Below are 57,671 nucleotides of genomic sequence, written 5' to 3'. Positions count from 1 at the left end.
CCGATGTAATTCCCCGCGGTGAAGGGCGGCCCCTCGGCGAGCATGGCGTAGAGGACGCAGCCCAGCGAATACAGGTCCGACTGGGCGGTGACCTCGCCGCCCTGCGCCTGTTCCGGTGCAAAATACGGCGGCGATCCCAGCAGCGCCTGCGGCTCGGTGTACCGCGTGACATTCGGGTCCTGAGGGGCGACCAGCCCGAAGTCGCAGATCTTGACGACGCCGTCCGGGAGCAGCATCAGATTCTCGGGTTTGATGTCGCGGTGCACGAGACCCCGCTCATGGGCGTGCTGCAATCCGGCGCAGATCTGCGCGCCATAGGCCAGGACGTCCGGCACCGGCAGGCCGCCGCGGTCCAGCAGGACATTGCGGAAGTCGGTGCCGGACAGCAGCTCCATGACGATGAACGGCCGTCCCTCGTGCTCGCCCGCGTCGTGGATCGTCGCCACATTGGGGTGGCTCAGCGCGGCGGCGGCGACCGCCTCCCGGCGGAAGCGCCCCTGACGCTCGCTGCGTTCGACGGCCGCCCACTCGGCGCGCAGCGTCAGCACCTTCACCGCGACCCGCCGCCCCAGGCCCTGGTCGACTGCCGCGTAGACCTGCCCGAACCCGCCGCCGCCCAGCAGCTCCTCCAGCCGGTAGCGGCCGCTCAGGACCGTACCGGCACCGACGTCCGTCGCCACGAGAACCCCGTTCACTCGATGTCGTGCAGCGGCAGTTGCATCATCGTGGGTCCCGCTGCCGCGCCGCCTTCCCGCTGTGCGACCGTACCGTCCGCGGGGTCGGTCCCGAAGACGAATTGGCTTGCGCTGGGCAGGAGTTCCAGGCGGTCGTGCAGGACGACGGAGTCGCCCTCGCGCAGCCTGCGGGCGACGCCGTGCTCCAGCGGCACAGTGGTGTCGCCGCCGGGAAGGCGGCGCCCTATGCGGGTGCCGTTGGCGCTGCGCTCGTCCAGCACGGTCAGCGCGCCGTCGTCGTAGGCCAGCAGCACATGGGTACGGCTCACGGTCTCCACGGCGCTCTCGTCGATCCACGAGCCGAGCGCCATGCCGCCGCCGGCCGGTGCGCGGCACACTGCCACCGCGCCGCCCTCCGTCACCATGAAGCGGCCGCGCACGGTGCCGTCCATGACCACCTTGACCTGGGCGCGGGGGCGCAGCGGCCCGGTGTCGGTGAGCTGCACGCCGTGCGTCGGGCACAGCACGCGGTCCTCGCGGCGGCGCGGCAGCGCGGTGCCCGGCCGGCCGGCGAAGCCAGCACCGGATGACGGGAGCGGTCCCGGAGACGCCCGGCGATGGCGCAGCGGAACGGCGCTGTCGGTGGCTGGCCGTAGGCTTGCCTTCCTATGACTGACACGCCCCCACCCGCGCTCACCGACCTCCTGCACGCCGCCGTCACCGCCGTCGGAGGCGTGGAGCGGGCCGGTCAGGTCACCATGGCCGAGGCCGTCGCCGCCGCCGTGGACGACAATTCCCATCTGCTCGTCCAGGCGGGCACCGGCACCGGCAAATCCCTCGGGTATCTCGTGCCCGCGCTCGCCCACGGAGAGCGGGTGGTGGTGGCCACCGCCACCCTCGCGCTCCAGCGCCAGCTCGTGGAGCGCGACCTGCCCCGCACGGTCGCCGCGCTGCAGCCGCTGCTGCGCCGCCAGCCGCAGTTCGCCATGCTCAAGGGCCGCTCCAACTACCTGTGCCTGCACCGCCTGCACGAAGGCGTACCGCAGGACGACGAAGAGGGCCTGTTCGATCCCTTCGAGGCCGCGGCGCCGACCAGCAAGCTCGGCCAGGACCTGCTGCGCATGCGGGACTGGGCCGACGAGACGGAGACCGGCGACCGTGACGGCCTCACCCCCGGCGTGTCCGACCGCGCCTGGGGCCAGGTATCGGTCAGCTCGCGCGAGTGCCTGGGCGCCACCAAGTGCGCCTATGGCGCGGAGTGCTTCGCGGAAGCCGCGCGCGAGCGTGCCAAACTCGCCGATGTCGTGGTCACCAATCACGCGCTGCTCGCGATCGACGCGATCGAGGGCACCCCCGTCCTGCCCAACCACGAAGTGCTGATCATCGACGAGGGGCACGAACTGGTCTCCCGCGTCACCGGCGTGGCGACCGGGGAGCTGACCGCGGGCAGCGTGAACCGCGCGGTGAAGCGTGCCGCCCGGCTGGTCAACGAGAAGGCCGCGGACGCCTTGCTGAGCGCTGCGGAAGGCTTCGAGCGGGTGATGGAGCTGGCCCTGCCCGGGCGCATCGAGGAGATCCCCGAGGACCTCGTCTACGTCCTCGCCGCGCTGCGGGACGCCTGCCGCCAGGTGATCACTGCCCTCGGCGACACTCGTGACAAGTCGGTGCAGGACGAGGACGCGGTGCGCAAGCAGGCTCTCGCCGCGGTCGAGCACGTGCACGAGGTGTGCGAGAGACTGGTGTCGGTCTCGGAATACGACGTGGTCTGGTGCGAGCGCCACGACCGTTTCGGGGCCTCCCTGCGGATCGCCCCGCTCAATGTGTCGGGACTGCTGCGCGAGAAGCTGTTCACCGAGCGCTCCGTCGTTCTCACCTCGGCCACACTCAAACTCGGCGGCGACTTCAACGGCGTGGCGGCCTCACTCGGCCTGGCCGCCGAGGGCACCGCGGGCGAGGACGCGGCGCCGTGGAAGGGCATCGACGTCGGATCGCCCTTCGACTACCGCAAGCAGGGCATCCTCTACGTGGCCAGGCACCTCTCGCCGCCCGGCAGGGACGCCGGCCGGGAGGACATGCTGGACGAGCTCGCCGAACTGATCGAGGCGGCGGGCGGCCGTACGCTCGGGCTGTTCTCCTCGATGCGCGGCGCCCAGACGGCCGCGGAGGCGATGCGCGACCGGCTGGACCACCCGGTGCTGCTGCAGGGCGAGGAGACACTGGGCGAGCTGATCCGTACGTTCTCGCAGGACGCCATGACGTGCCTTTTCGGCACTCTCTCGCTGTGGCAGGGCGTGGATGTGCCCGGTGTGAACTGCCAGTTGGTGGTGATGGACCGGATTCCCTTCCCGCGGCCCGACGACCCGCTGATGAGTGCCCGGCAGAAGTCGGTCGAGGAGCACGGCGGCAATGGCTTCATGGCGGTCGCCGCCACCCACGCGGCGCTGCTGATGGCGCAGGGCGCGGGCCGGCTGATCAGGGCGTCAGGGGACCGCGGTGTGGTCGCCGTACTCGACCCGCGCCTCGCGACCGCCCGCTACGGCGGCTTCCTGCGGTCGTCCATGCCCGACCTCTGGTACACCACGGATCGCAACCAGGTACGGCGCTCGCTGGCCGCGATCGACTCGGCGGCGAAGGTCTGAGCGGCGGGGCGCAACGAGTCCGCCCCGGAACCGTCGTACGGTTTCCGGGGCGCTCGGAGGACCCGCGCGTCAGACCCTGCGCAGCACCGCCACCACCTTGCCGAGGATGGTGGCCTCGTCACCGGGGATGGGCTGGTAGGCGGCATTGTGCGGCAGCAGCCACACATGTCCGTTGTCCCGCTTGAAGCGCTTCACCGTGGCTTCGCCGTCGAGCATGGCGGCGACGATGTCGCCGTTCTCGGCGACCGGCTGGCGGCGGACGGTGACCCAGTCCCCGTCGCAGATGGCTGCCTCGATCATCGAGTCGCCGACCACCTTGAGCACGAACAGCTCGCCGTCACCCACGAGCTGGCGGGGCAGCGGGAAGACATCCTCGACCGATTCCTCGGCGAGGATCGGTCCGCCCGCGGCGATCCGCCCGACGAGCGGCACATAGGACGCGGACGGCTTGCCCGAGGTGTCGGTCGGCTGGGGATGCCCGGCGTCCGAGGCGCGCACCTCGTACGCCCGCGGCCGGTGCGGGTCGCGGCGCAGGAATCCCTTTCGCTCGAGTGCCATCAGCTGATGGGCGACCGAGGACGTACTGGACAGCCCCACCGCCTGGCCGATTTCACGCATGGACGGGGGGTATCCGCGGCGCTGTACCGAATCCCTGATGACTTCGATGACCCTGCGCTGGCGTTCGGTGAGGCCGGAGCTGTCGGCGCGAATACCCGGGGGCCGTCCGGGAAGCGAGCGCGCGGGCTTCGGACTGTTCTCTTCGTTCATCACGTCCAACGGGCCGATTCGATCCGGGGAGCGGTCATGTGCGGTCAATGTCGCTGTGGCGCTCTCTGCGGCGGTGGTCACGGCGGCCCCTTTCGAGATGTTCTCCCACCGCATGAAGTGCGGGAGGCCCGCTTCGCAGCCGCGGGCAGTTAGTACAACGGTAGTGGGTTTCGAAAGGTTGCGCCAAACACACGTTCGAGTGAATTTGCATAAATCCGCTGACGTGATCAAGGTACCGGGTGTATTGATCGAATGGAAGTTCGATCGCCGAATGTGCCCGCCGTCGCTCGGCCCGGTCCGCGGAGCATGCCGCGTGACGCTCCGGCGGCGCCGGGCCCCAGTGTGTCACCGCCGCCCGGACGTGCGCCGCGGTATGGGCGGGCGCGGTCGTGCGTGTCCGCGACGTGTGACACGCTCAGCGCGTCGATTGGTTCCGCCGCACCACATCTAGTGGTTGGATAGGGCTTGGCCCCCACCGGTTGTGTTCCGGCCGGGGACCCGGCGCATTCCACGCCGGGGGAGTCACCTATGCTTGAGGCTGCTCGCCGGGGTCGTACGACGCCGCGCAGGCCTCTTTGTCGCGCGCTCACCATGGAGTGAGGGAGGGAGTAGGAACGATGCACTGCCCCTTCTGCCGACACCCCGACAGTCGTGTCGTCGACAGCCGCACCACCGATGACGGCGCCTCGATCCGCCGGCGCCGCCAGTGCCCCGACTGCGGTCGCCGGTTCACGACCGTGGAGACCGCGTCACTAATGGTGATCAAGCGCAGCGGCGTGACGGAACCGTTCAGCCGCAGCAAGGTGATCGCCGGGGTGCGCAAGGCGTGCCAGGGCCGCCCCGTCACCGAGGACGCCCTCGCCCAGCTCGGGCAGCGGGTCGAGGAGGCGGTCAGGGCCACCGGCAGCGCGGAGCTGTCGACCCACGACGTCGGACTGGCCATACTCGGTCCGCTCCAGGACCTCGACCTCGTCGCGTATCTGCGGTTCGCCTCGGTCTACCGCGCGTTCGACTCTCTGGAGGACTTCGAGCGGGCCATCACGGAGCTGCGCGAGCAGCTGCCGCCCACCACTCCTGGCGGACTAAACGAGGACCTCGGTGTCCCCGCGTCCGCATCCGCCGCCGACTGAGCGGCGCGCAGGACACAGATTTTGCCCGGACGCGACGCGTGCCGAGGCCATGGACACATCGTGCTGCGGGAAGATCCGCGCACATCAGGGCGTTTTCGCCCATACAGGGAGGCGGAATGACAGAGACGACGAGCGGCCCGGCACGCGGTTCCCGCACCAAGGGGTCCAAGACGAGCAAGGGTCTGCGCATGGAGCGCATCCACACCACCCCCGGCGTGCATCCGTACGACGAGGTGGTCTGGGAGCACCGTGACGTCGTCATGACCAACTGGCGCGACGGTTCGATCAACTTCGAGCAGCGTGGCGTCGAGTTCCCCGACTTCTGGTCGGTGAACGCGGTCAACATCGTCACCAGCAAGTACTTCCGCGGCGCGGTGGGCAGCCCGCAGCGCGAGAACAGCCTGAAGCAGCTGATCGACCGGGTGGTGCTCACCTACCGTGCGGCGGGCGAGAAGCACGGCTACTTCGGCAGCCCCGACGAGGCCGAGACCTTCGAGCACGAGCTGACCTACGCACTGCTGCACCAGGTGTTCAGCTTCAACTCGCCGGTCTGGTTCAACGTGGGCACCGCGCAGCCCCAGCAGGTCTCCGCGTGCTTCATCCTGTCCGTCGACGACTCCATGGAGTCGATCCTCGACTGGTACAAGGAAGAGGGCATGATCTTCAAGGGCGGCTCGGGCGCCGGCCTGAACCTGTCCCGTATCCGCTCCTCCAAGGAACTCCTCTCCTCCGGCGGCAACGCCTCGGGGCCGGTCTCCTTCATGCGCGGCGCCGACGCCTCCGCGGGCACCATCAAGTCGGGCGGTGCCACCCGCCGCGCCGCCAAGATGGTCGTCCTGGACGTCGACCACCCGGACGTCGAGGCCTTCATCGAGACCAAGGTGAAGGAGGAGGAGAAGATCCGCGCACTGCGTGACGCGGGCTTCGACATGGACCTGGGCGGCGACGACATCACGTCCGTCCAGTACCAGAACGCCAACAACTCGGTGCGCGTGAACGACGAGTTCATGAAGGCGTACGAGTCTGCCGCCGCATTCGGCCTGCGCGCCAGGATGACAGGCGAGGTCATCGAAGAGGTCGACGCGCGGTCGCTGTTCCGCAAGCTCGCCGAGGCCGCCTGGGCGTGCGCCGATCCGGGCATTCAGTACGACGACACGATCAACCACTGGCACACCTCGCCGGAGACCGGGCGGATCACCGCCTCTAACCCGTGCAGCGAGTACATGCACCTGGACAATTCCAGCTGCAACCTGGCGTCGCTGAACCTGCTCAAGTTCCTGCGCGACGACGGCAACGGCGCCCAGTCCTTCGACGCGGAGCGTTTCGCGAAGGTCGTCGAGCTGGTCATCACCGCGATGGACATCTCGATCTCCTTCGCCGACTTCCCCACCGAGAAGATCGGCGAGACCACCCGCGCCTTCCGCCAGCTGGGCATCGGATACGCCAACCTCGGCGCCCTGCTCATGGCGACGGGCCACGCGTACGACTCCGACGGCGGCCGGGGCCTGGCGGGGGCGATCACCTCGCTGATGACCGGAACGTCCTACAAGCGGTCGGCGGAACTGGCGGCGGTCGTCGGCGCCTACGACGGCTACGCCCGCAATGCCGACGCCCACAAGCGCGTCATGAAGCAGCACGCCGACGCCAACGGCGCCGCGCGCAGGGTCGACGACCTGGACACCCCGGTATGGGCCGCGGCGACCGAGGCCTGGCAGGACGTCGTCCGGCTCGGCGAGAAGAACGGGTTCCGCAACGCCCAGGCGTCGGTGCTCGCGCCGACCGGCACGATCGGCCTGATGATGGACTGCGACACCACGGGTGTCGAACCTGACCTGGCCCTGGTGAAGTTCAAGAAGCTCGTCGGCGGCGGCTCGATGCAGATCGTGAACAACACGGTCCCCACCGCGCTGCGCAGGCTCGGCTACCGGTCCGAGCAGATCGAGGCGATCGTCGCCCACATCGCCGAGCACGGCAATGTGATCGACGCGCCCGGCCTCAAGCACGAGCACTACGGGGTCTTCGACTGCGCCATGGGTGAGCGGGCGATCTCGGCCATGGGACATGTGCGCATGATGGCCGCGGCCCAGCCGTTCCTGTCGGGTGCCATTTCCAAGACGGTGAACCTGCCGGAGTCGGCCACCGTCGAGGAGGTCGAAGAGGTCTACTACGAGGGCTGGAAGCTCGGCCTGAAGGCACTGGCGATCTACCGCGACAACTGCAAGGTCGGCCAGCCGCTCTCGGCCAAGAAGAAGGGCGACACAGCGGCCGAGAAGGCGGCACAGGCGCCCGCGCAGGTCGAGAAGGTCGTCGAGTACCGCCCGGTGCGCAAGCGGCTTCCCAAGGGCCGCCCCGGCATCACCACGTCCTTCACCGTCGGCGGCGCCGAAGGCTACATGACGGCGAATTCCTACCCCGACGACGGTCTGGGCGAGGTCTTCCTGAAGATGTCCAAGCAGGGGTCCACCCTCGCGGGCATGATGGACGCCTTCTCCATCGCGGTGTCCGTCGGCATGCAGTACGGAGTCCCGCTGGAGACCTACGTCTCGAAGTTCACGAACATGCGCTTCGAGCCGGCCGGACTCACCGACGACCCGGACGTACGGATGGCGCAGTCGATCGTCGACTACATCTTCCGCCGCCTCGCGCTGGACTTCCTGCCGTTCGAGACCCGCTCCGCCCTCGGCATCCACTCCGCCGACGAGCGGCAGCGACACCTGGACACGGGTTCGTACGAGGCGGGCGAGGACGACGTCGACGTGGAGGGGCTCGCCCAGTCCGCGCCGCGGCAGGTCGAATCGCGTGCGCCGCTGACCGTGGCCAAGCCCCCGGCGGCCACTCCGGCGCCCAAGGAAGCGCACAATTCCACGGAGCTGCTGGAGATCCAGCTCGGCCTCAACGCCGACGCCCCGCTGTGCTTCTCCTGCGGCACCAAGATGCGCCGTGCCGGCAGCTGCTACCTGTGCGAGGGCTGCGGCTCCACTAGCGGGTGCAGCTGACCGCCGGTCCGCTGATCGTCCGATCGATATGCGACAGCGGCGGGGGGGGGGGGGGGGGGGGGGGGGGGGGGGGGGGGGGGGGGGGGGGGGGGGGCGCCCCCCCCCCCCCCCCCCCCCCCCCCCCCCCCCCCCCCCCCCCCCCCCCCCCCGCCGCTGTGTGCGTCGCCTCTCGGGGGCCTGTGCGACGGCCGGAACCCGGCGCCCGGCGGAGATCCCCGTCGCACACGGGACGATCTCCGGCCTTCGCGCCACTACGATGGCGCGGTGTTGGTGAAGTGGATACGCTGCGGCGTCCTGGACCGGGCCGGCTTCGACCGGGGGCAGCGCCGGTGGGCTGCGCTCAGGGAGCAGCCGGGATTCCACGGCCAGGCCGGCGGCTGGAGCCGCTCGCAGCCCGGCGTGGCTCATCTCTTCGCCTTCTGGGACGGGCAGGCGTCCTACGACGCCTTCATGGCGGGGTCGCACGACGCCACGGCGGCCGCGCAGACAGGTACCTTCGAGATGCTCGCGGTCCGGATGTTCACCCGCAGGCTGGATGTGAAGGTCGGCTTCGAGCCGCGCTTCTCCGACACCGACCTGCTCCGGGTGGCGCTGTGCAAGGTGCGCCCGGAACGCATCGACCACTTCGTCCAGATGCAGGAACGCGTCTGGAACCCCGCGATGGCCGGTTCACCCGGCATGCTGCGCGGCGTCTTCGCGGAGAGCACGGAGAGCGACTTCCTGGTGCTGTCGGCGTGGGATACCGCCACGGAGCGCGGCAAATACCGCGAGGGAGCGGTGGCCCGGCTCTCGGACCGGGCGGACCTCGACGGCGATGTGGTGTCCGTGGCGGGTGACGTGGTCGACGTGGTGCAGGCGTGGACCGTGTGAGGGCGCCGGCCCGCTCACGCGGCTCCGCCGGGCCGGTCCGCCAGCGCGTCGGCGACCGTCGCGGACGGCACGGCCAGGTCGGCGCCCGGCCGTAGCAAGGTCGCCAGCGCCGTGGTGATCTGCTCCGCCAGCCCGCTGTCCACCGGGGCGTGCCGGCTGATCAGCCGATACCACATGGTGCCGAAGGCGAAGTCGACCGCGAGGTCGAGCGGCACCGCCTCCTCCGAGAGAGCACCGTCCTCCACGCCGCGGGCCAGCAGCAGGCGGAGAGCCTGGCGCCGCGGGCCGATGACGGTGGCCTGCAGGCGCTGCGACAGCGCCGGGTCGTGCTGGGCCTCGGCCATCAGCCCCACCAGCGCATTGCCCGTGAGCGCGGTGGTGAGCGTGAAGGTGGCGTCGAGCAGCGTTCGTACATCGCGCAGCGTGTCGCCGGTCTCGGGGTCCAGATGCTCCGCCTTGCGCAGCGCCAGATCGCGCAGGGCGTCGATCAGCACGTCCTGCTTCGCGGGCCACCAGCGGTACACCGTCTGGCGACCGACCCCCGCGGTCTCCGCGATGCCCTTCATCGTCAGCGCCTGATAACCGCCGCTCTGGCACAGTGCCAGCGCCGCGTCGAGCACGGCGCGTCTGGCTGTCTCGCTGCGGGGTCTGCCACGTACGGGTGTCTCGTCCATGAGATCACTTTACAAGACATCGTGTCTCGCTTATGGTTAACGAGTCAGCATGCCTCGTAAATGGAGAGCGCAATGTCCGCATCGACAGAACGTGCCGTCGTCATCGGTGGTACATCGGGAATCGGCCTGGCCACCGCGGAGGAGCAGTTGCGGGCTGGACGCGAAGTGATCGTCACCGGTCGCGACAAGGCCAGGCTGGACGCCGCTCTCGCGCGGCTCGGAGAGGGCGCCTCCGGCGTGTCGCTGGACGCCCTGGACGAGGGCGCCACCCATGACTTCTTCGCCGGCCTCGGCCCGGTCGACCATGTGGTGGTGGCCGTCACCGGCAGCACCGCCGCAGGCCCCTTCGGCGCCCTGCCGATAGCCGATCTGCGGGCCGCGGCGGAAGGCAAACTGGTCGCCCAGACCGTTGCCGCACAGGCCGCCCTCAAGGCGCTCCGCCTCGGCGGCTCGATCACCTTCGTCACCGCGGGATCCGCCGGCTCGGCGCGCCCCGGCACCGCTGGGCTCGCCGCGGTCAATGCCGCAGTCGAGGCGATGGTCCCGGTCCTCGCTGTCGAATTGGCGCCGATACGGGTCAACGCCGTCTCGCCCGGCATCATCGACACGCCGTGGTGGGACTGGATGGACGCCGAGGCCCGGCGGCAGGCCTTCGGTAATTTCGCCTCGACCGCGCCCGCGGGGCGGGTGGGACGCCCGGAGGACATCGCCGGCGCGATCGGTTACCTGATCGGCGCGACCTTCACCACCGGAGTGGTGCTCCCGGTCGACGGGGGGTCGCGCCTGCGGCCCGCCGCGCTGTGACCGCGCCGGGCCGGCGGACCGTACTGATCACCGGTTCCACCGACGGAATGGGCCGCTGGCTTGCCCTGCGCCTCGCCGAGGCCGGCGACCGGATCCTCGTCCACGGCCGGGACGCGGACCGGGCGGAGGACGTGTGCCGCGCGGTGCGGGAGGCCACCGGTGAGGACCGCGCGGAGGCGCTGCTCGCCGACCTCGCCCGGCTGCCCGAGGTCGACCGGTTGGCCGACGAGGTGACCGCCCGTGTCGACCGGCTCGACGTCCTGGTGAACAACGCGGGGATCGGCAGCGCCTCACCCGGCGGGAGAAGACAGGTCGACGAATACGGGATCGAACGCCGCTTCGCCGTGAATTACCTCGCCGGATATCGGCTCACCCGCCGGCTCCTGCCGCTGCTCATCACGTCGGCGCCGTCCCGGATCGTCAATGTCGCCTCGGCCGGACAGCACGCCGTCGACTTCGCCGATCCGATGCTGGCAGCGGGCCACGACCCGGCCCGGGCGTATAGCCAGAGCAAGCTCGCCCAGATCATGTTCACCTTCGACCTCGCGGAGGAACTGAGCGGGACCGGCGTCACGGTGGACGCGCTGCATCCGGCCACATTCATGGACACAACAATGGTGCGGGAGATCGGCCTCAGCCCCTGGAGCACAGTCGAGGAGGGCGGCACGGCGACATTGCGGCTCATCAATGCCGCCGGGCCGGGAAGCGGGCGCTATTTCAACGGGCTCACCGAGGCGCGCGCCGACCGGCAGGCGTACGACACAGGGGCCCGGCGAAAGCTCCGGCAATTGTCGGAGGACCTCATAGCCGGGCCGGCCGCGGCCGGGCGCTGAATCCGCAGCGGGCCACCCGGTGGCCCCGCCGAGCCGCCGTTCCGGTCGCACCATAGGCTGATCGCCATGGGACGTCCTCGCCGCATCGTGCTCATCCGGCACGGCCAGTCCCAGGGCAACAGGGACGACACCATTTACGAGCGGGTGCCGGACCACGCCCTGGAACTCACCGCCGCCGGCGTCCGCCAGGCCGCGCAGGCCGGCGAGGGGCTGCGTGAGCTGTTCGGCGACGAACGGGTCCAGGCGTTCGTGTCCCCGTACCGGCGCACCTGGCACACCTACCGTGCGCTCGGTCTGGATCCTCGCCTGATCAGGGCCAAGGAGGAACCGCGGCTCAGGGAGCAGGACTGGGGCAACTGGCAGGACATCGAGGACATCCAGCGGCAGCGCAAGGCGCGGGACGCGTACGGCCATTTCTTCTACCGCTTCGCGATGGGGGAGAGCGGCGCGGACGTCTACGACCGGGTCGGAGCGTTCCTGGAAACCCTCTACCGCGCCTTCGACAAGGAGGACTTCCCGCCGAACGTCCTGATGGTCACCCACGGGCTCACCATGCGGCTGTTCTGCATGCGCTGGTTCCACTGGACGGTCGAGGAGTTCGAGGCCCTGTCCAACCCGGACAACGCCGAGACGCGCACCCTGCTGCTCGGGGCGTCGGGCCAGTACACCCTGGACCGGCCGTTCGAACGGTGGCGCACACCGGGTCCGCCCGGTGGCGGCGACGGGTGAGTTTCGGCACAAGGAGATTGACCCGGAACAGGCACGATGTCAGAGTTTCCGACGTCATGACGGCTCACACCACCCACTCCGCACGCATCTCCCGCGCCCTCACCAGCCTCCAGGGCCTGGCCGTGGGCGATGCCCTGGGCTCACAGTTCTTCGTCCCGGCCCACTACTCCGGACTCCAGCACGGTGAACTGCCGCCGGGCATCTGGCAGTGGACCGACGACACCGAAATGGCCTGCTCAGTGCTCGCCGTACTCGCCGCGCACGGCCGTATCGACCAGGACGCGCTCGCCGTGTCCTTCGCCGAGCACCACGACATCGACCGCGGCTACGGCCCTGCCGTCAACCGCATGCTCCGGCTGATCTGCCAGGAAGGTGCCGACTGGCGGGAACTGGCGGCGGGGCTCTTCAACGGGCAGGGATCGTGGGGCAACGGCGCCGCGATGCGGGTCGCTCCGCTCGGCGCCTGGTACGCGGGGGACCCCGTCCAGGCAGCCCACCAGGCCGAGATCTCGGCGTACACCACGCACCAGCACCGGGAAGCGGTCGCCGGTGCGATGGCAGTGGCCGCCGCAGCGGCGCTCGCCGCCGACCCCGCGGGGCCGCAGGACCCGTCCGACCTGCTCGGCGCGGTCCTCGAGCTCGTGCCGCGCAGCGCCGTGCAGGCCGGCGTCCGCCGGGCCCGCGACATGCTCGACTACGCCGACGTCGGCACCGTGGCAGCGGTGCTGGGCTGCGGCCGGCGTACGAGCGCCCACGACACCGTGCCGTTCGCCCTGTGGTCGGCGGCGCGCCACCTCGGGGCCTACGAGCAGGCGTTCTGGACCACCGCGAAGGCGGGCGGCGATGTCGACACGACCTGCGCGATCGTCGGCGGCATCGTAGCCGCACGGCCGGGCGGCGAGCCGCCGGCGGCATGGACCAAGCGGACCGAAGTGCTGCCGGACTGGGCCGTGATGTCCTGATCGCGGCCCGTGGAAGGCGCGGCGGAACGGCGAGTAGGCTGGTGCCCGCCATGGCGTACCAACCACCCACACACAGCGTCGAGCGCTCGATGCGCGCCACACTCGGCGTGAAGACCGTCGCAGGCATCGACGAGGTGGGGCGCGGCGCCTGGGCCGGACCGGTCACCGTCTGCGCCGCCGTCACAGGCCTGCGCCGCGCGCCGGAAGGCCTCACCGACTCCAAGCTGATCACCCCCAACCGCCGCACCCGCCTGGCGGCCGTACTCACCGGCTGGGTGACGTCCTACGCGCTCGGCCAGTCGTCGCCCGAGGAGATCGACCGACTGGGCATGACGGCCGCCCTGCGGCTCGCGGCGCTGCGTGCTCTCGAAGGACTGCCCGAGCCGCCGGAGGCGGTCATCCTCGACGGCAAGCACAACTACCTGGGCGCCGGAGGGCCGTGGCAGGTCAGGACGGTGATCAAGGGCGACCAGTCGTGCGTGTCTGTCGCCGCAGCCTCCGTCATCGCCAAGGTGCGGCGCGACGGTGAGATGGCCGAACTCGGCGCGGACTACGCCCCGTTCGCGTTCGGCGACAACGCCGGCTATCCCTCGCCCGTCCACCGCTCGGCACTTGAGGAACTGGGTCCGACGCCGCTGCACAGGATGTCGTGGTCGTACCTGGACGCGCTGCCGCGCTGGCAGCACCTGAAGAAGGTTCGCAATCCGGACGACTCAGGGGAACAACTCGGTTTCGATTTCTGATCCAGCCCCCACCCCCCGCTGCGCATTCGGTGCGCATTTGATAGACATCAACTCATGCCTCTCACCCCCGAGGAGCCTCAGATTCACGAGAGCGTCCCGGGTCCCCGCACTGCTCCGACCAGCGGCCGGAGTGCGTCGACCCCCCGTCCTGTCCCAGGCCCGCCGCGGCCCGCCGCGCCACGGCCGGCACCGCCGAGGGCCGTCGCCGCCGTCGGCTCGCCGTCCGGCCACGCCGGAAGCAGCCGCCCGAGCGACACCACCGGTCCGACGGCTGCGACCCAGCCGGCTCCGGCTGCTGCCGCGCCGAAGGGCGCGGAGGTGCCCGCGCAGCGCCCGTCCTCCACCGGATCCGCACAGATCCAGCTCATCCCGGCCCCGGTCGAGGGAGCACTCGACGCGGCGGAGGAGGCCGTCGACTTGCTGCTCGACACCGGCCGTGCCCCCGGCGAGGTCCTGGTGCTGACCACCGGCGAGCAGCATCCGTGGGCGATCCATGAACTCAGCTTCGGCGAACCGTCCTACTGGGCCCAGCACGCCGCCGCCGACGACGTCTTCTACGCCGACATCGCCGCCCCGCGTGCCACCGGCCGGCCGGTGGTGGTCGTGGCGCTCAACGGCGGCAACGACGACACGCTGCCGCGGGCGCTGGCCACCGCGCTGGCCCGGGCCGGTGTTCTGCTGATCGTCTGCGGCGACCCGGCACGTATCAACAGCGCGCTCGGCACCAGCGCCTGAGCGTCCCCGGGGCGGACCGAATCCGCCCGGGGACGCTCAGCGCGCGGACACGCGACGCAGTGTCTGCGGCGTGCCGCTGGCGACCGCGGGCGCCTGGTCGGTCCGGGCGCGCGACCACGAGTTGGCGTTCGGCGTCCGCCCGGCGCGGTTCTCACCGATGACGTGCCAGCCGTCGCCGGTGAGCGTCACGTACGAGCCGCAGCGCAGCCCGTGGAGGGTGCAGGCGTCGCGCAGTCCCCACATCCAGGCGCCGTCCTCCGCGGTCCACCCCGGCACCCCGTCGCGGCAGATCATCAGTACCGCGGTGCGCACCGGAGTGCGCAGGCGCAGGTCATGCGGAATGACATGGCGCAGATGGGACAGCAGCGCATTGCGGCGTTCCCAGCCGTCCACGACACCGCTGCGGCCGGCGAACGACGCGCTGGCCCGGATCCGGCCGTCCGGGTCGTACACCGCGATCACCGCGGTGGACGGTGACGGCAGATGCCTCGTGTGCAGGTCCTTGACCACCTCGCGCGGGCTCGCCAGCAGTGGAATGCCGATGGCGGTCCACTCGGCTGGCTCCAGGGTGCGCGACGCGGGGGAGGTGGTGGCGGAGGACGTCTCCGGAACGAAGCCGATGGTCACGGTCCTCCCTTCACGGATACACCCGCGGACCGGCCGCGGGCGTGCGCCGGTCAGGGGGCTCGGAGAGCCGTTCGGGGATCCGCCTCCAATTCTTCCCCGCGTACTGCCCCGCGGCAACGGGCAATTGGCGTTCGCGACCGGAATGGTCCCCTCCGTCGGATAGATCCCGGCCCCGGCCCGGCCCCCGGATCCCTCACCCCTGCACGGCCAGGACCAGCGGGAACACCGCCGTCGCGCCGGCCCGGCGCAGCAGGCGGGCGGTGACAGCCAGTGTCCAGCCGGTGTCCGAGAAATCATCGACCAGCAGCACAGGGCCGGACGCCGCCTTCACAGCTTCAATCAATTCCGGCGGCAGCACGAATGCTGCGTGCAGTGCCCGCACGCGCTGGGCGCTGTTGCTGCGCGGCACCCCGCCGGGATCCGCGTCCTGCGTGTACTCGGCCCTGCCGAGCAGTGGCATCCGGCCGACCTCCGCGACGCGGGCGCTGAGGGTCTCCACCAGCACGCCGTGGTTGCGCGAGGCGATCGCGACCACGCCGACCGGCCGGGCCGGTGCGTCCGGTTCACCGCTGGCCCAACCGCCCGGGCCCCTGGCCCAGTCGGAGAGGACCTGCACCACGGCCTCCACCGCCTCGGACGGTACGGGCCGGTCCGCCGCCCCGTCGGCGAACATCGGCCGCAGCCGGTTGCCCCAGCCGATGTCGGACAACCGGCCCAGCGCCCGCCCGGTCGACGCCTGCTCTCCTGCCGGAATGCGGCCCTTGAGGGAGACGCCGATCGCCTCAAGGCCCGTCGGCCACATCTTGCGCGGCTCCAACTCCACACCGGGACGGCCCAGCGCGCGGCGTGCGAAGTCGAGTGCTGCGGCGGAGACCTCCACGGGGAAGCGCGCCCCTGCGCAGTTGTCGCAGCGTCCGCACGGCTCAGCCTGGTCGTCGTCGAGCTGGCGGCGCAGGAATTCCATCCGGCACGCGGTGCTTCCCGCGTAGTCGCGCATCGCCTGCTGCTCGGCCTCGCGCTGGCGCGCGACCCAGGCGTACCGCTCGGTGTCGTACGCCCATGGCTGGCCGGTGGCAGTCCATCCGCCGCGCACCCGGCGGACCGCGCCGTCGACGTCGAGCACCTTGAGCATGATCTCCAGCCGCGAGCGGCGCAGATCGACCCGGGTCTCCAGCGCGGGCACCGACAGCGGCCGGTCGGCCTCGTCGAGCACGGCCACCGTACGGCGGACCTGCTCCTCCGGCGGGAACGCCAGCGAGGCGAAATACCGCCAGATCGACTCGTCCTCCCGGCCAGGGAGGAGCAGGACCTCGGCGTGGTCGACGCCGCGGCCCGCGCGGCCGACCTGCTGGTAGTACGCGATCGGGGACGAGGGTGAACCGACATGGATGACGAAGCCGAGGTCCGGCTTGTCGAATCCCATGCCGAGAGCGGAGGTCGCCACCAGCGCCTTGACGCGGTTGGCGAGCAGATCCGCCTCGGCCGCCTGCCGGTCGGCGTTCTCGGTCCGGCCGGAATAGGCGGCCACCGGGTAGCCGCGCTGCCGCAGGAAGGCGGTGATCTCGTCGGCGGCGGCCACCGTCAAGGTGTAAATGATCCCCGAGCCCGGGAGGGTGTCGAGGTGGTCGGCGAGCCAGGCCAGCCGGTGCGCCGCGTCGGGCAGCCGCAGCACACCGAGTGACAGGCTCTCGCGGTCGAGCGGCCCGCGCAGGACAAGGGTGCCTTCGTCGTCCGCGCCTGTCATGCCGGTGCCGAGCTGCTCCGCGACGTCCGCGGTCACCCGGGCGTTGGCGGTCGCCGTGGTCGCCAGCACGGGCACTCCCGGCGGGAGGTCGGAGAGCATGGTGCGCAGCCGCCGGTAGTCGGGACGGAAGTCGTGTCCCCAGTCGGAGATGCAGTGCGCCTCGTCCACGACCAGCAGGCCGGTCGTCGCCGCGAGCTTGGGCAGCACCTGATCCCGGAAGTCGGGATTGTTGAGCCGTTCAGGGCTGACGAGCAGGACGTCCACCTCGCCCGCCGCCACCTCCGCCTCGATCCCGCCCCACTCCTCGGCATTGGACGAGTTGATCGTGCGGGCCGTGATTCCGGCCCGGGCGGCCGCCTCGACCTGGTTGCGCATCAGCGCGAGCAGCGGCGAGACGATCACGGTGGGACCGGCGCCGCGCTCACGCAGCAGCGCGGTGGCCACGAAGTACACCGCCGACTTGCCCCAGCCGGTGCGCTGCACCACCAGCGTCCTGCGCGCGTGCGCGACCAGCGCTTCGACGGCGCGCCACTGGTCCTCGCGCAGCCGCGCGGCGCCCGGTTCCGCACCGACGAGCCGGCTCAGGACGGTGTCGGCGGCGGTACGCAGTTCGGTGGTCGTTTCAGTCATGCCTCCATGCAACAGGACACCACCGACAGAACGCCAACGCCGTTCGGCGACCTGTGGATAACTCCGGGTCCAAAGTTATCCACAGGTCTTGAGGGGATCTGGTGGGAAGTGCGCTCTCTGCGGCAAGCTCAAGTCATGACACAGAGCAACCGAACTCAGTACGGAGAGTCATCGTCGTCGGCAGGCGACATGAAGATCGTCCTGCGCGGGCCGGACGAACTCGTGGACGCCCTGCCGTTCCTGATGGGCTACCACCCCGACGACTCGGTGGTCCTGCTGGCCCTGCACGGCGAGCAGGGGCGCTTCGGAGGCAGGCTGCGGGTCGGGCTGCCCGAGGACCCGCAGGACCCCGAGGAGTGGCCGCAGCTCGCCAAGCAGCTCGCGGACTGCCTGGTGACGGGCAGCGTGCAGCGCGGCGGCCGACCGTCCTCCATCGTGGTCTTCCTCTGCCGGGACCCGCGCGCGGGCGAGCGCTCCTCCGAGGTGATGGAGCGCCTGCGGCCGTTCGCCCAGCAGATCCGCATCGCCTGCGGTGAACTGGACGTTCCGGTGATCGAGGCGCTCTGCGTCTCGGGGGGCCGCTGGTGGTCGTACTGCCGGCCCGAGCCCGGCGGCGCGGTGCACCTCCCGGACGGCGGTGTGCCCCTTGCGGAGCCCGGCGGATCCGCGATCGCCGCCGTTGCCGCGTACAACGGCATCCGGATGCCGTTGTCGCTGCGCGACCTGGAGTCCCGGCTCCGGCCCGTCGAGCCGCGGGATGCCGAGTACGAAACTGCGCTCGACCTGGCGTGCGCCAGGCTGGTGCCGCGCATGCTCGACAGAAGCACCAGCGTCTCTGTCACGCAGCGCACGGTCGAACTGGCGGGTATCGCCCTGGAGGCGTTCGGCTCGGCAGCTCCGGTCACCGATCCGGTGCGGGCCGACAGGAGGGACGACGCCCTCCTCGTGCACGGTGATGCGGCCGAGATGATCCTGGGCCTCCAGGACCGCGAGGCACGTGACCGTGTCGCGGAGTGGGCGGACCCGGCCAGGGCGGACGCGGCGATCCGGCTGTGGCGGGCGCTGGCCAGGCGCTGCACGGGGCCGTATGCGGAGCACGCGGCGCCGCTGCTCGCCCTGACCGGCTGGGTCGCCTGGTGCTCGGACGACGAGGCGCAGGCGCGTGTCGCCCTGTACCGGGCACTCGACCTCGAACCCCACTGCACCTTCGCCCGTCTGCTTCAGCACGCCGTCAGCCAGGGGCTGGACCCCGAAGTGGTGCGGCGGTCCCTGCAGAGCACCCGGCGCAGAAGGATCTTGGAGGCGACTACAGTTCGCCGCGGACCAGCCGGAGCAGCCGGTCGAGGACCCGGCCGCCGCTCACTCGGAGGCCGTCGTGCTCGTATTCGTCGGTGACCCAGGTCCGCAGGCCCCGGATCGCCCGGGCGGTCGCCAGCGAATCGGCCGTGTCGACGTACATGTCGTCGTGATAGACGGCCGCCGCGACAGGCACCTCGTTGCGCGCCAGCCGGTCCGGGTCGTAGAGGTCCGGCCACTGCTCGCGCTGCGCCAGCAGTTCGGCCGTCTCGCGCAGTGGTGCAAGCGCCGGATCGCTTTCGAACATCCACGGGTGGATGGTCTCCCCGGTGAAGAGCACCGGTCCCTCGCCGTCGAGCGCGGCGTCCGCATCGAAATCGGGGAATTCGCCCCGGACGGACTCGGCCGCCCACCGGGTCCCCTGAGCGGATACGGACGTCTGGCCGTAGGTCGCCTCATGCAGGACCGCGTAGAGAGGGCCGCCGGCGAAGGACAGATGCCCCTGGACCTCGGAGAGAAAGGAGTCGGACAGCAGGCGTCCGGCGGGCCCGGTGACGAAGGCGTCCTCGATCAGGTAGTGCAGCGTGTGCGAACCGGTGCCCGAGCCCAGCATCAGGCCGAGTGCCTGGAAGGCGCGCGGGGTGAGCACGCCGCCGCCCGGAAGTGTGGCGGGGCGGTCGCGCAGATGGCGGACGATGTCCCGGACCGCGGCGACGTCCTCGGGGTAGCGGGCGTAGTGCGCGGCGTTCTTGCGCCGGATCCGCGGGTAGGCCGCGCGGTAGACCCCCTCGGGTGTCGCCCGCAGTCCCGGAAGACCGCCGGTGATCAGCACTTCGCTGAGCGCCTGGGGCGCGAAGGACAGGTAGGTGACGGCGCAGAAGCCGCCGAAGCTCTGGCCGAGGATGCTCCACGGCTCATCGATCCCGAGGAGCCGGCGCCGGATGAATTCGCAGTCCCGCACGATCGTGTCGGCCCGGAAATGCGAGAGGTATTCGGCCTGCGCGGCCGCGTCACCGCGCGCGGGCAGCGTCTGGCGGTTCGCGGGAGTGGAGAGCCCGGTGCCGCGCTGGTCGAGCAGCAGCACGCGATAGTCGTCCAGAGCTCGCGCCAGCCAACCGTCCCGGCCCAGCGGACGCGGACTGCGGTTGCCGGGTCCCCCCTGCAGGTACAGCAGCCAGGGCCGCCGGTCGGCGTCCTTGTCCGCCGCCACCACCTCCCGCACGAAGACCTCGATGTGCTCACCGCCGGGTGCCGTGTGATCGAGCGGCACTTGGAGGCGGTGGTCGGTGACGATGGTGCCGGGCTGGCGATGGACGGGCATGCTGCCTCTTTTCTGCTGCTCCGCGGGATGCGGGGGCGGCGCGAATGGTGCCCTTCGTTCAAGAACCGTAGACGGCCCGTGACCTGTGTGCGCGACACGCCGTTCATCACATGTGCAGCACACAGCGCGACAGCCGAACCGTTCGCGGCCCAACGCGGCCTCGATCACCGAGCCAGTCCGGCGGCGGTGCGGTACGCGGGCGGGCGGGCGGCGGTGAAGTCACCGCCGCACCCCGGACCGGTCCGGGCGGACCGAGCGCCGATCGCCGTCCACGACGCGTTGATCTGCGTGGCCGCCCCGGCGCTCGCGGTCTCGGGCCGGTGCGGGCAGTTGAGAGGAGAGGGATTCGACGGCCTCTACCGCGACGGGCGCCGGTTGCTGGCCCGGTGCGTGCTGACCGTGGCGGGGGCAGAACCGCTCGCCGTGCAGGCCGCGATGCTGGGCGCCGACCGGGTCCGCTTCATGGCGCTGGTGCGGACGGCGGCCGACCGCGGCCCCGACCCTTCCGTCACCGTCGAGCGGGTGAGGTCCGTCGACGGCACGGAGCGGATCACGCTGACCAACACGGGCCCGGTGCGGCTGCGGCTGCCGGTCGAGATCACCCTGGGCACCGACCTGGCAGCGCTGGCCGCGGTCGCCGCGGGCCGGGCAGGCGCCGAGGTGTCCTGCACGGTCAGCGGTGCGGGGCTGCGGTGGTCGGACGGCGAGCACGTGGTGCAGACGACGGCCCGGCCCGCGCCGGACGTGGTGCTCGCCGCGGCGGGCCGGCTGGGCTGGCGGGTGGACCTGCCGGCCGGGGCGTCGCGGACGGTCGAGTTGGGGACCGGGCCTGTCGCGGCGGTCGGCGCCATCCCCGGCCCGTCCCGGCCCGCGCGGCCGCCACGGCTGTGGCCCGACGCGGCACTGGACGCGGACGACCCGAGGGCCGGCGCCCTGCTCGGCGCCGCGCTCGACGACCTCCACGGTCTGCTGCTGCGCGACCCGCGGCATCCGGCGGACATCCATGCGGCGGCCGGGGCGCCGTGGCGGCTCGGACTGGCACCGTCCGACGCGCTGTGGGCCGCACGGATGCTGCTTCCGTTCGGCACCCGGCTGGCGGCGGGGACGCTGCGTACGCTCGCGCGGATGCAGGACCCCGGCACCGGACGGATCCCCGGTGCGCCGCGGGATACGGGCCCGCACCTGCCGCCGCTGTCCTCGGGGACGGAGGCGACGCTGCTGTTCGTGAGCGTGCTGGCGGAGGCGTGGCGTTGGGGACTGCCCGCCCGTGAGACGGAGCCGTTGCTGCCCGCGGCGGAGCGCTGCCTGGACTGGCTGCGCGGCGCCGTGGCGGCGTCGGAGGCGGGCGGACTCGTGGCGGACCCCGCGCCCGGCGGGCCGCTGCGCACGGAGGTGCAGGCCCATGCGCACCGGGCCGCGCTGCACGGCGCTGATCTGCTCGACGCGTTCGGCCGGCCGGGAGCGGAGGAATGGCGGGACCGGGCGGCGGCGCTGCGGGCGGCGTTCCGCGAGCGGTTCTGGATCCACGAATCCGGCGGTGGTCGGCCCGCCGCAGCGTGCACCGCCGACGGCAGGGCGCTGGACGCCGTGTCGTCGGCGCTGGCCCATCTGCTCGACACCGGGCTTTCCGGCGGCGGCAGGGCGGCGGACGGCCTGCTGGACGATGCACGGACCGCGCAGCTCGGGCGGCTGCTTACCACGGCAGGGCTCGACAGCGGCTGGGGCCTGCGGACGCTGTCGGCCGGCTCGCCCGGCTACAGCCCGTTCGGGCATCGCAGTGGTGCTGTGCGGGTCCATGAGACCGCCGTGGCCGTGGCGGGGCTGGCGGCAGCGGGGCTCGATGAGGCCGCCGCTTCGCTGATGAAGGAGGTGCTCGACGCGGCGGGGGCGTTCGGCCTGCGCCTGCCGGAGATATACGCGGGGGAGCAGCGGACGGGCAGCGGGCCGCCGTGCCCGCATCCGATGGCCTGCCGTCCCGCCGCGCTCGCGGCGGCCGGATCGGTCCATCTGCTGACCGCGCTGGCCGGGGTACGGCCGGACGCGCCGGGCGGGTCCGTCGCGCTGCGGCCACTGTCCTGCGCGCCGCTGGGGGCCGTTCGGTTGAGCGGGATACGGATCGCGGAGGAGCCGTTCGCGGTGCGGGTCGGCCGGCGGGGGACGGCGATGGTCGAGGAGGCCGCACCGGGGCTGCGGCTCGGTGCCTGCGGCAGGCGGGACGACCGGAGGACGTGATCGCGGAGAGGTGTCGATCCGGCTGATTATCGTCAAGCAGACGACTAGGATCGCGGCATGTCGCCCTACGACCCGTCGGCCTTTCCGCCCTTTGCCGTCACCGTCGACCTGGTCGTGCTCACAGTGCGACATCACGCGCTCTGCGCGCTGTCAGTACGCCGTGGCGAGCCTCCCTATCAGGGGCGATGGGCACTGCCCGGTGGGTTCGTCCGGGCCGACGAGGACCTGTCGCAGGCCGCCGCGCGCGAACTGGCCGAGGAGACCGGGCTGCGGGCGCAGAGCGGCGCCCACCTGGAGCAGCTCGCGACCTACGGCGATCCGCAGCGTGACCCGAGGATGCGGGTGGTGAGCGTCGCCCATCTCGTGCTCGCCCCCGATCTGCCCGCGCCGAAGGCCGGCGGGGACGCGCGCAGCGCGCGCTGGGCGCCGGTCGGCACGCTGCTGGCCGAGGGCGGGCAGCAGCACCCCGGCGAGACGGCGCCACTGGCCTTCGACCATGCGCGGATCCTGTCGGACGGGGTGGAAAGGGCCAGGTCGAAGATCGAGTATTCGTCCCTGGCGACGGCCTTCTGCCCGCCCGAATTCACCGTGGGGGAGCTGCGCCGGGTCTACGAGGCGGTCTGGGGGGTGGCGCTCGACCCGCGCAACTTCCACCGCAAGGTGACCGGCACGGTGGGCTTCCTGGTGCCGACCGGGGGGACGACAACTCGTCAGGGCGGCCGTCCCGCACAGTTGTTCAGGGCCGGCGGGGCCACTCTGCTCAATCCGCCGATGCTCAGGCCCGAGGTGTAGTTCGCGGGGCGGTTTGCCCCTTTTCTGGCGTTATGGTGCGAGGGTGATCCAGGCCATCGGATTGACCAGCATGCCCCGCCGCGGCGCCCCGCCCGCCGTCGCCGACCTCACCTTCGACATCCGCTCGGGCGAGGTCACCGGTCTGCTCGGACCCGCTCGGTCGGGCAAGTCCACCGCCGCCCGCCTGCTGCTCGGCCTGCAGGCCGGCCGGGGCGCAACGCTCGTCGACGGCCGCCCGCTGCACGAACTGGCCAGGCCCGCCCACGCGATCGGCGCGGTCCTGGGCGACGTCCCTGGACACCCGCGCCGCACCGCGCGCGGCCATCTGCGCATGCTCTGCGCCGCGCACGGCCTGGAAGCCGCGCGCGCCGACGACCTGCTGGAAACCGTCGGCCTCGACGCGGTGGCCGACCGGCGCCTCGGCACGTACTCGCTCGGCATGGACCGGCGGCTGGCCTTCGCCGTGGCGCTGCTGCCCGACCCGCACGCGCTCGTCCTCGACGACCCGGTCCGCGAGCTTCCGCCGCGCGAGGCGGCCTGGATGCACGCGCTCGTACGCCGTCACGCGGCCGCGGGCGGCGCCGTGCTCCTGACCGGCCGCGACCCCGGAGCGCTGGCAAGGACCGCCGACCGGGTGATCGCCCTCGCGGACGGCCGGATCGTCGCCGACCAGCCGGCGGCGCTCTTCGCCGGCACCCGGCTGCGGCCGTACGTGGCCGTACGGTCGCCGTACGCCCAGCGGCTGGCCGGGCTGCTCGCGGAGGACGGTGCGGAGGTGGTCGCGACCAGCGGGAGCCGTATCGCTGTCTACGGTGCCACGTCGGCGGCAGTCGGCGAGGTCGCCTACCGGAACGGCATCCTGCTGCACCAGCTGGCGGACGAGACAGCGGCGGCCCAGGACACCGGCCCGTCCACGGACGACGGGGACGACGCCTCGCGCGCCGTCCCCGAGCAGCGCCGGTCCTCGCCGCACCGTATGCCGCACAGCCCGCTGCGGCCGGTGCGCTACGAACTGCGCCGCTGCTTCGGTGTGCGGAGCCCCTGGCCGACCGCGGCGGCGGCCCTTGTCGCGTCCGTGCTCGGTGCGCTGCTGCTGGCCCGCGGCGGGGCCGTCCACGCGTCACCGTTGCGGCTGCTGTCCGGCTGGCCCGCGGCGCTTCCGCTGCCCGCCGCCGCGGTCGGCGCCGGAGCGCTGGGAGCGCTGTCGTACGGGCAGGAGTTCGCCTTCCCCGCGCTGACCCCCGGCTTCGGCCCCGAACCCCGGGCACCGCGGCTGCTCGCCGCCAAGCTCGCGGTGAGCGGCGCCCTCGCGCTGGTGCTCGCCGTTCTGGCGGCGCTGGCGGACACCGCCGTGCTGCGGCTCGCCCTCGGCCCCGGCCGCACCCCCGACCCGACGGCGCTGTCGGCCGCCACGGCGGGCTGGGCGGCGCTGGCCGTCGGGTGCGCGTGGACCGGGGTGCTCGCGGCATGCGCGTTCCGTACGACGGCGCTCGGGCTGTCCGCGGTCCTGTCGGTGCCGCTGCTGATCGCACCGGGCGTACGGGCCTTGCTCGGTGGTCGCACCGGGCGGCAATTCCTCGACGCGGGCGGCGCCTTGTGGTCGGTGCTCAGCGGAGCGCCGCAAGCCGACGACCGTGCGGCTCTCGCGGCGCTGCACTCGGCGGCGCAACCGCTCGTCCTCGCACTGGTGTTGTCGCTGTCAGGCCTGGTCATCGCCTATCTGGCAGGTGCCTTGCGCGGGCGCAGGCGCGGCCGCAGGTCAACTCCCCTTCCGTCCGCGGGGCCTGTCGGGACCGACGGCGAAGAGGGATGATTCGTCCTCATAAAACGTCAATTATCAGGTGATGAGCGCTCACCCTTTCGTGTGCTTTTCAGCAAAGCCCTCAAGGCGCGCATCGGCATCGCCGACAAAGGATGCGTGAGTACCCTTGCGCACACCATGATGACCGCGGCTCGATCCGCCGACTCCGGCATCGCCGGCCCGGGCGAGCTGGACCGCTACTCGTATGCCGACGCCCCCGGTGGCGACCGTCCAGGGCTCGGCTCCTGGGAAGGCCTGGACTCGGACATGACCCGGGTGGGCCGCCGGGCCGGCGGCAACCGTGGCCGGGGACTGCACGGCCAACTCGTTCAGCAGCTCGGACAGATGATCGTCTCCGGCGACCTGGGCGCCGACCGCCCTCTGGTCCCCGAGGAGATCGGCCAGCGATTCGAGGTCTCCCGCACCGTGGTGCGCGAGTCCCTGCGGGTCCTCGAGGCCAAGGGCCTGGTCAGCGCCCGGCCCAATGTCGGCACCCGGGTCCGGCCGGTCAGCGACTGGAATCTGCTCGACCCCGACATCATCGAATGGCGCGCCTTCGGGCCGCAGCGCGACGAACAGCGCCGCGAACTGCTCGAACTGCGCTGGACCATCGAACCGCTCGCCGCCCGGCTCGCCGCGGGCCACGGCCGCGAGGACGTGCAGCAGCGGCTGGCCGACATGGCCGAGATCATGGCGCACGCCGCCGCCCAGGGCGACGCGCTCACCTTTACGCGCGCGGACGTGGAATTCCACGCCCTGCTGCTCCAGGTCGCCGGCAACCGCATGCTGGAGCACCTGTCCGGCATCGTGTCGTCGGCGCTGCACGTCTCCGGCGGCCCGGTCACCGGCTGCGAGCGGCCCGGCGACGCCTCGGTGGGACTCCACCACCGGATCGTCGACGCGCTCGCCGGCGGAGACGGCGGCACGGCGGAGGCGGCGATGCGCCAGCTGCTCTCCGCTCCGTCGGAGCAGGCCGCTCCCGCCGACCACGTCGTCCCAGCCCCCCGAGAGCACTGACCGCCCCGCCGGGCCGCCGTGGACCCCGTAGTCAGGGGCCTGCGGCGGCTCCGTGCGTGGCACATGTCAGGCTTTGCCGCTGATCTGCACAATTTGGGGTGTGACTCGGGCCACGTAAGCTGGGCGTAACGCCAGGCGAGGCAGTGCGATGACTTAAGAGGTGGCGACCGTACGAGGAATATTCAGCATTGAGCTTGACGCTGAGTCGCTGTGCGGTTCCACCGAGTCGTTCCCATCGTTCCGAGAGGTTGTTCGTGTCGGCCAGCACATCCCGTACGCTCCCGTCCGAGATCGCCGAGTCCGAGTCTCTGATGGCGCTCATCGAGCAGGGTAAGGCCCAGGGGCAGATCGCAGGCGACGATGTGCGTCGGGCGTTCGAAGCGGACCAGATTCCGGCAACCCAGTGGAAGAACGTTCTGCGCAGCCTCAACCAGGTCCTCGACGAGGAGGGTGTGACGCTGATGGTGAGTGCCGCTGAGGCGCCCAAGCGCACCCGTAAGAGCGTCGCAGCCAAGAGCCCGGCGAAGCGTACTGCCACCAAGACGGTCGCCACCAAGGCGGCCCCTGCCAAGAAGACCGTTGCGCCCAGGGCCACCGCTTCCGAGGCGGCAGCCGAGGCCGAGACCACGGTGGAGCCATCGGTGGAGGCGGAGAACCCAGCAGCCAGGAAGTCGCCCGCGAAGAAGACCGCCGCCAAGAAGACTGCCGCCAAGAAGGCCCCCGCGAAGAAGGCGGCGGCCAAGAAGACCGCCGGTTCCGGGGGCGAGGACGAGGCGGTCGAGGCGGAGGAGTCGCTCGAGGACGTCGCTCCCGGCAAGGCCGGCGAGGAAGAGACCGAGAAGACGGAGTCCGAGAGCTTCGTGCTCTCCGACGACGACGAGGACGACGCGCCCGCGCAGCAGGTCGCGGTCGCCGGGGCCACCGCCGACCCGGTCAAGGACTACCTCAAGCAGATCGGCAAGGTCCCGCTGCTCAATGCCGAGCAGGAGGTGGAGCTGGCCAAGCGTATCGAGGCGGGCCTCTTCGCCGAGGACAAGCTGGCGGCTGCCGACAAGCTCGCTCCCAAGCTCAAGCGCGAGCTGGAGATCATCGCCGAGGACGGGCGCTGGGCCAAGAACCACCTGCTGGAGGCCAACCTCCGGCTCGTCGTCTCGCTGGCCAAGCGCTACACCGGCCGCGGCATGCTCTTCCTGGACCTGATCCAGGAAGGCAACCTGGGCCTGATCCGTGCGGTCGAGAAATTCGACTACACGAAGGGTTTCAAGTTCTCCACGTACGCCACGTGGTGGATCCGCCAGGCGATCACCCGCGCGATGGCCGACCAGGCCCGCACCATCCGTATCCCGGTGCACATGGTCGAGGTCATCAACAAGCTGGCCAGGGTGCAGCGCCAGATGCTCCAGGACCTGGGCCGCGAGCCCACCCCGGAGGAGCTGGCCAAGGAACTCGACATGACCCCGGAGAAGGTCATCGAGGTCCAGAAGTACGGCCGTGAGCCGATCTCGCTGCACACCCCGCTCGGCGAGGACGGCGACAGCGAGTTCGGTGACCTGATCGAGGACTCCGAGGCGGTCGTGCCCGCGGACGCGGTGAGCTTCACGCTTCTGCAGGAGCAGCTGCACTCGGTGCTCGACACCCTGTCCGAGCGCGAGGCGGGCGTCGTCTCCATGCGCTTCGGCCTGACCGACGGGCAGCCCAAGACGCTGGACGAGATCGGCAAGGTGTACGGCGTCACGCGGGAGCGGATCCGGCAGATCGAGTCCAAGACGATGTCCAAGCTGCGTCACCCGTCGCGCTCGCAGGTGCTGCGCGACTACCTCGACTGACGTTCCCCGATCGGCCGCCCCGCCCGGGCGGGGCGGCCGATCCTTGCGGATGCGGCCTCCGACCCTGTGAATCACTCTGGGTGTCCAGAGTGATTCACAGGGTCAGGAGGCCGTATGCATGTCCCCATCCCCGCCCGCTCGCACCGTCGTGCCGTGGGCGGCCGCCGTGCACTGATAGCCGCGGCGGCCCTGCTGCCGGCGCTTGCCGTCTCCCTGGCGGCGCCCGCGGCCCCGGCCGCCGCCAACGGAGTCGTGGTCGGCGGTGCGCCCACCACGACGGACAGCGAGCCGTGGGTCGTGGCGCTCTCCAGCCGCCAGCGTTTCGGCGCCGGCCGATCGGGGCAGTTCTGCGGCGGTGTGGCGGTCGGGCCGCGTACGGTCGTCACCGCGGCACATTGCTTCGGCCAGGAGGCGCTGGGCGTCACCGACTGGCGCAAACTGCCGGATCTGCGGGTCATCGCCGGGCGTACGGACCTCAGCGGGTCGGCCGGTGAGGAAGTACCGCTGTCCGACGTGTGGGTCAATCCCGATTTCGACGCCGCCACCAACGCCGGCGACGTCGCCGTGATCACGCTGTCACAGGCACTGCCGGAGGGCTCCGTCATCCCGATGGCCGGACCAGAGGACACCGCCCCCTATACGGCGGGGACCCAGGCGCAGGTCTACGGGTGGGGCGATACGACGGGGCAGGGCGCGTATCCGCAGTCGCTGCGGACGGCCACGGTCGACGTCCTGGCCGACTCGGTGTGCGAGAAGGCCTATCCGGGCACCGGCGACGGTACGTATCTGCGTGCATCCATGGTGTGCGCGGGGATGTCCGAAGGCGGCAAGGACGCCTGCCAGGGTGACAGCGGCGGGCCGCTGGTCGCGGACGGCCGGCTGATCGGTCTGGTCTCCTGGGGGACGGGCTGCGCCGAGTCGGCCTATCCCGGGGTGTACACGCGCGTCTCCGCGGTGTCTGGGCTGGTGGCCCGGCACATGTGACGGAAGGCCTGCGGGCGGACACCCCCTGATGGGGTCCGTCCGCCCGCAGGTCCGAGCTGGTCGCTGGTGCGACGTGTCAGCGCTCGTCGTCTCCCGCCGGCGCAGGGGGGTCGGTGAGCCGTCCGGTCTCGTCCTGTATTTCCGCAGCGATCTTCTTGAGTTCAGGCTCGAACTTGCGGCCGTGGTGTGCGCAGAAGAGCAGTTCACCGCCACTGATGAGCACGACACGCAGGTAGGCCTGAGCGCCGCAACGGTCGCAGCGGTCTGCCGCCGTCAGCGGACTCGCGGGGGTCAGAACAGTAGTCACGTCGCCTCTTCTCTAGCTCGACGAGCTGTCGTACCAGGGTCAACATCCAACCAGGCCGAAAACGTTCCCGCTGACGACTTTTCCTCGAAAACGGGCCTCGGGGTGACTGGGTGTTACCGATTGGCGGCGAATAGGAGTTCTTGCGGTGGATGTTGCTTTTGGTGCTTTTGTCGTACTTGCCCAACCTTGGCCCCGACCGGCTTGCCGGGGTGTTGCTGAGGACGTGCCCGGAGCCTAAATGGTTCATGCCTCTTTGGGAACGTGACATGTGTATCACTCGCGCGGGTGATCGAACGTTTGCTCGAAAACGACTAGGATGGGCGCTCGGGTACCGGGTCGCGGCGTGGCCGCACCCCCCGACCTCGGTACCCTCTCACCGATACGGCTGAAGACCTTCAGGCCATCCTGATCGAGGAGTTGTCCGCGTGACCGCCGAAACATCCGTGCCGTCCACCGCGCTGCTGACGGGCGCAGATCGCGACGGCTCCAATTACACCGCGCGGCACCTCCTCGTTCTCGAAGGGCTCGAGGCGGTTCGCAAGCGGCCCGGCATGTACATCGGCTCCACCGACAGCCGCGGTCTGATGCACTGCGTCTGGGAGATCATCGACAATTCCGTGGACGAGGCGCTGGGCGGCCACTGCGACCACATCGAGGTGATCCTCCGCGAGGACGCCTCCATCGAGGTCCGGGACAACGGCCGCGGGATCCCGGTGGACATCGAGCCCAAGACCGGCCTGTCCGGCGTCGAGGTCGTCATGACCAAGCTGCACGCCGGCGGCAAATTCGGCGGCGGCTCCTATGCGGCCTCCGGCGGCCTGCACGGCGTCGGCGCGTCGGTGGTCAACGCCCTGTCGGCCCGCCTGGACGTCGAGGTGGACAGGAGCGGGCACACCCACGCCATCAGCTTCCGCCGCGGGGTGCCCGGCTCGTTCAGCGGAGCGGGCCCCGACGCGCCCTTCGAGCCCGCCAGCGGCGTCACGAAGGCCAAGAAGGTCCCGCGCACCCGCACCGGTACCCGGGTGCGGTATTGGGCCGACCGGCAGATCTTCCTCAAGGACGCGAAGCTCTCGCTGGACACGCTGCACCAGCGGGCCCGGCAGACGGCGTTCCTGGTGCCGGGCCTGACCATCGTGGTGCGCGACGAGCGCGGCATCGAGTCGGACAAGCCCGTGGAGGACACCTTCCACTTCGACGGCGGCATCAGCGAATTCTGCGAGTTCCTGGCCCCCGACAAGCCGATCTGCGACGTTGTGCGGCTCACCGGCAGCGGCACGTTCAAGGAGACCGTGCCGGTCCTGGACGACCGCGGCCATATGACACCGACCGAGGTCACCCGGGAGCTGGGCGTCGACATCGCGCTGCGCTGGGGCACCGGGTACGACACCACCACCAGGTCCTTCGTCAACATCATCGCCACGCCCAAGGGCGGTACCCATGTGACGGGCTTCGAGCGCTCCGTCACCAGGACGGTGAACGAAGCGCTGCGCTCGACGAAGCTGCTGCGGGTCGCCGAGGACGACATCGTCAAGGACGACGCCATGGAGGGGCTGACGGCCGTCGTCACCGTACGGCTGGCCGAGCCGCAGTTCGAGGGGCAGACCAAGGAGGTGCTGGGCACCTCGGCCGCCAACCGGATCGTGTCGACCGTGGTGGCCAAGGAGCTGAAGGAGTTCCTGACCTCCACCAAGCGGGACGCCAAGGCCCAGTCCCGCGCGGTGCTGGAGAAGGCCGTCGCCGCCGCAAGGACGCGGATCGCGGCCCGGCAGCACAAGGAGGCGCAGCGCAGGAAGACGGCGCTGGAGACCTCCTCGCTGCCGGCCAAGCTCGCCGACTGCCGCAGCGACGACGTCGACCGCAGCGAACTGTTCATCGTGGAGGGCGACTCGGCACTCGGCACCGCCAAACTGGCGCGCAATTCCGAGTTCCAGGCGCTGCTGCCGATCCGCGGCAAGATCCTCAACACCCAGAAGTCGTCAATCTCCGACATGCTCAAGAACGCCGAGTGCGGCGCGATCATCCAGGTCATAGGAGCCGGCTCCGGGCGGACCTTCGACATCGACCAGGCGCGCTACGGCAAGGTGATCTTCCTGGCCGACGCCGACGTCGACGGCGCCCATATCCGCTGCCTGCTGCTCACCCTGTTCCAGCGCTACATGCGCCCGATGGTGGAGGAGGGCCGGGTCTTCTCCGCGGTCCCCCCGCTGCACCGGATCGAGCTGGTCCAGCCCAAGAAGGGCCAGGACAAATACGTCTACACCTACTCCGACAGCGAACTGCGCCAGACCCTGCTCGACCTCCAGCGCCGCAACGTCCGCTACAAGGACGGCATCCAGCGCTACAAGGGCCTCGGCGAGATGGACGCCAACCAGCTGGCCGAAACGACGATGGACCCCCGCCACCGCACCCTCCGCCGCATCAACATCAGCGACATCGAGGCCGCCGAGCAGGCCTTCGACCTCCTGATGGGCAACGAGGTCGCGCCGCGCAAGGAGTTCATCACCAACTCGGCCACGACGCTCGACCGCTCGAAAATCGACGTCTGACCTGCGGCTTTGCCGCCGGGTGTACTCAGGGACCCCCTTGCGGTCCGCATACAGTCCGCAAGAGAACTGACGTGACGTCAGTTCTGGGGCTGTTTACGCCGCCGCGCGGGCCTCGGCGTCGCCCTCGTCGGGGCGGTCCGCGTAGGCCTTGTCGACGGCGGCCCGGGTCCGTTCTTGTGTGCCGTTCTGGTCGGAGCCGCTGTCTGTGAGCTGCTGCAAGGCCAGCCAGAGGCGTGCAGGACGGCTACGGCTCGGGGTGTGGTTGGCCGAGACCCAAGAGGACGATCACCCATCCCGGGTCAGGCCTTGACCAGAGGTTCGAACTCCGCCTCTCAGGCGCCTCACCACACAGCTTTGGCACATCCTTTACCAGGCACCTCAACGCACGCGGGGTGAAGATGCCAGGATCGAAACGAAGGACGGCCAGGGGAGGAGCGTGCCATGGCGGAGCCGATGCTGAGGCTCACGGCGGACGATCTGACAAGCCTTGCGAATGACATGAGCGAGGCCGAGGGGCTGCTGAAGGCGCTGGAGCGTCGGCTGAGCGCGCTGGCCGACACTGCGGAGGCCTGCTGGATGAGCGATGCCGCGTCGGAGTACCACGACATCCACCGGCGTGTGACTGGTGACACCAGGACGGTGCGGCGGACGTTGGCCTTCGTTCGGGAGGCGGTCGAACTGAGCCGCGACGGGTTCAGTGCGCAGGATCTGGAAACGCTGGACGACTTCCGCAAACTGCACGTGGACCCACCGGTGTCACCGCCGCGCAGCAAGGTGGCAGATCTCTGAGGGTTCCGCCTCGGGGAGGGGGTACGCGATGACCTCGCGTCTGAAAGTGGAACTGGCCGCCTTGGCCGAGCTAGTCGGCGAACTGTCCGGCCAGGCGCACGACCTGGAGGACCTGCTGACCCAGCTGGACGCGGGGATGAAGCGCTTCGAGGCATCCTGGCAGGGTGAGGCGCGCAACCGGTTCGGCTCGGTCTTCGCGCAGTGGCGGCAGGCGTCGACCGACCTGAACAAAGCCCTGAGCGACATGCACCACGTCACGAACACCGCGCACGGCAACTACCACAGCGCCGAGACGGCGAACCTGCGGATCTGGAGCGGCGGCAGGTGAGCTGGGGCGAGCCGACCGGCCCGATAGACGTCACGCCCGCGGACCTGAACGCGGCGGCGACGACCTTCGCCGACGGGCAGACTCGTCTCGACGGCATCGCCGGCACACTGACCTCGGTGCTGCAGAACGCCGCAGGCATGGCCGGCGACGACACGTACGGCAAGCAGTTCGCGAAGGGCTACGATCCGGCGGCCAAGGCGCTGTTCGGAACGTTGTCCGCGGCGGTCCGGGCCGTCGGGCAGTGCGCGAACGGGCTGGTGCAGACGGCGAACAACTACCTCAAGGCCGACCACCATTCGAACCCGAGAGCGGGCAAGGGGGCACCGCAGCTTTTCGGCTGGCCTGACGTCGTAGACGACATCACCTACCCCGACCCGCCTACCGCGATCGGCGGTGGCAGCAACCACTGGCCCCCGCCGCTTCACAAGTACTGGGTCAACGGCCACCAGGACAAGCTGCGCAACGCCGCGACGGCCTTTCGTACCGCCGCGACGGACATCAACAACCTGGGCGCGAGCCTGCACTTACAGGTGCAGGCGATCACCGACGTCAACACCAGCGGGGCGGTCACCGCCATGGCAGCCTTCTGGGGGAGGATCTGGCAGGACGGCGATCCGGGCGGGTCGGCGCCGCTGTCCACCGCGTATCTGGCCTGCACCAAGCTCGCCTCGGTGTGTGAGCAGTTCGCCCACGCCATCGACGAGGCGCACAGCGAGCTCGAGCACAAGATGTCCGAGGCCGGCATCACCATGGGCATTACCACCGCGCTGGGCGTTCTGGGCAGCGTTTTCACCTTCGGCGGTTCCGACGCGGGGGCTGCGGCGCTGGACGCGGGGGAGGCCGCCGCGCTGTTTGCCTCTGTCGACGGCATCATGGATGCCGTCGTGGCGGACTGCGCCGCCGAGGGCGTGGCCGAGTTGGAGACCGTACTGGCCTCTGCCGCCGAGAACGTGCCCGAGGTCGAAGCGGTGGACGCCGAGACCGCTGAGGTCACCCAGGCGTTGGACCGAGAGATGGCCGAGGCGGAGGCACGCGGCGGCGGCTCGGGAGGAAAGGGAGGCGACGGGGGCGGCGGCGGACGCACCCCACCCGTGGATGAGCCGCCGGAGGAGGAGCCCTCGGGAGGCAGGAAAGCCCAACAGCGCGGGCGCAAGTACGAGGAGGAGCTCGTACAGAAACTCGGCGGTAGAGACGAATTCAGCGAGGGCGGCAGGCAGTTCGACGGCGCCTACGACGAGGACGGCGCCGAGGTCTGGTACGAGGCGAAATCTGGCGAATACTGGGAGTTGGCCCAGCGGAACGCGAAAGTCATGGAAAAATTCAGATCGAACCTGGGCGACGCTCGAAGAATCGCCATGGCCAGCGGCAAGAATTTCTGCCTCATCTCTGAGAACCCGATTCCCCAGGACATCGTGGAGTGGCTTACCAAAAAGGGCTTCTCCTGGAAAATCGTACCCATGGGCTAGGAGCGCACATTGTCCCGGACTGCCGACATCGACCTCACCTTCGAGTACCCCGCGACCGTCGCCGGCGTGCTCAGTGTCCTGGCGGGACACGGGTGGGGACCCGTGGAACCTCTCGGGGTGTCCTACATGCTCGAAGGAGACGACGACTGGGACTGGACGTCAGTGGAGCCGGAGCAGGCCGCGGACGTCGTGGCGATGCTGGACTCGGATGAGGTGCGGGAGCAGGCCGTCGCCATCGCCCTCTACCATCCGCAGGCGGCCACTGGCGGACACCTGCTCCTCCGCCGGGACCGTACGACGGCAGGGTTCAGCCCAGTAGTCGACCGCCGGAAGGTCCCGGGCGTACCGGAGATGACGGACATGGTGTGGTATGTGCAGAACCTCGTCTACCCCCTGCTCGAAGGGGGGCTCCTGGGCTACGAACTCCGCGACATGGCTGACTGACGGCGCGAGAACCGCGACCTCGGACCGATCTGACCGATGGTTTTGTCGTGGGAATCGGTGATGATTCCGTCCAGGCCGTGGACCCGTGCGGTAAGGCCGTTGGCGGTTCGTACGGCTTTGCGGAGTGCAACCGCGTGAGCAGGTGGGAGCCTAGTCGGCTGATGGCCTTGGCCGTAGAGGGCAGGGTCAGGGCGGATCTGCCGCATGATCGGGTGACGTCTGAACTGGTCTGCCCTGTGGGGTGGGTGGGAGGGATGTCGCTGTGCCCAAGCCTTATCCGGAAGAGTTTCGCGAGGATGTGTGCGGTCGCGGGGAATCGCGGCTCTGGCGTGACGGTCGGGCAAGTGGTTGCCGACCGCGTCGGCGGGTCAAGTTGCCGGAGCAGGAGAACGAGGTCCTTTGCCGGGCTGCGGCCTGTCTGCCGCAGGCGAACCTGCCGGGAAAAGGATCTGCCTGCTCGTGAAAGAGCTGGCCGCCGGCGGGGTTCCCGTCACGGTCACGTGCCGGGTGCTGAAGCCCGCCAGACAGCCCTGCTACCGGTGGCTCGACAAGCCGGTGACCGATGCTGCGGTCGAGCAGGCGTATCGCGCGGACGCACTGTTCGACGCCCGCCGCGAAGATCCGGGGTTCGGCCACCGCTTCCGGGCCGACGAAGCCCGGGCCGCGGGAGCCCGCATGGCGGACCGGACTGCGTGGCGGATCTGCCGGGACGACCGCTGGTGGAGCGTGTTCGGCAAGAAGCGCGGCAGTGCCAAGAAGGCCGGACCGCCAGTTCACGACGACCTCGTCCGCCGCGACTTCACCGCGGACGGACCGAACCGGCTCTGGCTCACAGGCATCACCGAACATCCCACAGCGGGAGGGAGGCTTTATCTCTGCGCGGTCAAGGACGTCTTCAGCAAGCGGACCGTGGGCTACTCCATCGATTCGCGGATGAAATCCTGCCTGGCCGTCGCAGCCCTGGACAACGCGGTGGCCCGACGAGAAAACGTCGCCGGCTGCGTTCTGCACAGCGATCGCGGATCGCGATTCCGGGCCCAGGAATTCGTTCGGGCGCTCAACCGGCACGATATGACCGGCTCGACAGGAAGGGTCGGGGCGGCAGGCGACAACGCGGCTATGGAGTCGTTCTTCCGCCTGCTGCAGAAGAACGTCCTCGACCGGCGGCAACGGACCACCCGCCAGGAGCTGCGGATCGCGATCGTGACCTGGATCGAGCGGACCTGCACCGACGCCGCAGGCAAGCCTCGCTCGGTCGGCTGACTCCCGTCGAATACGAGACCGTCATGACTACACCGGCCTTCCAGGCCGCGTGACCGAACCGGTCACCTAAACCTGCACCGGACCCTCGTGCTGGACCACCAGGTCCGCGAGCTCCAACAAATAGGCGGACATGCTTTCTTCACCTGCGATCCCGAGTAGGAGACGTCTGACGTCGTAATCCGCCGGCCGGCGCTGGGGGCGTGCATGGAGGCTTCACCTCGTCGCGCGCCCACGCGGTCGTGGTGGAGCCGTGCGCGGTGGTCGGCCCGGATCCGCACGCGTGACTGATCCGCCGGGGCGGGAACGCGCTGTTCCGGCTGGAGCGCCGGCCCTGATCGTACGGATCGCGCGCTCGGAGGAGTACTTCAGGGTCCGCGTGGCCGGAGGTGCGGGCTGGCGGCCGAAGGGTTCTCGGCTGCCCGGGTCGTGGAGGACATCCAGCAGGCATTGGCCGTGTCCGGCCATCCGGTGGCGTACCGGTCTCTGATCAAGAATGGCGACAGGGAGGGGACCTACGGGGAGCTGGGCGGATTCTCCGCGGCCTGCACAGGCTGCGCGTACCGGAGGAACCGGCCCTACCGGAGTTCGACGTCCTGGGCCGCTCGGCACTGCGGATCGAGAACGCCACCGGCATCTCCGACGCGGACCTGACCTTCCTCCGCAAACGTCTGGCGGAGCTGAGGTCGGCACTGCCGCAGCAGCGGTTCACGTCGCCTCGCGAACCGGTCCACGGGCGACGCTCGCACCAGCGATCTCATGGTCGATCGGCGCGGGGCGGTCCGGCTGATCGGCATCGGGACTTTCTGCTGGGACCACGCGGAGTGGGATCTCATGGCCGCGGCCCACGAGTACGACCGGCTCGGCTGGGTGTCGGAGCGGCCGTACGCGGCGCTCCGCACTGCGTACGGCCGCGATCCGCGTTCGACACCCTGTGCGCGATTTAGGACCAACTCGGAAGTGGGCTTGCTGACGGCCGTGCGTCGTGTTCTGCGGGCGTTCTGGGCTTGTGCCAGGGGTGGTCGCAACCGGCGACAGGGCACTTGCCCGCGGGTTACCAATGAAGGCGACACATCCCGGAAGGAGGTGGACGGAATGAAGAAGATCAAGATCCGCAAGGCGGGTTCGGTGCGCCTGACGACCTCGGCTTCGCTCTACGGCGGTCCCCCCTGCGACGTGGCCTGACTGTGACAAACCTCGGCGATGGGCCAGCCGACACCGCGCCCATCGCCGAGGCCCGCCCCGCCCCGCGTCCCGTCCAGCCGCGCTTCGTCGTCCCGCCGTGCTCCGTTCCGAACACCAGCCCCCGGGGGAGCCATGCCCGAACAATCGCCCGCCTCCGCCGACGCTGCTCCCGCCGGGAAGACCGCGGTACAGGCCCACGACGAACCGCTCGCCTTCCATCCGCTGACCTTCCAGCCCGAAGGCGGCGAAGTGACGGTCGGCCGGATGGACGAGGGCACCTTCGTCGTACTGCCCGCCGACGGCGCCGCGCTGCTCCGGCGGTTGGTCGAAGGCACGCCGCCGCGGCAGGCGGCCCGCTGGTACGAGCAGGAGTACGGAGACCCCGTCGACATCGACGACTTCGCCGCCGAGCTGACGGAACTCGGCTTCCTGCGGGCGGACGGCATCCCCGAGCCGTTGCCCGCGCGCCCCCTGCGATGGCGGCAGCTGGGCCGCGCGGTCTTCTCGCCCGTCGGTGCTGTGCTCTACACGGCGCTGCTGGCGGCGTGCGTCCTGGTGGTCGTGCACGTTCCCGACGCGGCACCGCGCTACCACAACGTCTTCTTCACCCACTACATGTCGGTGCTCACGCTGACGCTGTTCGTCGGCCAGCTCCCGCTGATCCTGCTGCACGAGTCCGCGCACGCCCTGGCCGGACGGCGGCTCGGCGTGCCCTCGCGGCTGTCCATCGGACGACGGCTGTACTACGTGGTGTTCGAGACCAACCTCGACGGGCTCGCGGGGGTGCCGCGACGCAGCCGCTATTTGCCGATGCTCGCGGGCATGCTCACCGACGTCGGCTGCTTCGCGGTCCTCACCCTGCTCGCCGCCGCCACCCACCGTGCGGGCGGCGGCTTCCCGCCGGCTGGTGCCGTACTTCTCGCGCTGGCCTACGCCACGCTGCTGCGGCTGGTCTGGCAGGGATACTTCTTCCTCCAGACGGACATTTACTACCTGGTCGTCACTGTGCTGGGCTGCGTCGACCTCCAGACGACCGCGCGCCAGCTACTGGCCAACCGGTGGTGCGCGGTACTGCGGCGCCCGGCCCCTTACGACCCGGAGCAGTGGCATCCCCGGGACCACGCCGTGGCCCGCTGGTACTCCTGGCTCATGGTCGTCGGCTACGCGTTCTGCCTGGCCACGCTGCTCCTCACGCTACTGCCCATCCTCGTCCACGTCTTCGGCACCGCGGTCGCCCGGCTGGCCGGCAACGGCCACCAGGGCGGCGCCGGTCTCGCCGACAGCCTGCTGTTCCTTGTGCTGAGCCTGGGCGAGACGGCCGTCGCCGTCACGATGTACGTCCGCGGGCGGCGGGGAACCGCCCCGACCGCCGAGACTGCCGCGCCCGCTTCCGCCTGACCGCTACGGGAGAACCCATGCCTGACCCGACGCACCAGTCGGCCCCCGCCCACCTCTTCCTGGCCGGAGCACTGCGGCGCGACCGGCGCGAGCGCCTCGGGACGCTGCTGCTGCCCGGCCCCGCCCATCCCGCGGTGCGGGTGATCGACGCGAACCGGCGGTCGGGCGGCCCGTACACGGTGGCCGGCGCGCTGATGCGCGCCCTGGTGCCGGCGGCGCTGATCGAGCGCCCGGATCTGGTCGCCACGCACCAGGTGGAGATCCTCACCGCCGCCGCCGACCTGAGCGGCATCGTTCCCGCCACCCAGGAGACGCTGACCTCGCTGGCGGTGCCGACCGAGCGAACCCGGTTCTACGCGCGGCAGCGGACGCTGCGCATCGCGCACGGTCTCAAGGAGTTCCTGCACGACCTGCTGTCCGCCCCGGGGCACGGACCCTGCGCCGTGGTCGTCGACGACCTCGACCACGCCGACCGCACCGACGCGGAGTTCATCGCGGTCCTGCTGCGCCGGATGGACCCGGCGGTGCTGACCGTGGTGGCCGGGGGCACCACCGGCCTGCTCGAACCGGCCGCGGAGGTGCCCGCCGAACCCGGAACCCCCCTGGGCGAGCAACTGCCCACTGCTCTCCGGCGGTACTGCCGCCGGGTGGACTGCGCCCCTGCCCAGTCCCCGGCCCGGTCGCCCGGCGAACCGCGCGCGCTCGCGGCGCTGTACGTGGCCGGCGACTGCCGGGACGACGACCCGGCGATGCTCGCGGCGTACCGTGACCTGGCACCGGACGAGCGGCAGCGCCTGCACGACGCGCGCGCCGATGAACTGGAGGCGGCCGAAGACCCCGTTACGGCCCTCGGCGCCCTGCCGTTCCACCGCGAGCACGGCTCGGATCCGCTCGGCGCGGGCCTGGCGGCGATGGAGCAGGCGATGACCACCTGCGTGCTGCACGGCTTCTACGACGCGGTGCTGGACTTCTGCCGGCGGGGCAGGGCGCTGACCGACTGGGAAAGCACCGCGCGCCGACGCTGGACGTTCTCCACGCTGCTCCCCACCACCCTGTCCGCACTCGGCCGGGCTGAGGAGGCCGAGGCGATCTGCGACGAGGCCCGCGTCCACATGCGCGACCCTCGCGTCCACATGCAGGTCGCCTACGCCACCGCCATGCTGTACACCCGCCACCGCGCGCCCGACCGCCGGGACCACGAGCGGGCGACGGCGTGGATCAACACCGCCATCGCCATCTCCGGTCTCCTGCCCGACGCCCGCAGCCGGGCCTTCAGCACCGTCTTCCACCACAACGGGCTGGCGCTGATCGAGGCTCACCGGGGGCGCCCTTCGGAGGCGCTGGAACTCGTCACCCAGGGCATGGCCGCACTCGACCGCGAACTCGGCGAGGGCGAGCACAGTCTGCACCGCTCGGTGCTGCGCCACAACCGCGCCACCGTGCTGACGGGGATGGGACGCTACGAGGAGGCGCTCGCCGAATTCCGTGCGGTGATCGACGCGGACCCGTATTACCCCGAGTACCACCTCGACCTGGGCAACCTCCTCCAGCGGATGGGCCGTCACGAGGAGGCCGCCGCCGCCTACGACACCGTGACCCGGCTCGGTCCGCCCTTCCCCGAGCTGTACTACAACCGCGGCGACCTGCGGAACGGGCAGGGCGACGAGGAGGGCGCGCTCGCCGATTTCAGCTACGTGCTGGAACTCGACCCCGGGTTCGTGGACGCCTACGTCAACCGCGCGGGCCTGCTCCTGGACCGCGGTGAGACCGAAGCAGCCGAGCACGACATCCGCGTGGGGCTGGAGTTGGCGCCGGACAGCCCGCTGCTGCTCGCCGCGCTGGGTCGGCTGCACGCCGACCGCGCGGAGGCGGAGAGCGCCCGGGCGGCCTACGATCGGGCGCTCTCCGCCGCCCCCGACCTGGTCGCCGCGCTGTGCGGCCGGGCTGGGCTCGCCTTCGACGCCGGGGAACCCGACGCCGCCCTTGACGACTTCGGCCGCGCGGTCGAGGCGGCGCCCCACGACCCCGCCATCCGCTACAACCGCGCGTTCGTGCTGCGCAGCGTCGGCCGCTGGGACGAGGCGCTGGCCGACCTCGAAGCGGCGGCGGCCGGCACCCCCGACGATCCGGAGGTGCAGGAGGCGCTGGAGGAGTGCAGGCAGCGGCGCGCCGCCGCATGAGCGGGGTGAGGAGAAGGCCGCGGGGCTCGTCCTCACCCCGCTCACACGGCGGGTAAGGAGCGCCGGCCCCGACACCGCCTCGCGCGCGGGTGCCGCCGGCAGCCCGCGGATCCGCCTCCCGCGCGCACGGGCGCCGGTCTCGGCGAACCGCCCGGCCATCGCCCGATGAGCCCACCCGCCGCCGGCAAGGGCGCCGGCTGCGCCCGGTCGGACGGGCTACCGCCCCGGGCGCGGGCGAGACCGAGCACGGCGGTCTGCAGCCGGACAAGGGCCGACGCGAGGCGGACGGTCCTGCTGCGCCAGTGGGAGGCAGGCGCAGCAGGCGGTACGGCGAGCGGTACAGCGGACGCTGACTCCAGCGCGCGGGACAGCGCGTCGGTCAGGCGCTCCGCCCGCTCGGCCAGCGCCTGTCGGCGCAGGTTCAGCAGCGAGTCCGGCGGCAGGCCGAAGGCACGCTCGTAGGCGCTTACCAGGGCTTCGGAGGGCAGCCGCTGCCCCCGCTCGACGTCCACGAAGACGCTGTGGGCGCTGTAGCCGAGCAGCCGGGCCAGTGCGCGTAGCGAGAGTTCGTGTTCCAGCCGGAGGCGGTAGAGCGTGAGGCCGAGGCGGCGCTGAGCGGGGAGGACGGCGCCGCCCTCCCCGCTCAGGGCGGCGCCGTCCGCCGGTTGCGCGACCGCGGACGGGACGTGAGGGGGGACGGCGGGTGTCGCCCCGGGCGGGAGCACGGGGGTCAGGCGCACCTGGAGCGGGCGGCCCGGTCTTCCGCCCTCCGGCATGCCCGTCACATCGGCCCCTGCGGAGCGGTGTGACGGCGGTCGCGTAGCCGGCCGCAACAGTGGCCGGGATCCTGCGGTCCCATCTGATCACCCTTCCTTGCGTCAGGACCGCGCCTACAGGGCACGGCGCTCTTTCACGAGGCGGTAAAGCGATCACACCTATCGACTACACGCCGAGGCCACATGCCGAGTTCTCATGTGGACGCCGGGCGCATGCGTTCCGCTGATCCCTGCATGCATTCCGTACCGCGTACTCGGGGTCGTTTCCTCGCACATCTTGATGGGAAAGCCCGCTGGCCGATCGGATCACCAGCATGGGGTTCGGTCCACCACTCGTCAAGGCGACCGAAACCGGCCCGCTGCCGCCGCAGACGCCGATCAGCCGGGAGCCGAAAGCAGCACGGCCGAGCGGAAACCCCTGCCGCTGTGCACCGTGCGCCACGTCACCGGGGCGCACCTCTCGTTCGGTCTTCCGAGCGACACGCTGAGGTGTGCATGCGGGAATTGGCTGGATCCCGCCCGGTGCGGATACTCCTGTACTCCGGCAGCGGTGAAATAGATGTGGCGAGTGTGAAATGCGTGGCGCTGTCCGCCCACGCTACGCGCCCCGGTCCTCGCCGTGCGGTCGCCCGCGTCCTGCTGCCCTGCCGCGGAGAGCACAACGAAGAAGATCGCAGAGGCTCCCTCGACGTCACGACTGCCGAACGGCTGCGGCGCACCAAACGAGAGCGAGAAGTCCGGATCCGTCAGCAGCTCGGCCTTCATCCAGTTCGGATCCTGAACTACTCCACCACCTGCCCGGCCGGCTGGTCGTCGTACCTCAGCGACTGCTACTGGAACAGCCCCGCCGTCGCGGTCCCCTCGCAGCCGATCGCGAACCTCGCCGGCCTGAGCCTGTCCGGCGCGGTCGCCACGCAGATGGGCGCGGACACGGTCGCGGTGTGCGCCTCCCGCGGCCTCATGGGCAACGGGAACGCCACCTCGCTGACCTCCGGCGGGACGCTCAGCCTGCCCTCGGGCGACACGATCGTGCGGACGGGCAGCCAGTACGCCGTGACCGACCCCCAGGGCGACAGCATGACGGCCACGATGAACCCCGGGTACGTGGACGTCCACGTCGGCCTCGGCACGTATCCGCAGCCGGTGAGCGGGCTGCCGGCCAACGCGCCGGGCACGAACAACCAGCTCAGGACTAGCACCGGCACGGTCATCAGGACGACGCTCGTCGGACCCGCGACCTGCACATGGGGCGCGCCGCAGACGGAGGCGTAGCAGCGGGAGGTACGAGATGGCGGACATGACCGGTCAGACCGTCGTGCTCATCGGCGCCAGCGCGGGTATCGGGCTCGAAGCCGACCGCCAGGTCCGGGCGGCCGGCGGCCCGGCGTCGGCCTGGCGGTCATGTCCGCGGCCCTGCCCGCGCTCGTCGCCACCCTGGCGCTCGCTACGGAGGCGGCCGTCATGTCCGGTCCGGTCCGGTCAACGCCCAGGTGATCCTCGCGGTCGTCGGATACGCCTTCCGGCACGGCATCACCTGATGAGGTGAACGTTTCGCGTTGTTGTACATGGATCTTTCCGCTCTGTCCATGATTGGGCACACGGCCCATCTGGCCGTGGAACGAGGAGAGTTCGGTGGACAAGCACGACGGCGGCGACCCCCTGGCGCTGCGGGTGGACGATCCCTGGCGGGATGCCGGAGGCGCGGGGCTCTGGGTACCCGAACCGGTGGCGGTCGCGGCCCCACCGGTCGCGGCGCCACCGGCTGCTGCGGGGGCGGTCGGGAACCGAGGAGCGGTTTATCAGGAGGTGCAGGACAGCGCGGCGTTCCAGGAGGTGAGAGGGCGCTATCGCGGGTTCGTCTTTCCCGCGGCGGCGGCCTTCGTGGCCTGGTATCTGCTCTACGTGGTCCTGGCCACCACCGCACCGGGACTGATGGGGCGGCCGGTCGCGGGGGAGGTGAATGTGGCGATGGTCGCCGGACTGGCGCAGTTCGCCACGACGTTCCTGCTGACCTGGGCGTATGTGAGACACGCGAGGCTGCGCAGAGACCGGGCGGCGCTGGATCTGCGGTGGACGCTGGCGACCAGGACCGGACAGGAGCGGGTGCGTTGAGCGGCGGGCGGATGGAGGCCGGCCGCTACCTGGCGGATTCGGCGGGTGAGCACCAGGGCCTGGCCGTGGTGCTGTTCACGGTGTTCGTGTCGGTGACCCTGGCGATCACCGCGTGGGCGGGGCGGCGGCGCAGCTCGTCGGAGGAGTTCTTCGTCGGCGGGCGGATGTTCACCTCGATGGAGAACGGCCTCGCCATCGCGGGCGACTACATGTCGGCGGCGTCCTTCCTCGGCATCTCGGGGCTGATCGCACTGTTCGGCTACGACGGGCTGCTCTACTCGGTGGGATTCCTGGTGGCGTGGCTGGTGGTGCTCATGCTGGTCGCGGAGCTGGTGCGCAACTGCGGGCGCTACACGCTGGCCGACGTGCTGTCGGCGCGGATGCGGCAGCGGCCGGTGCGGATCGCGGCGGGCATCTCGTCCGTCGTGGTGTCGGTGCTCTACCTGGTCGCGCAGATGGTGGGCGCGGGCAGTCTGGTCGGGCTGCTGATCGGCGGTCAGGGCAACGGGGCCAGGACCTGGGCGGTGATCGGGGTCGGGGCGCTCATGGTGTTCTACGTGTCCTTCGGCGGGATGCGGGCCACCACCTGGATCCAGATCGTGAAGACGGTGCTGCTGCTCGGCGGCACGGTGCTGCTCACCGTGATGGTGCTGGTCCGCTTCCACGGCAATGTCGACGAGCTGCTGCACTCGGCGGCGACCGGCAGCGGGCACGGGGAGGCGTTCCTCGCACCGGGACTGAAATACGGCGGGAGCTGGACGTCGCGGCTGGACTTCATCAGCCTCGGGCTGGCACTGGTGCTTGGCACCGCGGGACTGCCGCACATCCTGTCGCGCTTCTACACCGTGCCGACCGCGCGTTCGGCCCGCCGGTCGGTGGTGTGGGCGATCGGGCTGATCGGGGTGTTCTACCTGATGACGATCGTGCTCGGCTTCGGCGCCGCGGCCGTGGTCGGGTCCGGCACCGTGCGGTCGTCCAACGAGGCGGGCAATACGGCGGTGCCGCTGCTCGCCGAGGCGCTGGGCGGCGGGGCGGGGACGACCTGGGGCACCGTGCTGTTCGCCGTGGTGGGAGCGGTGGCCTTCGCCACCATCCTGGCCGTGGTCGCCGGTATCACCCTGGCCTCGTCGGCCTCGGTGGCCCACGACCTCTACACCGCGCTGCGCCGGCCGATCGCCAAGCACGGGCGGCGGGACCCGGGGGCGGGCACGATGGAGCAGGACGAGGTGCGGGTGGCGCGCTTCGCGGCGGTGGGCATCGGCGCGGCGGCGATCGCGCTGAGCCTGCTGGCGCAGGACCAGAACATCGCCTTCCTGGTCGGCCTGGCCTTCGCGGTGGCCGCGTCCGCGAATCTGCCGGCGCTGCTGTACTCGCTGTTCTGGCGGCGCTTCACCACGCGCGGTTCTGTGTGGGCGATCTACGGCGGGCTGGTCCCCGCGCTGCTGCTGGTCGTGCTGTCGCCCGTGGTGTCGGGACGGCCGGACGCGCTCTTCCCCGGGACCGACTTCCATGTCTTCCCGCTGGAGAATCCGGGCCTGATCTCGATCCCGCTGGGCTTCCTCGCGGGGTGGCTCGGCACGGTGCTCTCGCCCGAGCCCGCCGATCCGGGGCGTTACGCCGAGACGGAGGTGCGGTCGCTCACCGGCGCCGGAGCGGTGTAGGCCGGGCGGCCAGTCCGCCCGCGCCCACGCGTAGCGGTGCTCGGGGCGGCCGGTGTCGCCGTACTTCGAAGTGAGCCGAAGCCGGCCCGCCTGCTCCAGATGCTTGAGATAGCGCTGGGCGGTGGACCGGCTCAGGCCCGCGCGTTCGGCCACCTCGTGGGCGGACAGCGGGTGCGGCGCCTCCCGGGCACCCGGCGGATCAGGTCGGCGGTGGGCGCGGAATGGCCCTTGGGCAGAGCGGCGGGCGCCGCGGCGGCCGTACGCAGCGCGCCGAAGATCCGGTCGACCTGCTCCTGGCCCGCCTCACCGCCGCCGCCTCCGACCACCCCGTCCAGGGTGCGGCGCAGCGCCGCGTAACCGTCGAGTTCGGCCCGCAGTCCCGCGAAGCCGAACGGCTTGACGGGACACTGCAGTACGCCGAAGCGCATCGCGGCCTGCACGGTCACCACGTCCCTGGCGGCCGTCACCATGATCACATCGGCGTGGTGGCCCGGCTGCCGCATACGCCGGACCAGCACCGGGCCGGTCTCGTCCGGCAGATAGTGGTCGAGCAGCACCAGGTCGATCCGGCCGCCCTCCAGGGTGGCCACCGCGCCGCCGCCCTCGATGGGCATCCGGTTGGCGACCAGTTCACCGCCGACGGTCAGCAGGTCCTTGCCCTCGGCCCGCCCCGCCAGCACGTCGGTGGTCCGCCCGGGCGGCAGCACCTCGTCCAGCGGGCGGCCCGCCGCCTCCGCGCCGAGGCCGAGCAGCCGCTGCGCCTCGTCGTTGACCAGCCGGATCCTGCCGTGCGTGTCGAGCGCCACCACCCCTTCGCGGACGCCGTGCTCGGGGCGGTCGAGACATGCTCGCCGATCCGGGCGGTGTCGGTGTGCGACCAGCCGGTGCCGCGGGTGTCCGTCACCACGACGCAGCTGGCGTCGGCGGCCAGCCTGATCCGCTCCGCCTCCGCCCGCAGCGGGCCGCCCGGGGTCGGCCGGGTGGTCAGCAGCGACTGCGCCACCTGCGGTTCGGCCGCCACCGTCTGCGCGACGGCCAGCGCCCTGCGCATCGACTGCTCGTCCATCCGGCCGCTGAGCGGCGCCAGGAAGAGCCCGATGGCCAGCGCGGTCACCCCGCCGGTGATCATCAGCTGTATCAGCAGCACCTGCGCCGAGACGCACCCTGCCGTCGCGCAGATCCTCGCCAAGGGCGCCGGCAAGGTGCTCTACGACCTGCGTACGCCCGACGGTTCGCGGCAGGCGCTCGGCGGGCTCCACCCCTCCTCCAGCCTCTACATGAACACCGACTGGGTGAACGGCCACAAGGACACCGTCCAGAAGCTGGCCAACGCCTTCGTGAAGACGCTCCGGTGGATGTCCGCGCACACCCCCCGCAGGAGACCGCCGCGAAGATGCCCGCCGACTGCGCGCAGGGCGGCGCCGAGCTCTACGCAGAGTCGAGCAAGGCGACGCTGCCGATGTTCACCGCCGACGGGGTGATCCCGGCCGACGGTCCGACGACCGTGGAGGGCGTGCTCAAGGCGTTCAACCCGAACCTCCAGCACACCACCGTGGACCTGAGCCGCACCCACACCACAGAATTCGTCACGAACGTCCGGTGACCGCGGTGATCCCGGTCGCCTCCAGCAGGGCCGGGGTGCCGAGCGGGCCGTCGCAGCTCTCCGGGCGCGGCGGCTGCGCGGCAGTCCGCGCCACCGTCACGTCCCAGGCCCGGCCGTCGGTGTGGGCGACCAGGACCGACCACCCGCTGCCGTCCGGCTCGGCGACCGTACGCCGCACCGTCAGCGCGTCCTCCAGGTCCTCGCCCGCCAGGGCGCGTACGGCCAGGTCGGCGGCCTGGCCCGGGCGGTCCCAGGTGGACCGGCCGCGGCAGCCGTCCAGCACGATCCGGCCCGAACGCGCCGCCTCCAGCGCGTCCTTGGCGACCCGGCCGTCGACCCGGCCGTAGACGTAGCCGTAGGGCAGCACCAGCATGGTGGGGGAGAAGCGGTGGCCGCCCAGATGGGTGACCTCCCAGGTGTCGGCGCCGCCGGAGGCGGCCAGCTCCGCGGCCAGCGGCCGGCCGCGCACCGCGCAGCAGCGGTCCCGCCTGCCGTTGGTGCACACCAGCGCGAGCGGCGGGCCCGCGTGGGCCGCGCCGAAGCCGTCGTGCGAACCCGCGCCCAGCGCCGCGAAGTCCAGCTCCACCAGCTCCGCCGGGTCGGCGACCGTGTCGCTGCGGACCCAGCCGCGGCCCGGCGCGGTGTGCCCGATGTGGACGCGGTGCCGGGCGGGCGTGTGCGAGTCGGCGTGCCGCCCGGGCCTGCGGATCAGCGCGATCCGCACCCCGGTGCCGTCGGCGGCCCGGTCCAGCGCCCGGCCCACCGCCGGGTCGAGCCTGCTCCCGGTCAGCGCCTTGGCCCCCCACGGCCCCGGCTGCTCGATGAGCAGCCAGGTCCTGGCGGTGGCCGCGGTGGCGCCCACCGGCTCACCCAGCTCCGCCGACGCCGTCGTACACGTACTCACGAAGGCGAGCCTAACCGCCGCCGCGGGCCGTCCATGACAACTCCGGCGGCGGCCCCGCTACACCGGGCCCGCCACCACCGCCACCGGCTTGGCCAGCGGCACGCCCGAGCCGTCGCGGCGCGGGTCCTTCGGGGGAAGCTCGGCCGGTGCGCCGGCCGCGGTCGCCGCGCGGGCCGGTGCGGCGCCGGCCCAGGCGAAGACCAGGCCCGTCTCGCCGCGCAGGAAGCGCTGGCAGCGCACCCCGCCGGTGGCCCTCCCCTTGCGCGGATACTGCTCGAACGGCGTCAGCTTCGCCGTGCCCTCACCCGCCCCCTCCAGGGTGTCCTCGGCGAAGGCGACCGTGAAGACCACCGCGTCCACCGCCGGGTCCACCGCGGTGAAGGAGATCACCTTGGCCCCGTCGGCGAGCTTGACGCCCGCCATGCCGCCGGCCGGGCGGCCCTGCGGGCGTACCTGGGAAGCCGGATAGCGCAGCAGCTGGGCGTCGTCGGTGATGAAGACCAGGTCCTCCTCGCCGGTGCGCAGCTCCACCGCGCCCACCACCGTGTCGCCGTCCCTGAGGCCGATGACCTCCAGGTCGTCCTTGTTCGCCGGGTAGTCGGGCACCACGCGCTTGACCACTCCCTGCTCGGTGCCCAGCGCCAGGCCGGGCGAGGACTCGTCGAGCGAGGTCAGGCACAGCACCCGCTCGCCGTCCTCCAGCGCCAGGAACTCCGTCAGCGGCGCGCCGCCGGCCGCCGTGGGCACTCCCGCGGTGTCCGGCAGCATCGGCAGGTCGATCACCGTCAGCCGCAGCAGCCGCCCGTACGAGGTCACCGCCCCGATGTCGGCACGGGCCGTGGTGGGCACCGACGAGACGATCACGTCGTGCTTGGCCCGCCGCCCGCCGCCCTCGAACGGCCCGTCACCCCTGGACGTACGCGCCAGCAGCCCGGTTGAGGACAGCAGCACCCGGCAGGGGTCGTCGGCGACCTCCAGCGGCACCGCGGAGACCGGCGTGCCCGCCGACTCCAGCAGCACGGTGCGGCGCTCGGTGCCGTACCGCTTGGCCACCGCCGCCAGCTCCGAGGACACCAGCTTGCGCAGCTCCGCGTCGGACTCCAGGATCCGGGTCAGCTCCTCGATCTCGGCGGTGAGCCTGTCGCGCTCCGCCTCCAGCTCGATCCGGTCGAAGCGGGTCAGCCGGCGCAGCGGGGTGTCCAGGATGTACTGCGTCTGGATCTCGGACAGGCCGAAGCGCGCCATCAGGCGCTCCTTGGCCTGCGCCGCGTTCTCGCTGGCCCGGATGATCGCGATGACCTCGTCGATGTCGACCAGCGCCACCAGCAGGCCGTCCACCAGGTGCAGCCGGTCGCGGCGCTTGGTGCGGCGGAATTCGCTGCGCCGCCGCACGACCTCGAAGCGGTGGTCGACATAGACCTCGAGCAGCTCGCGCAGGCCCAGGGTGAGCGGCTGGCCGTCCACCAGTGCCACGTTGTTGATGCCGAAGGAGTCCTCCATCGGCGTCAGCTTGTAGAGCTGTTCGAGCACGGCCTCGGGATTGAAGCCGTTCTTGATCTCGATCACCAGCCGCAGGCCGTGCTCGCGGTCGGTGAGGTCCTTGACGTCGGCGATGCCCTGGAGCTTCTTCGCGCCGACCATGTCCTTGATCTTGGCGATGACCTTCTCGGGGCCGACGGTGAAGGGCAGTTCGGTGACGACCAGGCCCTTGCGGCGCGGGGTGACGTCGTCCACGGTGACCGTGGCGCGGATCTTGAAGGTGCCGCGGCCGGTCTCGTAGGCGTCCCTGATGCCGGACAGGCCGATGATCCGGCCGCCGGTCGGCAGGTCGGGGCCGGGCACGAACCGCATCAGCGCGTCGAGGTCGGCGTTCGGGTAGCGGATCAGGTGCCGGGCGGCGGCGATGACCTCGCCCAGGTTGTGCGGCGGCATGTTGGTGGCCATGCCGACCGCGATCCCGGAGGAGCCGTTGACCAGCAGGTTCGGATACGCCGCAGGCAGGACGCCGGGCTCCTGCTCCTGGCCGTCGTAGTTGGGCGCGAAGTCGACGGTGTCCTCGTCGATCGACTCGACCATCAGCTGCGCCGGGCCGGACATGCGGGCCTCGGTGTACCGCATCGCGGCCGGCAGGTCGTCCAGCGAACCGAAGTTGCCGTGCCCGTCGACCAGCGGCAGGCGCTGCGAGAACGGCTGCGCCATGCGCACCATGGCGTCGTAGATCGACGAGTCGCCGTGCGGGTGCAGCTTGCCCATCACCTCGCCGACGACCCGGGCGCACTTGACGAAGGCGCGGTCGGGGCGCAGGCCCATCTCGTTCATCTGGTAGACGATGCGGCGGTGCACCGGCTTCATGCCGTCACGGGCGTCGGGCAGGGCGCGCGCGTAGATCACCGAGTAGGCGTACTCAAGATACGAGGCCTGCATCTCGTCCACGACGTCGATGTCGAGGATGCGCTCCTCGAAGCCGTCGTCGGGCGGCGGGGTCTTCGTCGTGCGGCGGGCCATCTCGGCGGCGCTCCTTCGTCTGGACCGGAAGGTCGTTCGGCTGGACCGGTGAACTGACGCGGACCATTGTGGACCGCGCCGCCGACAACGCCGACCACGACCCGGCACGAGCGCGCCCACGAGCGGGAACTTCGCCGCCCGGCGACTCGCTTGCCTAGAGTGGCAGCACTCTACGCAGTCACGAGCACGCGACCGGAAGGACAGCTTGCCCATGGGTCACACGGCCACGCCGGAGGCACACTCCAGCGGCCTGACAGCCACCGAGCACCGCCTGGCGAACGGCCTGCGAGTGGTGCTCTCCGAAGACCACCTCACCCCGGTCGCGGCCGTCTGCCTCTGGTACGACGTCGGTTCGCGGCACGAGGTGAAGGGCCGCACCGGCCTCGCCCACCTCTTCGAGCACCTGATGTTCCAGGGCTCGGCCAGCGTCAAGGGCAACGGCCACTTCGAGCTGGTCCAGGGCGCGGGCGGTTCGCTCAACGGCACCACCAGCTTCGAACGCACCAATTATTTCGAGACGATGCCCGCCCACCAGGTCGAACTGGCCCTGTGGCTGGAGGCCGACCGGATGGGCAGCCTGCTGGACGCGCTAGACCAGGAGAGCCTGGACAACCAGCGCGACGTCGTGAAGAACGAGCGGCGCCAGCGGTACGACAACGTGCCCTACGGCACCGCCTTCGAGCGCCTCACGGCGCTCGCCTACCCCGACGGGCACCCCTACCACCACACGCCGATCGGCTCGATGGCGGACCTGGACGCGGCCTCCCTGGACGACGCCCGGGCCTTCTTCCGTACGTACTACGCGCCCGGCAACGCGGTGCTGGCCGTCGTCGGCGACATCGACCCCGAGCAGACGCTGGCCTGGGTGGAGAGGTATTTCGGCAGCATCCCCGCGCACGACGGCAAGGCCGCGCCCACGGACGGCTCGCTGCCCGACGTGATGGGCGGTCAGCTGCGCGAGGTCATCGAGGAGGACGTGCCCTCGCGCGCCCTGATGGCGGCCTACCGGCTGCCCGAGGACGGCACCACCGCGGGGGACGCCGCCGACCTGGCGCTGACCGTGCTGGGCGGCGGGGAGTCGTCCCGGCTGCACAACCGGCTGGTGCGGCGCGACCGTACGGCGGTGACCGCGGGCTTCGGGCTGCTGCGGCTCTCGGGGGCGCCGTCGCTGGGCTGGCTGGACATCAAGGCGTCCAGCGGCGTCGAACTGAGCGCCATCGAGACCGCGGTGGACGAGGAGCTGGCCCGCTTCGCGGCCGAGGGCCCCACGGCCGAGGAGATGGAGCGGGCGCAGGCCCAGCTGGAGCGCGAGTGGCTCGACCGGCTGGCGACGGTCAACGGGCGGGCCGACGAACTGTGCCGTTTCGCGGTGCTGTTCGGCGACCCGCAGCTGGCGCTGACCGCCGTGCAGCGGGTGCTGTCGGTCACGCCCGAGCAGGTCAAGGAGGTGGCCGCGGCCCGGCTGCGCCCCGACAACAGGGCCGTGCTCGTCTACGAGCCCACCGGCAAGGGCCAGCAGGTCGACCAGGATCAGGACGAGGAAGAGGGCGAGCTGTGAGCGACACCGCTGCCGTCATGACGTTCCACCCGCAGCCACAGGCCGGCGACCCCAAGCCGTGGGCCTTCCCCGCCCCGGAGCGGGGCGCGCTGGGCAACGGCCTCACGCTGCTGACCAGCCACCGCCCCGGCCAGCAGGTCGTCGCGGTCGAGGTGCTGCTGGCCGCGCCGCTCGACGCCGAGCCTGAGGGCCTGGACGGCGTGGGCACCATCATGGCCAGGGCGCTGTCGGAGGGCACCGACCAGCACAGCGCGGAGGAATTCGCGGCCGAGCTGGAGCGCTGCGGCGCCACCCTGGACGCGCACGCCGACCACCCCGGGGTCCGGGTCACGCTCGAAGTGCCCGCCTCCCGGCTCGACCGGGCGCTCGCGCTGCTGGCCGAGGCGCTGCGGGCGCCGGCCTTCCCCGACGACGAGATCAAGCGGCTGGTCGCCAACCGGCTCGACGAGATCCCGCACGAGCTGGCCAACCCGGCCCGGCGCGCGGCCATGGCGCTGTCCAGCGAGATCTTCCCGGCCACCCTGCGCTGCTCCCGGCCGCGGCAGGGCACCGAGGAGACCGTCCGCAGGATCGACGCGGCGGCGGTGCGCGCCTTCTACGCCGCCCATGTGCGGCCGGCGACGTCCACCGCCGTCGTGGTGGGCGACCTGACCGGTATCGACCTGCCGGCGCTGCTGGACGACACGCTGGGCCGCTGGACCGGTTCGAAGGCCGAGGCGCGTCCCCGCCCGGCGATCACCTCGGACGACAGCGCCCGGGTGGTCATCGTGGACCGCCCCGGCGCGGTGCAGACCCAGCTGCTCATCGGGCGTACCGGCGCGGACCGGCACGACCCGGTGTGGGCGGCGCAGGTGATCGGCACCTACTGCCTGGGCGGCACCCTGACCTCCCGGCTCGACCGGGTGCTGCGCGAGGAGAAGGGCTACACCTACGGGGTGCGGGCCTTCGGCCAGGTGCTGCTGTCGTCGGCCGACGGCACGGGCGCGGCGCTGCTGGCGATCAGCGGCTCGGTGGCCACCGAGGTCACCGGCGCGGCGCTCGGCGACCTGCGGCAGGTGATCCGCACCCTGGCCGAGGGCGGCCTGACCGACGAGGAGCGGGACGTCGCGGTGCAGAACCTGGTCGGGGTGGCGCCGCTGCGCTACGAGACCGCAGCCGCGGTGGCCGGCACCCTCACCGACCAGGTGGAGCAGGAGCTGCCCGACGACTTCCAGTCCCGGCTCTACGCCCGCCTCGCGGCCACCGGCACCGTGGAGGCCACCGCCGCCGCGGTGAGCGCCTTCCCGCTGGACCGGCTGGTGGTGGTCCTGGTCGGCGACGCCTCGGTGATCGCCGAGCCGGTACGGGAGCTGGGCATCGGCCCGGTGCGCATCACCAGCTGAGCGCCCCCCGGGGGCGGCTCCGCCCGGGCACGCCCCCGGCACCGCACGGCGGCACCGCACGACCCGGAACCCCGGCGCCCGCCCAGGCGCCGGGGTTCCGTGCGAATCGGTCCTGATTCCCGGGCCGCATTCCCATTTCCATCCGTGCTGGAATAGAGTCACTGCAGAATAACGGGGAAAGAACGGAGTCCTGCGATGCGGAATCGGATGTGAACGGGACGGAAGGCACGGCGAGGCGTATCTCCGCCGAGGTGGTGTGTACGGCCATCCGCGACGACATCGTCGGCGGTTACTTCCCGCCGGGCAGCCGGCTGACCGAGGAACTGCTCGCACAGCGCTACGGCGTCTCGCGGGTGCCGGTGCGCGAGGCGCTGCGCACCCTGGAGTCCGAGGGCTTCGTCCGCACCCGCAAGCACGCCGGCGCGTCGGTCGCGGAGCCCACCGAGCAGGAGGCCGCCGACCTGCTGGAGATCCGCGGCCTGCTGGAGCCGCTGGGCACCGCACGCGCCGCCCAGCGGCGGACCGACGCCCACCTCAAGGTGCTGCGCGGACTTGTCCGGCTGGGCCAGGAGCGGGCGGTGCAGGGGCAGTTGTCCGATCTGCCGTCGCTGAGCGGCTGGTTCCACGAGACGCTGGCGCAGGCGTCGGGCAGCCCGACGCTGGCCGCGCTGCTGATCCAGTTGCGGCACAAGATCTCCTGGGTCTACGCCGACGGCGGCTCGGGACGGGCAGTCGAGGCGTGGGAGGAGCACGCCGCGATAGTGGACGCGGTCGCCCGCGGTGACGCCGAGCGGGCCCGCAGGCTCGCCGCCGTCCACGTCGAACACGCGGCCGCGGTGAGGACCCTGAAACACCGCGTAAACGCAGTGCGCCGCCGCAATTAACAATCGCACCGTATACAAGAGTCGTGAATTGCCGCACCGGTATCGCCGCCGGCAATTGCAGAAAAGCGGGACCCCGCAATCCGGGAGGGACTACGGGGACCCGCTGAATTCTGCATGCGCGCGGCGGCGGCCGGCGGTAAGGCCTGCGGAAAAACCGTCAGACGGTCTCGGGAAGCTCTTCGAGGCCCTCGGCGACCAGCTTCGCCAGCCGGTCGAGCGCGGTCGCCGCCTGCTGGGCGTCCTCGGCGTTCGACGCCAGGACGATCTCCTCGCCGCCCTGTGCGCCCAGGCTGAGCACCGCGAGCATGGAGGCGGCGTTCACCGGGCTGCCGTCCGCCCTGGCGATGGTCACCGGCACTCCCGCGGCGGTCACCGCGCGGACGAAGATGGACGCGGGCCGGGCGTGCAGCCCTTCCGCCCAGCCGACGTTGACGCGGCGCTCAACCATGGTGCTGCCCCTCAATGTGTGTCAGGTCTTCCAAGTTGTCTAGACCATTTTTGCACGGCCGGAGAGCCGGTCGGCACGCCGGTGCGCTCACCAAGACTGCCCTCTGCGCCTGCCCGCCGCCAGATGGCCACGCCGCATACGCTGGGGGCCATGAGCGACCAGCACGACCCGCAGGACACCGGGCGCCGGCCCTATCCCGTGCACTGGGAGGCCGACGTCGTGCTGCGGGACGGCGGCACCGCCCACATCCGGCCGATCGGTCCCGACGACGCGGGACGGCTCGTCGACTTCTACGAACAGGTGTCGGACGAGTCGAAGTACTACCGCTTCTTCGCGCCCTACCCGCGGCTGTCCGACCGGGACGTGCACCGCTTCACGCACCACGACTACGACGACCGGGTCGGCCTGGCCGCCACCATCGGGGACGAGTTCATCGCCACCGTCCGCTACGACCGCACCGACGAGGCCGGCCGGTCGGCGTCCGGCAGGACCGGGACCCGCGCCGAGGTCGCCTTCCTGGTCCAGGACGCCCACCAGGGCCGCGGGGTGGCCTCCGCGCTGCTCGAACACATCGCGGCCGTCGCCCGCGAGCGCGGCATCCTGCACTTCACCGCGGAAGTCCTGCCCGCCAACCGCAAGATGGTCAAGGTCTTCACCGACGCCGGCTACACCCAGCAGCGCAGCTTCGCCGACGGCGTCGTCCACCTCGATCTCGACCTGGAGCCCACCACCGAGTCCGTGCAGGTCATGCGGTCCAGGGAGCACCGGGCCGAGGCCCGGTCCGTGCAGCGGCTGCTGCGCCCCGAATCGGTCGCCGTGATCGGCACCGGGCGCAGGCCCGGCGGGGTCGGCCGCACCCTGCTCCGCAACATCGTCGCCGGCGGCTTCACCGGCCGCCTCTACGCCGTCAACCACTCCTTCCCGCCCGGCGGCACCGACCTCGACGGCGTACCGGGACACCGCTCGGTGCGGGAGATCACCGACAGCGGCGGGAGCGTCGACCTCGCGGTGATCGCCGTCCCCGCGCAGTGGGTGCCGCAGGCCGTCGCCGACTGCGGGGAGGCCGGAGTACGCGGCCTGGTCGTCATCGCGGCGGGCTACTCCGAGACCGGACCCGAGGGCAGGGAGCGGCAGCGCGACCTCGTACGGCAGGCCCGCAGCCACGGGATGCGGGTCATCGGGCCGAACGCCTTCGGCGTGCTCAACACCGCGCCCGCGGTACGGCTCAACGCCTCGCTCTCGCCCGGCATGCCGCACCACGGGCGGCTCGGCCTTTTCACCCAGTCCGGGGCGATCGGCATCGCACTGCTGTCCGGGCTGCACCGGCGGGGCGCGGGACCCTCCACCTTCGTCTCGGCCGGCAACCGCGCCGACGTCTCCGGCAACGACCTGCTGCAGTTCTGGCGGGACGACCCGGACACCGACGCGGTGCTGATGTACCTCGAATCCTTCGGCAACCCGCGCAAATTCACCCGGCTCGCCCGCCGCACCGCCGCGGCCAAGCCCGTCGTGGTGGTCAAGGGCGCGCTGCACAGCGGCTCGGTGCCCGCCGGGCACAGCGTGCCCGTGACCCGCATCCCCGACAGCACCGTCAACGCGCTCTTCCGGCAGGCCGGGGTGATCCGGGTCGACACCGTCACCGAACTCCTCGACGCCGGGCTCTTCCTCGCGCTCCAGCCGCTGCCCGCAGGCGACAGGGTCGCGATCCTGGGCAATTCCGAATCGCTCGGCCTGCTCACCTACGACGCCGCCCTCACCGCGGGCCTGCGCCCCGCCGCCCCGCTCGACCTCACCACCGGGGCGGCGCCCGCCGACTTCGCCGCCGCGCTCGGGGCCGCGCTCGCCGACCCGGGCACGGACGCGGTGGTGGTCACCGCGATTCCCCGGGTCGGCACCGAGGAGCCGGCGGACACCGGGTCCGCCGAGACCGCCTTCGCCGCCGACGCCGGCCTGGGGGTCGCCGCCGAGCCGGGCCCGGAGCCCGGGCCTTCCGGCGGGCCAGGTCCCGGCGAGGGGGCCGCGGACGATCCCGAGCTCGCCGACGCCCTGCGGCGGGCGGCGGTCGGGGGCAAGCCCGTTGTCGTGGTCCACCTCGCCCTCGACGGCTTCGCCGACCGGCTCGGCGCCCCCGGCGGACCCGGCGCCCGCGTTCCCGCCTACCGCGCGCCCGACCGGGCCGTGCGCTCCCTCGCGGAGGCCGCCGGATACGCCGCGTGGCGGGCCGGCGCCGCGGAGCCGGGGCGGGTGCCGGAGTTCGACGACATCCAGGAGGCCGCGGCTGCCGACGACGTACGCCGGCTGCTGCCGGACGGCTCACCGCCGACGGAGATCACCCTGTCCCACCAGGACGCGGCGGCGCTGCTCGGCCGCTACGGCATCACCGTCCGCCGGGCGCTGCCCGCGCCCGGTCCCGACGCGGCCGTCGCCGCCGCCGCGACGCTCGGCTACCCGGTCGCCCTCAAGACCACCGCGCCCCACCTGCGGCACCGCGCCGACCTCGGCGGCGTACGGCTCGACCTCGCCGACGAGGCCGACCTGCGGCGGGCCTACGACGAACTCACCGCGCGCCTCGGCGGCCCGGCCGAGCTGCTGCCGGTCGTCCAGGCGATGGCGCCGCGCGGCGTCGACACCGTCGTACGCGCCGGGATGGATCCCGGGGCCGGGGCCGTCCTGTCCTTCGGGCTGGCCGGGCCGCCCTCCGAGCTGCTCGGGGACATCGCGCACCGGCTCGTCCCGGCCACCGACCGGGACGTCGCGGAACTGGTCCGCTCCATCAAGGCGGCGCCGCTGCTCTTCGGCTGGCGCGGGGCCGAGCCGGTCGATACGGGGGCGCTCGAAGCGCTGCTCCTGCGGGTGTCGATGCTGGCGGATGATCTTCCCGAGGTCGTCGGGGTGGCGCTCGACCCGGTGGTCGTCGCGCCCGACGGGCTCACTGTCCTCGGGGCCACCGTGCGGCTGGCTCCGCCCCCCGCCCGTACCGACCTCGGGCCGCGCACCCTCTCCTCCTTCTGACCCGCACCGCGCCCCTGGGCTGCAGCCGCGTCCTGCCGGCGGCCACCCGACGGTCCTTCGTGGTGTGTCGCGCAGTTCCCCGCGCCCCTGAAAACC

At 71.6% G+C, this 57,671-nt stretch carries 45 protein-coding genes and 3 pseudogenes (1 of these 48 running past the window's edge); 33 read left to right on the top strand and 15 right to left on the bottom strand.

Annotated elements, in window-relative coordinates:
- Both V7E46_RS01195 and V7E46_RS01190 read right to left on the bottom strand, forming a co-directional pair.
- Positions 1–680 carry the 5' portion of a serine/threonine-protein kinase gene (locus V7E46_RS01195; RefSeq protein ID WP_333766633.1) on the bottom strand. The gene continues 514 nt to the left of window position 1, outside the view, so the window shows 680 of its 1,194 coding nt (coding positions 1–680); it begins with the start codon at positions 678–680; its stop codon lies off the left edge, out of view.
- Between the two features lie 11 nt (positions 681–691).
- Positions 692–1,201 (bottom strand): FHA domain-containing protein, encoded by a 510-nt coding sequence (locus tag V7E46_RS01190; protein ID WP_333766632.1) that lies wholly within the window; start codon positions 1,199–1,201, stop codon positions 692–694.
- Between the two features lie 141 nt (positions 1,202–1,342).
- Here V7E46_RS01190 and V7E46_RS01185 point away from each other — a divergent pair, with 141 nt between their 5' ends.
- Entirely contained in the window at positions 1,343–3,313 is a 1,971-nt protein-coding gene (locus V7E46_RS01185; protein ID WP_333766631.1) for an ATP-dependent DNA helicase, read from the top strand.
- Between the two features lie 69 nt (positions 3,314–3,382).
- On the opposite strand, the gene lexA is transcribed toward V7E46_RS01185, so the two are convergent.
- Positions 3,383–4,162 carry a transcriptional repressor LexA gene (gene lexA, locus V7E46_RS01180; protein ID WP_205044819.1) on the bottom strand — a complete coding sequence of 260 codons (780 nt, stop codon included), beginning with the start codon at positions 4,160–4,162 and terminating at the stop codon, positions 3,383–3,385.
- 536 nt (positions 4,163–4,698) lie between these two features.
- Here lexA and nrdR point away from each other — a divergent pair.
- The 3 genes from nrdR (at position 4,699) to V7E46_RS01165 (ending at position 9,077) form a co-directional block, all read left to right on the top strand.
- Positions 4,699–5,211 carry a transcriptional regulator NrdR gene (gene nrdR, locus V7E46_RS01175; RefSeq protein ID WP_333766630.1) on the top strand — a complete coding sequence of 171 codons (513 nt, stop codon included), beginning with the start codon at positions 4,699–4,701 and terminating at the stop codon, positions 5,209–5,211.
- Between the two features lie 116 nt (positions 5,212–5,327).
- Positions 5,328–8,207: a vitamin B12-dependent ribonucleotide reductase gene (locus V7E46_RS01170; protein WP_333766629.1), complete on the top strand. Its 2,880-nt coding sequence runs from the start codon at positions 5,328–5,330 to the stop codon at positions 8,205–8,207.
- Between the two features lie 264 nt (positions 8,208–8,471).
- Complete coding sequence (locus V7E46_RS01165; protein ID WP_333766628.1) at positions 8,472–9,077, top strand: YdbC family protein; 606 nt, start codon at positions 8,472–8,474, stop codon at positions 9,075–9,077.
- 14 nt (positions 9,078–9,091) lie between these two features.
- Here the strand turns inward: V7E46_RS01165 and V7E46_RS01160 are convergent, their stop codons facing one another.
- Positions 9,092–9,751, bottom strand: a complete 660-nt coding sequence (locus V7E46_RS01160) for a TetR/AcrR family transcriptional regulator (RefSeq protein ID WP_333766627.1) — start codon at positions 9,749–9,751, stop codon at positions 9,092–9,094.
- A 72-nt stretch (positions 9,752–9,823) separates the two neighbouring features.
- Between V7E46_RS01160 and V7E46_RS01155 the strand changes: the two genes are divergently transcribed.
- From V7E46_RS01155 to V7E46_RS01130, 6 genes are all read left to right on the top strand, one after another.
- Positions 9,824–10,555 carry an SDR family oxidoreductase gene (locus V7E46_RS01155; RefSeq protein WP_333766626.1) on the top strand — a complete coding sequence of 244 codons (732 nt, stop codon included), beginning with the start codon at positions 9,824–9,826 and terminating at the stop codon, positions 10,553–10,555.
- The gene (locus V7E46_RS01150) at positions 10,552–11,388 is read left to right on the top strand and encodes an SDR family NAD(P)-dependent oxidoreductase (RefSeq protein WP_333766625.1); all 837 of its coding nucleotides are present in this window, start codon (positions 10,552–10,554) and stop codon (positions 11,386–11,388) included. The genes V7E46_RS01155 and V7E46_RS01150 overlap by 4 nt, the downstream gene beginning before the upstream one ends.
- A 66-nt stretch (positions 11,389–11,454) precedes the next feature.
- Positions 11,455–12,117, top strand: a complete 663-nt coding sequence (locus tag V7E46_RS01145) for a histidine phosphatase family protein (RefSeq protein WP_329173991.1) — start codon at positions 11,455–11,457, stop codon at positions 12,115–12,117.
- Between the two features lie 56 nt (positions 12,118–12,173).
- A complete protein-coding gene (locus V7E46_RS01140; protein WP_333766624.1) occupies positions 12,174–13,079 on the top strand; it encodes an ADP-ribosylglycohydrolase family protein in 906 nt (301 codons plus the stop codon).
- Between the two features lie 50 nt (positions 13,080–13,129).
- Positions 13,130–13,822 (top strand): ribonuclease HII, encoded by a 693-nt coding sequence (locus V7E46_RS01135; RefSeq protein WP_333766623.1) that lies wholly within the window; start codon positions 13,130–13,132, stop codon positions 13,820–13,822.
- A gap of 54 nt (positions 13,823–13,876) precedes the next feature.
- Positions 13,877–14,557 (top strand): hypothetical protein, encoded by a 681-nt coding sequence (locus V7E46_RS01130; protein ID WP_333766622.1) that lies wholly within the window; start codon positions 13,877–13,879, stop codon positions 14,555–14,557.
- A 36-nt stretch (positions 14,558–14,593) separates the two neighbouring features.
- On the opposite strand, the gene V7E46_RS01125 is transcribed toward V7E46_RS01130, so the two are convergent.
- Together V7E46_RS01125 and V7E46_RS01120 are read right to left on the bottom strand one after the other, a co-directional pair.
- Positions 14,594–15,184, bottom strand: a complete 591-nt coding sequence (locus V7E46_RS01125; protein ID WP_333766621.1) for a hypothetical protein — start codon at positions 15,182–15,184, stop codon at positions 14,594–14,596.
- Between the two features lie 193 nt (positions 15,185–15,377).
- Positions 15,378–17,558 (bottom strand): RecQ family ATP-dependent DNA helicase, encoded by a 2,181-nt coding sequence (locus tag V7E46_RS01120; RefSeq protein WP_333766620.1) that lies wholly within the window; start codon positions 17,556–17,558, stop codon positions 15,378–15,380.
- Between the two features lie 135 nt (positions 17,559–17,693).
- On the opposite strand from V7E46_RS01120, the gene V7E46_RS01115 reads away from it, so the two are divergent.
- Complete coding sequence (locus V7E46_RS01115) at positions 17,694–18,953, top strand: DUF4192 domain-containing protein (protein ID WP_333766619.1); 1,260 nt, start codon at positions 17,694–17,696, stop codon at positions 18,951–18,953.
- Here the strand turns inward: V7E46_RS01115 and V7E46_RS01110 are convergent.
- On the bottom strand, positions 18,865–20,175 hold the full coding sequence (locus V7E46_RS01110; protein ID WP_333766618.1) for an alpha/beta fold hydrolase: 1,311 nt from the start codon (positions 20,173–20,175) through the stop codon (positions 18,865–18,867). The genes V7E46_RS01115 and V7E46_RS01110 overlap by 89 nt on opposite strands.
- Positions 20,176–20,388: 213 nt before the next feature.
- On the opposite strand from V7E46_RS01110, the gene V7E46_RS01105 reads away from it, so the two are divergent.
- The 6 genes from V7E46_RS01105 (at position 20,389) to V7E46_RS01080 (ending at position 28,827) form a co-directional block, all read left to right on the top strand.
- Entirely contained in the window at positions 20,389–22,407 is a 2,019-nt protein-coding gene (locus V7E46_RS01105) for a glycogen debranching N-terminal domain-containing protein (RefSeq protein ID WP_333766617.1), read from the top strand.
- 57 nt (positions 22,408–22,464) lie between these two features.
- On the top strand, positions 22,465–23,199 hold the full coding sequence (locus V7E46_RS01100; protein ID WP_333766616.1) for an NUDIX hydrolase: 735 nt from the start codon (positions 22,465–22,467) through the stop codon (positions 23,197–23,199).
- A gap of 43 nt (positions 23,200–23,242) precedes the next feature.
- Entirely contained in the window at positions 23,243–25,012 is a 1,770-nt protein-coding gene (locus V7E46_RS01095; RefSeq protein WP_333766615.1) for an ATP-binding cassette domain-containing protein, read from the top strand.
- Between the two features lie 105 nt (positions 25,013–25,117).
- A complete protein-coding gene (locus V7E46_RS01090; protein ID WP_329173974.1) occupies positions 25,118–26,017 on the top strand; it encodes a FadR/GntR family transcriptional regulator in 900 nt (299 codons plus the stop codon).
- A gap of 254 nt (positions 26,018–26,271) precedes the next feature.
- Positions 26,272–27,843, top strand: a complete 1,572-nt coding sequence (locus V7E46_RS01085; protein WP_333766614.1) for an RNA polymerase sigma factor — start codon at positions 26,272–26,274, stop codon at positions 27,841–27,843.
- A 114-nt stretch (positions 27,844–27,957) separates the two neighbouring features.
- On the top strand, positions 27,958–28,827 hold the full coding sequence (locus tag V7E46_RS01080; protein ID WP_333766613.1) for a S1 family serine peptidase: 870 nt from the start codon (positions 27,958–27,960) through the stop codon (positions 28,825–28,827).
- Between the two features lie 76 nt (positions 28,828–28,903).
- Here V7E46_RS01080 and V7E46_RS01075 read toward each other — a convergent pair whose 3' ends face one another.
- Entirely contained in the window at positions 28,904–29,134 is a 231-nt protein-coding gene (locus V7E46_RS01075) for a DUF7455 domain-containing protein (RefSeq protein WP_329173970.1), read from the bottom strand.
- A gap of 425 nt (positions 29,135–29,559) precedes the next feature.
- Here V7E46_RS01075 and V7E46_RS01070 point away from each other — a divergent pair, with 425 nt between their 5' ends.
- Positions 29,560–31,680 (top strand): DNA gyrase/topoisomerase IV subunit B, encoded by a 2,121-nt coding sequence (locus V7E46_RS01070; RefSeq protein ID WP_333766612.1) that lies wholly within the window; start codon positions 29,560–29,562, stop codon positions 31,678–31,680.
- 93 nt (positions 31,681–31,773) lie between these two features.
- Here the strand turns inward: V7E46_RS01070 and V7E46_RS01065 are convergent, their stop codons facing one another.
- Positions 31,774–31,899, bottom strand: a complete 126-nt coding sequence (locus V7E46_RS01065) for a hypothetical protein (protein WP_333766611.1) — start codon at positions 31,897–31,899, stop codon at positions 31,774–31,776.
- 222 nt (positions 31,900–32,121) lie between these two features.
- On the opposite strand from V7E46_RS01065, the gene V7E46_RS01060 reads away from it, so the two are divergent.
- The 7 genes and pseudogenes from V7E46_RS01060 (at position 32,122) to V7E46_RS01030 (ending at position 40,730) form a co-directional block, all read left to right on the top strand.
- Positions 32,122–32,469, top strand: a complete 348-nt coding sequence (locus V7E46_RS01060; protein WP_333766610.1) for a WXG100 family type VII secretion target — start codon at positions 32,122–32,124, stop codon at positions 32,467–32,469.
- Positions 32,470–32,497: 28 nt separating this feature from the next.
- Positions 32,498–32,797: a WXG100 family type VII secretion target gene (locus V7E46_RS01055; protein ID WP_333766609.1), complete on the top strand. Its 300-nt coding sequence runs from the start codon at positions 32,498–32,500 to the stop codon at positions 32,795–32,797.
- The gene (locus V7E46_RS01050; protein ID WP_333766608.1) at positions 32,794–34,263 is read left to right on the top strand and encodes a hypothetical protein; all 1,470 of its coding nucleotides are present in this window, start codon (positions 32,794–32,796) and stop codon (positions 34,261–34,263) included. Before V7E46_RS01055 ends, V7E46_RS01050 begins: the two co-directional genes overlap by 4 nt.
- A 9-nt stretch (positions 34,264–34,272) precedes the next feature.
- The gene (locus tag V7E46_RS01045) at positions 34,273–34,707 is read left to right on the top strand and encodes a hypothetical protein (protein WP_333766607.1); all 435 of its coding nucleotides are present in this window, start codon (positions 34,273–34,275) and stop codon (positions 34,705–34,707) included.
- A 262-nt stretch (positions 34,708–34,969) separates the two neighbouring features.
- Positions 34,970–36,023: pseudogene (locus V7E46_RS01040) on the top strand (IS3 family transposase).
- A 1,261-nt stretch (positions 36,024–37,284) separates the two neighbouring features.
- The gene (locus tag V7E46_RS01035) at positions 37,285–38,550 is read left to right on the top strand and encodes a hypothetical protein (RefSeq protein ID WP_333766606.1); all 1,266 of its coding nucleotides are present in this window, start codon (positions 37,285–37,287) and stop codon (positions 38,548–38,550) included.
- 17 nt (positions 38,551–38,567) lie between these two features.
- Positions 38,568–40,730 carry a tetratricopeptide repeat protein gene (locus V7E46_RS01030; RefSeq protein ID WP_333766605.1) on the top strand — a complete coding sequence of 721 codons (2,163 nt, stop codon included), beginning with the start codon at positions 38,568–38,570 and terminating at the stop codon, positions 40,728–40,730.
- Between the two features lie 41 nt (positions 40,731–40,771).
- Here V7E46_RS01030 and V7E46_RS01025 read toward each other — a convergent pair whose 3' ends face one another.
- Positions 40,772–41,506: a helix-turn-helix domain-containing protein gene (locus V7E46_RS01025; RefSeq protein WP_333766604.1), complete on the bottom strand. Its 735-nt coding sequence runs from the start codon at positions 41,504–41,506 to the stop codon at positions 40,772–40,774.
- A 561-nt stretch (positions 41,507–42,067) separates the two neighbouring features.
- On the opposite strand from V7E46_RS01025, the gene V7E46_RS01020 reads away from it, so the two are divergent.
- The 3 genes from V7E46_RS01020 to V7E46_RS01010 all read left to right on the top strand — a co-directional run bounded on the left by V7E46_RS01020 (position 42,068) and on the right by V7E46_RS01010 (position 45,279).
- Entirely contained in the window at positions 42,068–42,778 is a 711-nt protein-coding gene (locus V7E46_RS01020) for a hypothetical protein (RefSeq protein ID WP_333766603.1), read from the top strand.
- 360 nt (positions 42,779–43,138) lie between these two features.
- Positions 43,139–43,618, top strand: a complete 480-nt coding sequence (locus V7E46_RS01015) for a DUF485 domain-containing protein (RefSeq protein ID WP_329173944.1) — start codon at positions 43,139–43,141, stop codon at positions 43,616–43,618.
- A gap of 11 nt (positions 43,619–43,629) precedes the next feature.
- A complete protein-coding gene (locus V7E46_RS01010; protein ID WP_333766666.1) occupies positions 43,630–45,279 on the top strand; it encodes a solute symporter family protein in 1,650 nt (549 codons plus the stop codon).
- A gap of 24 nt (positions 45,280–45,303) precedes the next feature.
- Here V7E46_RS01010 and V7E46_RS01005 read toward each other — a convergent pair.
- Together V7E46_RS01005 and V7E46_RS01000 are read right to left on the bottom strand one after the other, a co-directional pair.
- Positions 45,304–45,929: pseudogene (locus V7E46_RS01005) on the bottom strand (response regulator); the annotation flags it as partial.
- Positions 45,923–46,330: a hypothetical protein gene (locus V7E46_RS01000; protein ID WP_443053938.1), complete on the bottom strand. Its 408-nt coding sequence runs from the start codon at positions 46,328–46,330 to the stop codon at positions 45,923–45,925. The gene V7E46_RS01000 and the pseudogene V7E46_RS01005, both read right to left, overlap by 7 nt.
- A 106-nt stretch (positions 46,331–46,436) precedes the next feature.
- On the opposite strand from V7E46_RS01000, the pseudogene V7E46_RS00995 reads away from it, so the two are divergent.
- Positions 46,437–46,882 (top strand): annotated as a pseudogene (locus tag V7E46_RS00995) (ABC transporter substrate-binding protein); the annotation flags it as partial.
- Here the strand turns inward: V7E46_RS00995 and V7E46_RS00990 are convergent.
- Both V7E46_RS00990 and V7E46_RS00985 read right to left on the bottom strand, forming a co-directional pair.
- Positions 46,866–47,786 (bottom strand): sucrase ferredoxin, encoded by a 921-nt coding sequence (locus V7E46_RS00990; RefSeq protein ID WP_333766602.1) that lies wholly within the window; start codon positions 47,784–47,786, stop codon positions 46,866–46,868. The pseudogene V7E46_RS00995 and the gene V7E46_RS00990 overlap by 17 nt on opposite strands.
- Before the next feature lie 57 nt (positions 47,787–47,843).
- A complete protein-coding gene (locus V7E46_RS00985; RefSeq protein WP_333766601.1) occupies positions 47,844–50,291 on the bottom strand; it encodes a DNA gyrase/topoisomerase IV subunit A in 2,448 nt (815 codons plus the stop codon).
- Between the two features lie 211 nt (positions 50,292–50,502).
- On the opposite strand from V7E46_RS00985, the gene V7E46_RS00980 reads away from it, so the two are divergent.
- The 3 genes from V7E46_RS00980 to V7E46_RS00970 all read left to right on the top strand — a co-directional run bounded on the left by V7E46_RS00980 (position 50,503) and on the right by V7E46_RS00970 (position 54,115).
- Positions 50,503–51,849 (top strand): M16 family metallopeptidase, encoded by a 1,347-nt coding sequence (locus tag V7E46_RS00980; protein WP_333766600.1) that lies wholly within the window; start codon positions 50,503–50,505, stop codon positions 51,847–51,849.
- 17 nt (positions 51,850–51,866) lie between these two features.
- Complete coding sequence (locus tag V7E46_RS00975; RefSeq protein ID WP_333766665.1) at positions 51,867–53,231, top strand: M16 family metallopeptidase; 1,365 nt, start codon at positions 51,867–51,869, stop codon at positions 53,229–53,231.
- Between the two features lie 209 nt (positions 53,232–53,440).
- Positions 53,441–54,115, top strand: a complete 675-nt coding sequence (locus V7E46_RS00970) for a GntR family transcriptional regulator (RefSeq protein WP_329173937.1) — start codon at positions 53,441–53,443, stop codon at positions 54,113–54,115.
- Positions 54,116–54,272: 157 nt separating this feature from the next.
- Here the strand turns inward: V7E46_RS00970 and V7E46_RS00965 are convergent, their stop codons facing one another.
- Positions 54,273–54,563 carry an HPr family phosphocarrier protein gene (locus tag V7E46_RS00965; protein WP_333766599.1) on the bottom strand — a complete coding sequence of 97 codons (291 nt, stop codon included), beginning with the start codon at positions 54,561–54,563 and terminating at the stop codon, positions 54,273–54,275.
- 150 nt (positions 54,564–54,713) lie between these two features.
- On the opposite strand from V7E46_RS00965, the gene V7E46_RS00960 reads away from it, so the two are divergent.
- Entirely contained in the window at positions 54,714–57,575 is a 2,862-nt protein-coding gene (locus tag V7E46_RS00960) for a bifunctional acetate--CoA ligase family protein/GNAT family N-acetyltransferase (RefSeq protein ID WP_333766598.1), read from the top strand.
- Positions 57,576–57,671: the final 96 nt, after the last annotated feature.

The organism is Streptomyces sp. IBSBF 2435 (genome assembly GCF_036815005.1).
Taxonomy (GTDB): domain Bacteria; phylum Actinomycetota; class Actinomycetes; order Streptomycetales; family Streptomycetaceae; genus Actinacidiphila.
This window is presented reverse-complemented; position numbering and strand designations above follow the sequence as displayed.

What these genes read in the sequence shown, in the direction of transcription:
- V7E46_RS01035 (WP_333766606.1), top strand. Translation starts at nt 37,285, where the DNA reads ATGCCCGAACAATCGCCCGCCTCCGCCGACGCTGCTCCCGCCGGGAAG.
- V7E46_RS01135 (WP_333766623.1), top strand. Translation starts at nt 13,130, where the DNA reads ATGGCGTACCAACCACCCACACACAGCGTCGAGCGCTCGATGCGCGCC.
- V7E46_RS01030 (WP_333766605.1), top strand. Translation starts at nt 38,568, where the DNA reads ATGCCTGACCCGACGCACCAGTCGGCCCCCGCCCACCTCTTCCTGGCC.
- V7E46_RS01160 (WP_333766627.1), bottom strand. Translation starts at nt 9,751, where the DNA reads ATGGACGAGACACCCGTACGTGGCAGACCCCGCAGCGAGACAGCCAGA.
- V7E46_RS01100 (WP_333766616.1), top strand. Translation starts at nt 22,465, where the DNA reads ATGTCGCCCTACGACCCGTCGGCCTTTCCGCCCTTTGCCGTCACCGTC.
- V7E46_RS01130 (WP_333766622.1), top strand. Translation starts at nt 13,877, where the DNA reads ATGCCTCTCACCCCCGAGGAGCCTCAGATTCACGAGAGCGTCCCGGGT.
- V7E46_RS00965 (WP_333766599.1), bottom strand. Translation starts at nt 54,563, where the DNA reads ATGGTTGAGCGCCGCGTCAACGTCGGCTGGGCGGAAGGGCTGCACGCC.
- V7E46_RS01080 (WP_333766613.1), top strand. Translation starts at nt 27,958, where the DNA reads ATGCATGTCCCCATCCCCGCCCGCTCGCACCGTCGTGCCGTGGGCGGC.
- V7E46_RS01140 (WP_333766624.1), top strand. Translation starts at nt 12,174, where the DNA reads ATGACGGCTCACACCACCCACTCCGCACGCATCTCCCGCGCCCTCACC.
- V7E46_RS01145 (WP_329173991.1), top strand. Translation starts at nt 11,455, where the DNA reads ATGGGACGTCCTCGCCGCATCGTGCTCATCCGGCACGGCCAGTCCCAG.
- V7E46_RS01010 (WP_333766666.1), top strand. Translation starts at nt 43,630, where the DNA reads ATGGAGGCCGGCCGCTACCTGGCGGATTCGGCGGGTGAGCACCAGGGC.
- V7E46_RS01025 (WP_333766604.1), bottom strand. Translation starts at nt 41,506, where the DNA reads ATGCCGGAGGGCGGAAGACCGGGCCGCCCGCTCCAGGTGCGCCTGACC.
- V7E46_RS01110 (WP_333766618.1), bottom strand. Translation starts at nt 20,175, where the DNA reads ATGCCCGTCCATCGCCAGCCCGGCACCATCGTCACCGACCACCGCCTC.
- V7E46_RS01055 (WP_333766609.1), top strand. Translation starts at nt 32,498, where the DNA reads ATGACCTCGCGTCTGAAAGTGGAACTGGCCGCCTTGGCCGAGCTAGTC.
- V7E46_RS01155 (WP_333766626.1), top strand. Translation starts at nt 9,824, where the DNA reads ATGTCCGCATCGACAGAACGTGCCGTCGTCATCGGTGGTACATCGGGA.
- V7E46_RS01060 (WP_333766610.1), top strand. Translation starts at nt 32,122, where the DNA reads ATGGCGGAGCCGATGCTGAGGCTCACGGCGGACGATCTGACAAGCCTT.
- V7E46_RS01120 (WP_333766620.1), bottom strand. Translation starts at nt 17,558, where the DNA reads ATGACTGAAACGACCACCGAACTGCGTACCGCCGCCGACACCGTCCTG.
- V7E46_RS00980 (WP_333766600.1), top strand. Translation starts at nt 50,503, where the DNA reads ATGGGTCACACGGCCACGCCGGAGGCACACTCCAGCGGCCTGACAGCC.
- V7E46_RS00985 (WP_333766601.1), bottom strand. Translation starts at nt 50,291, where the DNA reads ATGGCCCGCCGCACGACGAAGACCCCGCCGCCCGACGACGGCTTCGAG.
- nrdR (WP_333766630.1), top strand. Translation starts at nt 4,699, where the DNA reads ATGCACTGCCCCTTCTGCCGACACCCCGACAGTCGTGTCGTCGACAGC.
- V7E46_RS01170 (WP_333766629.1), top strand. Translation starts at nt 5,328, where the DNA reads ATGACAGAGACGACGAGCGGCCCGGCACGCGGTTCCCGCACCAAGGGG.
- V7E46_RS01185 (WP_333766631.1), top strand. Translation starts at nt 1,343, where the DNA reads ATGACTGACACGCCCCCACCCGCGCTCACCGACCTCCTGCACGCCGCC.
- V7E46_RS01115 (WP_333766619.1), top strand. Translation starts at nt 17,694, where the DNA reads ATGACACAGAGCAACCGAACTCAGTACGGAGAGTCATCGTCGTCGGCA.
- V7E46_RS00960 (WP_333766598.1), top strand. Translation starts at nt 54,714, where the DNA reads ATGAGCGACCAGCACGACCCGCAGGACACCGGGCGCCGGCCCTATCCC.
- V7E46_RS01000 (WP_443053938.1), bottom strand. Translation starts at nt 46,330, where the DNA reads ATGCGCAGGGCGCTGGCCGTCGCGCAGACGGTGGCGGCCGAACCGCAG.
- V7E46_RS00975 (WP_333766665.1), top strand. Translation starts at nt 51,867, where the DNA reads ATGACGTTCCACCCGCAGCCACAGGCCGGCGACCCCAAGCCGTGGGCC.